The sequence below is a fragment of the Tardiphaga sp. genome, assembly GCF_028290785.1.
Lineage (GTDB): Bacteria > Pseudomonadota > Alphaproteobacteria > Rhizobiales > Xanthobacteraceae > Tardiphaga.
In genome coordinates, this window is sequence record NZ_JAQGJD010000318.1 from 57,672 (window position 1) to 98,279 (window position 40,608).

Consider the following 40,608-nt stretch of genomic DNA (forward strand, 5'->3'; position numbering starts at 1 on the left):
CACTTTCGCCGCATCTTCGAGACCATCGCGCAGAAATCCGACGTGGCCTTCATGACCGGCGAGCAGATTCTCGACTGGTATCTCGCGGTCGGCCCCAAAGAACCTTCCGGGACGCCATAGGCAACTGCACCCATGAGCCTGTTCCAGCTACTCAACGGACTGACCTTCGCGGCGCTGCTGTTCGTGGTGGCGAGCGGCTTCACGCTGATCTTCGGGCTGTTGCGTATCGTCAACCTCGCCCACGGCGCGCTTTACCTGTTCGGCGGTTATATTGGCTTTACGGTGGCAACCAAGACCGGCAGTTTCGTGCTCGGCGGCATCGGCGCTATGGCGGCCATCGCGGCCATCGGCTTCGTGCTCGATCAGGGCCTGCTGCGCTTTGTGCGCGGCAACGAGCTGCGCCAGGTGTTGCTGACGCTCGGCGTCGCCTTCTTCCTGAACGACCTCGCGCTGGTGATCTGGGGCGGCGACAGCTTCACCGTGCCGATCCCGCAGCTATTGCGCGGTGGCACCAAGGTGTTCGGCACGTTCTATCCAGTCTACCGGCTGTTCGTGCTGGGCATGGGCATCTTTGTGTTCGCGGCGCTGTGGCTGCTGCTCAACCGCACCCGGCTCGGCGCACTGATCCGTGCCGGCGTGGATGATGCCGAAATGGTGGAAGCCTCCGGCGTCAATATCCAGCGTGTGTTTCTGTTCACCTTCCTGTTTGGCTCGGCGTTGGCCGGCCTGGGCGGTCTGATGGGCGGCGCGTTCCTGTCGCTGTATCCCTCCGCCGATGCCGAGATCCTTACCTTCAGCCTCGCGGTGGTGATCATTGGAGGCCGGGGCAGCCTGGTCGGCGTTGCCGTCGGCAGTCTGCTGGTTGGCCTGCTCAATACACTCGGCCAGGTGATGTTTCCCGAGCTCGCTTACTTTGTCATTTTCGGTCCGATGGCGGTGCTGCTCGCGTTCCGTCCGCTCGGCCTGTTCGGACGCGCCACATGACTATGGACCCGCACGCGCCAAGACCCTCGCTTCTTGCCGGCCTCACCGGCCGTGCCGCAGCGATTGCCGCGGTGGTCGTGATCGCTGCCTCCGGCCTGCCGTTGGTGCTGTCGAACTATCAGGTCGGCTTGGCCACCGAGGTGCTGATCTTCGGCATCCTGGCGATGTCGATCGATATCCTTGCCGGCTTTGCCGGCCGTACCTCGCTCGGCCACGGCGCCATCTTCGGCGTTGCCACTTATGTGGTGGTGTACTGCACGGCGCAGGCCGGGCTGCCGCCGGTGGCATCTTTCGCGCTCGGCGTACTCGCCGCCACGGCGGTGGCGGCGGTGTTTGCGCTGCTCGCGGTGCGCACCTCCGGGGTGTATTTCCTGCTGTTGACGCTGGCGCTAGGCATGATCGTGTGGGGCGTTTGTTTGCGCTGGACCCAGGTCACCGGTGGCGAGAACGGCATGCGCGGCGATGTCCGTCCCGTCCTGCTGCTCGGCCACCACGCCTTTTACTGGGCGGTGCTGGCCGGCGCCGCCATCGTGTCGTTCGCCATGTGGCGCTTCGTACGCTCGCCGTTCGGCCTGACCCTGCGCGGCATCCGCGACAGCGAGAGCCGGATGCGCAGCCTCGGCTACAATGTGCCGCTACATTTGTTCATCGGCTTCACCGTGTCCGGCTTCTTCGCCGGCGTCGCCGGCGCGCTGTATGCGATGTTCAACAACTTCGTCAGCCCGTCCACGGTGGCGCTGGCGCAGTCCGTAGAGGGCGTTCTGATGATGATCGCGGGTGGCGTCGGCACGCTGTTTGGCGCCTTCGTCGGCGCCGCGGCCATCATAGCGCTCGAGAACGTGGTCAGCGCCTATACCGAGCGCTGGCAGATGGTGCTCGGCGTTACCTTCGTTCTGATCATGATCTTCGCCCCCGAGGGCATCACAGGCAAGCTGCGCAACATGCTGTCGCGCAAGGTGCGTTAGTCGAATGCTTTACCGAAAGGACATCGATATGGACCGCAGGCAATTTCTGAAGACCACGACCGCTGCCGTCGCCGCCGCCGGCCTCGGCGCCGCCCCCTGGCGTTCCGCCATGGCGCAGGCCGGCCCGATCAAGATCGGCTTGCTGGCGCCGCTGACCGGCGTCGTCGCCTCCGGCGGCAAGGAAATGGTCGAAGGCGTGCAGTTCTATCTCGACCAGGTCAAGAACGAGATGGGAGGCCGCAAGGTCGAGCTGACCATCGAGGACGATGCCTCGAACCCCGACACGGCGCTCCAGAAGGCGCGCCGGCTGGTCGAGCAGGGCAACTGCCACATGCTGATCGGCGATCTGCTGGCCAATACCGGCCTCGCGGTGGCCAACTACGTCAAAGGGACCGGCACGCCGTATTTCATTCCGATCATCGCCGCCGACGATCTGACCCAGCGCGCCCGCATCAAGAACGTGATCCGCGTCGCCGGCTACACCGCCAGCGCCTTCACCCATCCGTTCGGCGACTGGGCTCTCAAGCAGGGCTACAAGCGCATTGCGACGATCAGCCAAGACTACACGTTCGGCCACGAGCAGTGCGGCGGTCTCGCCCAGGTGTTCACCGAAGGCGGCGGCGAGATTGTCCAGCAGTTCTGGCATCCGCTCAACACGGCGGACTTCAGCCCTTATCTCGGCCAGCTCGCCGAACTCAAGGTCGACGCCATCTTTGCCATGGAGACCGGCGCCGACTCCACCCGCTTCATCCAGCAATATGCCTCGTTTGGCCTGAAGGCCAAGACCCCGCTGCTAATGGCCATGAACGGCACTGACCAGTCGGTCATCCGGACGATCGGCGAGGAAGCCGAGGGCATCATCTCGGCAGCGCATTTCGCCGAAGGCTCCGACAAAGCGGTAACCGCCAAGTTCACCAAGGACTACGAGGCCAAATACGGCAAGATCCCGTCGCTATACGGCTTCTCGATGTATTCCGGCATGATGTGGATCGACGCCGCGCTGAAGAAGATGGGCGGCAAGGTCGAGGACCGCGATTTGTTCATCGACACCGTGCTGAAGACTGAGCTCGACGGTTCGCCGCTCGGCAAGGCGGTGAAATTCGACGCCTACGGTAACCCGGTCTACGACGTCACCATCCGCAAGGTCGTCAAACGCGCCGACGGCAAGTACTGGAATGTGCCGACCCAGACCTATCCGGAAGTGGGCCAGTTTTGGAAGTACGATCCGGAAACCTACCTGAAGCAGCCAGCCTATTCGCGGACCTTCCAGGGCATCAAGAAGGCCTGATGCTTCGCTGACAACGAGACGCGGCCTCATCGGCCGCGTCTTACCAACGGGAATACCTTGTGTCCGAAACGATCCTGACGCTGACAGATGTGGTGGTGGCCTTCGACGCCTTGCGTGCGGTCGATGGCGTTAGCCTGACCGTTCCGCGCGGCCAGCGCCGGGCCATCATCGGGCCGAACGGCGCCGGCAAAACCACTTTGTTCAATGCCATCGCAGGCGCGGTGCCGCCGACGTCGGGCAAGATCGTGTTCAACGGACATGACGTCACGAATCTACCGCCGCACCGCCGCGCCCAGCTTGGTATTTCGCGGACCTTTCAGATTACAAATCTGTTTCCGACCCTGACCGTGCAGGACAATATGATCCTCGCGCTGCGCGGCCTGAGCCAGCGAAAATTCTCTCTGTTCGGCAAGCCCGATACCGATACGACGGAAGCGCCGCGCATCGCGGCGGCGCTGACCGCCGCGCGGATCGGCGAGCGGGCCGGTGTCATCGTCAAGGAAATGAGCTATGGCGAACAGCGCCAGCTCGAGATCGCGATCTCGCTGGTCACCACGCCGACCATGCTGCTGCTCGACGAACCCGCCGCCGGCCTGTCGCCATCGGAGCGTTCCATGGTCGCGGAGATCATCCGCTCGCTCGACCGCGATATCACCGTAGTGCTGATCGAGCACGACATGGACCTCGCCCTAGGGCTGGTCGATTACGTCACCTGTATGTTCGAGGGCCGCGTCCTTGTGGAGGAGCCGCCGGAGGGCATCCGGCGCAACAAGCAGGTCCAGGAAGTCTATCTCGGGAAGCCGCGTCATGCTTGAGGTCAGGGATCTGCATAGCGGCTACGGCGAGGCGGTGGTGGTGCGCGGCGTCTCGCTGGACGTCAAGGCCGGCGAGATCGTCGCACTGCTCGGCCGCAATGGCATGGGTAAGACCACCTTCATCCGCTCGATCATGGGGCTGACGCCGCCGCAGATCCGTTCCGGCACTATCAGCTGGCGTGGCGAGAATCTGGTCGGCCTGCGCCCGCACGACATCGCCGCGCGAAAAATCGCCATCGTGCCGCAGGGCAGGCGGCTGTTTCCGTCGCTGACGGTGACGGAACATCTGACCATGCTGAAGAGCGCGCGCGCGAAAGACGGCTGGACCGTCGACCGCGTGTTCGGAATCTTTCCCCGCCTCAAGGAGCGCCGCTATCATCGCGGCGGGCAATTGTCCGGCGGCGAACGCGGCATGCTCGCGGTCGGCCGTGCGCTGATGATCGATCCGGAGCTGATCCTGATGGATGAGCCGTCGGAGGGGCTAGCGCCAGTGATGGTGCAGCATCTTGAGAGCATCATTCTCGACCTCAAGCGCGAGGGTCTGTCGATCCTGCTCGTCGAGCAGAATCTTTACAGCGCGCTGGCAGTAGCCGATCGCGTCTACATTCTCGAAACCGGTCAGGTCGTGCATCAGGGCGATGCGAAGGAGCTGAGCCAACAGACCGATCTGCTGTTCCAGCGGCTCGGCGTGCAGTGAGGACATCATGAGCGAAGACCTGCTGCGGCAAGTCGCCGCCGATCTTAATTTCGCTTCCGACGCCGCCAGCCGCGTACCACGCATGGCGGCGCTGATGGCAGACAACAACCGCCGCATCGCCGACGTGCCGTTGCCGTTCGATTCGACGCCCTATGCCATGCCGCTGTGGCTCGCTGCCGCGGACAAGCGGTGATGACGAACGCTGTCGCCGAACTGGATCTCTGCGCGCTTGCCGCTGCCATCGCCGCGGGCGACGTCACTTCGGTCGCCGCGACCACGGTGGCGCTGGAGCGGCTGGACACAGTCGGGAGCAAGCTCAATGCCGTGGTCCGGCTCGACGTCGAACGCGCGCTCCGAGCCGCCGAGGCGGCCGACAGACAGCGCGCGTCGGGCGCCGCATTGCCGCCGCTGCACGGCGTGCCGCTGGCGCACAAGGATCTGTTTTATCGCGCTGGCGACCTTTCTGCCGGCGGCTCGAAGATCCGCGCCGGCTTTCGGCCCGATGTCACCGCGACCGTGGTGCAGCGGCTCGACGCATCCGGCGCGCTCGACCTCGGCCGGCTGCAACTCGCCGAATTCGCCATGAGCCCCACCGGCTACAACGAACATAACGGACACGCGCTCAATCCGTGGAATCCGGCTTACGTGCCCGGCGGTTCGTCGTCCGGCTCGGCGGTCGCGGTGGCGGCCCGGCTTGTCGCCGGCTCGCTCGGCACCGACACCGGCGGTTCGCTGCGTCATCCCGGCGCCATGTGCGGCCTCGTCGGGTTGAAGCCGACCTGGGGCCTGGTGCCCACCGACGGCGTCATGCCGCTCTCCGCTTCGCTTGATTGCGTGGGACCGTTGACGCGCACCGCGCGAGATTCCGCGCGGCTTTTGTCGATGATCGCTGGGCACGATTATGAAACGCCGCTGAAAGGCGACATCCGCGGCATGGCGATCGCGGTGCCCGGTGGCTACTACCGCGAACTGCTCGATCCAGGTATCGCCGTGCGGCTGGAGCAGGCGGTTGTTGTACTGCGCAAGCTCGGCGTTACCACCATCGAGACCGCGCCGCCGGACATGGCCCTGATCAATGCGCTGATGCAGGTGCTGATGAGCGCCGAGGCCGCTACCATTCATCGCCGATGGCTTATCGAGCGTCCGCAGGATTATGCCGACCAGGTTCGCGCGCGGCTGGAGCCCGGGCTGCTTTACCCCGCCACGCGCTACGTCGAGGCGCTGTCGCTGCGCGCAGCGCTGACGCAGGGCTGGATCGCCGCCTGCATCGGATCAGCCGACTTGGCCCTGTTGCCAGCGATCTCGCTTCATGTGCCGACCGTCGCAGCCACCACCGAAGGCGATCCCGCCGACGTCGCCGCTTTCATCGGCAAACTTACCCATTGCACTCGCGGCATCAACTATCTCGGCCTTCCCGCCGCTTCAGTACCCTGCGGCTTCGACGCCGCATCGATGCCGGTCGCGTTCCAGCTAGTCGGCCGTCCCTTCGCCGAGGCCGCCATTCTCCGCGTCGCCGACGCCTATCAGTCCGCCACCGAATGGCACCTGCACGCGCCCGTTGCGGCCGAACTGAATCAAACGAAGAGAGAGCCATGCCCGTCATCGATATGCATACCCATGCGCTCAGCAAGCGCGTAGAGCCGCTGGTCACCGGTCATTACGATCCGATGGACAACCCCTATCGCCGCGACATGTCGGCCGCGAGCCGCGACACTGACGCGGAGCAGGGCCGGCTGCTGCCGAAGTTGATGCTCGACGTCGCCACGCGCCGCGAGATGATGCAGCGTATGGGTGTGGACTTTCAGGTGGTCGCACCGGCGCCAGCGCAGCAGCACTACTGGGCCGGCGAGGATCTGCAATGCGCGCTGTCGCGGGTGCAGAACGAGGACATTGCGGCTTTGGTGGAGCAGGACCCGGCGCATTTCGCTGCCATGGGCACGCTACCGATGCGCTTTCCTGCTCGCGCCGTCGAAGAAGCGGTGCACGGGGTGGAGACGCTCGGCCTGCGCGGTTTCCAGATCGACACCCGGGTCGAGACGATGGAGTTGTCAGCGCCAGGGTTCGATCCGCTCTATGCGCGGCTGGCCAAGCTGCGCGTGCCGCTGTTCGTGCATCCACTCGGTTTTTCCCACGGTCAGCGGCTCGCGCCGTACTTCATGGTCAACAGCATCGGCCAGCCGATCGAGGAGACCCTCGCGATCTCGCACTTCATCATGGGCGGCGTGCTTGATCGTCACCCCGATCTCGACATCGTCATTGCCCATGGCGGCGGCTTCTATCCGTTCTACAGCGCTCGCATGGATCACGCCTGGAAGGTGCGGCCGGAAGTCCGCAAGCTGACCGCCGATGCGCCGTCGACCTATCTGAAACGGCTGTGGTTCGACACCTGCGTGTTCTCGTCCGAATTGATCGACGCGCTGGTGGCGACCGTCGGCATCGACCGGGTCATGATGGGATCGGACTATCCGTTCGACATGGGCGACGAGGACCCGGTCGGGCTGGTCAAGCGGACGAAATTGTCCGATTCCGACCTCGACAAGATTCTGTACAGCAATGCCAGAGGCTTGTTCAAAATCGCGTAAGCATGAACGGCAGATCGACGGCGACCGAGACGCAACGATTCGTTTGCATCTTGCATGCGATCGACAACATCCTGTCGAGCAGTCCGGGAAAGGCCAGCCAAGCTCACCTCTCGGTCACTTCGCGGAAGCGCTGTCGCGGTTCGCCAGCATGAAGTCAAAATCGCAACCGGCGTCGGCTTGCGTGACGGTCTGCTGGAACAGCCGCGCATAGCCGCGAGCCGGCAGGTTGGCCTCGACGGGCAGCACCACGGGCTGCGCGGCGCGGCGGCGTTCGAATTCGGCGTCGTCGATCATCAGGTTGATCGAGCGGCCGGCTACGTCGAGGCAGATCATATCGCCGGATTGCACCAGGCCGAGCGGGCCGCCCACGGCGGATTCCGGTGTGATGTGCAGCACGATGGTGCCGAACGCGGTACCGCTCATGCGTGCATCGGAAATCCGCACCATGTCCTTGACGCCTTGGCGGCCGAGCTTTTTCGGGATCGGCAGGTAGCCGGCCTCGGGCATGCCCGGCGCGCCCTTTGGCCCAGTGTTGAGCAGCACCAGCACGTCGTCGGCGGTGACGTCGAGATCAGGGTCGTCGATTCGCGCCGCCATGTCCTCAACCGACTGGAACACCACGGCGCGGCCGGTATGCTGCAATAGCCGCGGCGTCGCCGCGGAGCGTTTGATGATGGCGCCGCGCGGCGCAAGGTTGCCGTATAGCACGGCCATCGAGCCTTCAGCCTTGATTGGATTGTCGCGCGGCCGGATCACGTCCTGGCCCGGCACGATCTCGGCGTCCGCCGCGATTTCGCCTAGCGTCTTCCCGGTGATGGTCTGCGCATCGCCATCGATCAGGTCGCCGAGCTCGGCGAGCAGCTTCGGCATGCCCCCAGCGTGGTGGAAGTGTTCCATGTAATGCGCGCCGGAGGGCTTCAGGTCGATGAGCACCGGCACCTTGCTGCCGATCTCGTCGAGCACGTCGAGGTCGAAGCCGTGCGGCGTGCGGTTGGCGATGGCGGTCAGATGAATGATACCGTTAGTGGAGCCGCCGATCGACTGCATCACCACGGCGGCATTTCGGAACGCGGCTGGCGTCAGCAACTCGGACGGTGTCGGGCCGCCGTTCACTGCCATCTCGGCGGCGCGCCGGCCGCTGGCCTCGGCGAGGCGGAAGCGTTCGGCATGCGGCGCGGGGATCGTGGCACTCATCGGCAGCGACAGGCCGAGCACTTCGGTGATGCAGGCCATGGTCGAGGCTGTGCCCATCACCATGCAGGTGCCGACCGAGGGAGCGAGGCGACTGTTCACGATCTCGATTTCCTCGGCATCGATCTCTCCGGCGCGGTGCGCGCTCCACAGCCGGCGGCAATCGGTGCAGGCGCCGAGCACTTCGCCCTTGTGATGGCCAACCACCATCGGGCCGACCGGAATGACCACCGTTGGCAGATCGACCGATGCCGCCGCCATGATCTGCGCGGGCAAGGTCTTGTCGCAGCCGCCGATTACCACAATGGCGTCCATCGGCTGGGCGCGGATCATTTCTTCGGTGTCCATAGCCATCAGGTTGCGCAGGAACATGGACGTCGGGTGCGCGAAGCTCTCGTGGATCGAGATGGTGGGAAACACCATCGGCATGGCGCCGGCCAGCATCACGCCGCGCTTCACCGCTTCGATGATCTGGGGGACGTTGCCGTGGCAAGGATTATAGTCGCTGTAGGTATTGGTGACGCCGACGATGGGGCGGTCCAGCGCATCGTCGGAATAGCCCATCGCCTTGATGAAGGCCTTGCGCAAAAACAGCGAGAATCCCGCGTCGCCGTAACTGGTCAATCCCTTGCGGAGCCCATTGGCCATTGCTTCCTCCATGGCCTTCAGGGCCTGTTATGACGCCCTTACATCCTGCCTAACTCGAAGATTGTCAATAATACACGGTCCATATTGCCTAGTTCAGCGCGAAAACGTCCGATGAAAACATTATTATTGACAATTCATCACTCCTTCTCCACGGTCTGCCACAATAAAAATCGATGCCCGGGATGGAGATATTCATGAGAGCAACAGCAGTAGGCCTCGCCGCGATCAGTCTTGTCGCCCTTTGCGCCGGCGCCGCTCCCGCATCCGCGCAGGCCACGCAAATCACGATGTGGAGCAACTGGCCCGACGAGCCCGCCAAGAAGGATTGGGTAACTGCGCGGGTCAAAGACTTCGAGGCCGCCAACAACAAGTGCTCTGTCAAGCTCAGCTTCATCCCCAAGGCCGATCTCTACACCCAGGCAAAGTCCGCGGTGCGCACCGGCCAGGCGCCGGACATTTTCTACATGGAGCCGGACCAGCCGGAATTCCTCGCCGGCGGATTCCTTGAGCCGCTGGATGGCTACGTCGATCTCAACCAGTACGAGGACTGGTCGAAACCGGCCTGGACGTCGAAGGGCAAGGTCTACGGCCTGCCGGTCGAGGCCTACACCGTTGAACTTTATTACAATAAGGATGCGGTGAAGAAGGTCGGCATCGACGTGCCGGCCTCGTTCCAGCTGACCCAGGACCAGTTCACCGATCTAGTGAAAAAGGGTGTCGCCGCCGGCATCACCCCGGTGGCGCAGGGCGTCGGCGATCGTCCGTTCCCGGGCGGCCTGCTGCTGTTCGAATCGCTACTGCGCAAGCTAGGCACCGAGGAATACGGCAAGCTGCTCGACGGCAAGCTGTCGTTCAAGGACCCGCGCGTCGTCGAGGTGATGACCTGGATGAAGACGCTGGTCGATGCCGGCGCCTATCCCAAGAGCTTCTCGACCCTCAAGCTCGGCGAGTCGCACTTTTACTTCTATAACACGCCGGGCGCGTTGACTTTCCCGGATCCGAGCTGGTTCACCGGACGCGCCTTCGCGCCGCCGGAAGGCGGCGGCATGCCGGCGAATTTCTCGCTCGGCATCATGCAATTCCCGGCGATGGACAAGGGCACCTGCCCGGAGTGCAAAACCCTCGCAGTGGCTGGCAGCTTCGTGATGTATGCGAAGAGCAAGAACAAAGACTGCTCCGGCGCGCTGATGAAGTCGATGGCAACGGTCGAGAACGGCACCAAGTGGATGGAGCAGGTCTCGCTGCAGACCGGTCTGAAGTCCGATCCGGCCAAGATCAACAGCCCGCGCAAGGACTATTTTGCCGAGCTGAACGCGCGCAACAAGGACGTCAAATACTTCTTCGGCACGCCGCTTCTGTACTACCGCGCCAAGTGCGCCGAGACCTACACCCAAGTGATGAACAACGCCTTTCCCGCCGGACTCCTGAGTGTTCAGGATGCCGCGGAAAAGATGGATGCTGCCTGCTTCAAGAGCTGAGACCATCATGACTACCACCAGCATGTCTTCCGATGCCAGCGGAGGGGCGGCTAACGCCTCCTCGCTGGCGGACCCGCGCCGGGCAAGTTGGTGGGTTCTCGCGATATTCCTGTTTCCGGCACTGGCGGTCTATGTCGGATTGACCGCCTATCCGGCGTTCCGGACATTCTACGACAGCTTCTTCACCATCGAAGGGCTCGACGCCACCTTCGTCGGGCTCGACAACTATCGAGCGCTGATGTCCGATGAGACGTTCTGGGTGTCGGTGCGCAACACCTTTATCTGGTCGTTCGTCGCACCGGTGCTCGACGTCGCCACCGGCCTTCTGCTGGCACTCGCACTTTACGCCGGCGTGCCGTTCGCGCGCTTTCTGCGCGTCGCCTGGTTCACGCCGGTGCTGCTGTCCTACGTCGTTGTCGCGATCCTGTGGACCTGGATCTACAACTACGACTGGGGCGTCGTGAACCTCGTATTGCGCGCCCTCGGGCTTGATGCGCTGGTGACGTCCTGGCTCGGCAACCCGAACACCGCGCTTGCCGCGCTGATCGTGACTCATGCCTGGAAATGGGCCGGCTTCAACATGGTGGTGTGCCTTGCGGCGATCCACTCGCTGCCGAGCGAAGTACTGGAAGCGTCCGAACTCGACAATTGTGGCTGGGGCGCCAAGTTGCGCTATGTTATCGTGCCGATGCTGCGGCCGACGCTGCTGAACCTCTACATCCTCGCCTTCATCGGCAAGATGAAGATCTTCGATCTGGTCTGGATCATGACCCAGGGCGGGCCGCTTTGGGCGACTGAAACGGTGTCCACCTACGTCTACAAGCGTGCCTTCAACTGGAACACGTTCGACCTGGGCTATCCCTCGGCGATCGCCTCGGTGTGGTTCGTCGTGGTGTGCGGCGCTGTCATCATTCTCAATCGCCTGCTGGCGACCCGCGAACGCCTGGAGTACTGATCGTGGCTGACACGCTTGCGGAACGCGCGCCCTTGCCGCGGTTCTTCAGCCGCGGAGCTCTCGCTCTCGTGCTGGGCATCTACACGTTCTATACGCTCGGCCCGTTCCTGTGGCTGATGACCATGTCGGTGCGCACCACTGCCGAGATCAGCACGGATCACTACGCCTTTCCAAAAAAGTTTCACTGGGAGCAGTTTCGGATCGCCTGGATCGATTCCGACTTCGCGACCTACTTCTGGAACTCAACCATCGTGGTGGTCAGCGCCGTCGCCGTAGTTACCCTGTTTGGCGCTGCCGCCGCCCACGCGCTGGCGCGCTACCGCTTCCGTGGCAACCGCGCTGTCTACGGCATCCTGTTCTCGTCGATCATCTTTCCACCGCAGATCACGCTGATCTCGCTGTACCAGATTTTGGTCGACTATAACCTCTACAACAGCCTGCTCGGCCTGACGCTGGTCTACGTCTCGCTGCAACTGCCACTGACGGTGTATCTGCTGGAAGGCTTCTTCGCCCGCATCCCGCAGGACCTGTTCGATGCCGCCAAGATCGACGGCTACGGCGATCTCGAAATCTTCCGCCGCATCGTGCTGCCGATTGGAATGCCGGCCATCGCCACCACGCTGATCCTGAATTTCATCCAGCTCTGGAACGAGTTTCTGTTCGCGGTGGTGCTGATCACCGATCCCGACAAGCGCACGCTGCCGGTTGGCATCCGCGCCTTCATGGGCGACCACTTCCAGGACATCGGCATGATCGCGACCGGCGTGATGATCTCGGTCATCCCGGTCATCATCGTCTACGTGTTCTTCTCGGAAAAACTCATTCGCGGCATGACTGCCGGCGCAATCAAGTAAGAGGCAGCCATGGCCGTCGTCACGCTCGATCAGATCACCAAGCAATACGGGCCGACCGGTCCCGTTGTCGTTGACCACGTCGATATTCACATCGCCGACGGCGAGTTCATGGTGTTGCTCGGGCCGTCCGGTTGCGGCAAGTCGACCACGCTGCGGATGATCGCCGGGCTTGAGGAGATCAGTTCCGGCAAACTCTCCATCGGCAACCGCGTCGTCAACCAGGTGCCGGCCAAGGATCGCGACATCGCCATGGTGTTCCAGTCCTATGCGCTCTATCCGCATATGAGTGTCGCTGAGAACCTCGCATTCGGCCTGCGCCGTCGCAAGTTTGCCGCCGCCGAAGTCGACCGCCGCGTGAGCGAGGCCGCTTCGATCCTGGGCCTCACGCCGCTGCTCGAACGAAAGCCCAGTGCATTGTCGGGTGGCCAGCGTCAGCGCGTCGCGCTCGGCCGCGCCATGGTGCGGGAGCCGATGGTCTTCTTGTTTGACGAGCCGCTGTCCAATCTCGACGCTGCGCTGCGCGTCAACACCCGCACCGAGATCATCAAGCAGCACAAGCGACTGGGATCCACAATGATCTACGTCACCCACGACCAGGTCGAGGCCATGACCATGGGGACGCGCATCTGTGTCATGAATGCCGGCAAAGTGGCGCAGATCGGCGCACCGCTTGATGTCTACTGGGAGCCCGCCGACACTTTTGTGGCGCGCTTCCTCGGCTCGCCGCCGATGAACCTTGCCAGCGCCATGGTGGCATCCTCCGCCACGGGCCATGGGGCGCGCAGCGCCAGCCTCGAATCACCGCTGACGCGCTGGTCGCCGGCCGTGCTCGGCAGCCTCATCGACAAGAAGATCACGTTCGGGGTTCGCGCCGAAGACCTGTTCATGAACAAGGCGGCGCTGGGATCCGAACCAGCAGGCCTTGTGCGCGGCCGTGTCATCGCCGTCGAGCCGCTTGGCGCCGAGACGCTGCTGTTGATCGAAGTCGAGCCCGGTGTCGAATGGACTGCGCGGCTGCCGCGCCACGTCCCGGTATCGACAGACGAAATCGTGGAGTTGTACTACCCTGCAAGCGCCGCCTTCATCTTCGACGCCACCACCGGCCGTGCTGTGATCGGCGAAGCCCGCCGGGATCCCCGGCAGTGAGCGGCGCATTGCGCGTCGGCCTGATCGGTGCCGGCTGGGTCACGCAGTACCATCTACAGGCTTGGCAGAAGCTGGCTGGCAGGGCGGATATCGTTGCCATTGCCGATCCCTCCGTGGAGAATGTCGCCACGCGTGCCGACGCCTTCGGGATCGACAAGCGTTTCTCCGGTGCGCAGGCGATGCTGGATGGATGCCAACTCGACGCGGTGGATATTGCCGCGCCACGCGCGGTCCATGCCGAACTGGTGCGGCTGGTGGCCGACCGCGGCATTCCCGTGATCTGCCAGAAGCCGCTGGCGCCGACGCTCGTCGAAGCCGAGATCTTGGCGCGCGACGTGGAAGGCCGCATCCGCCTGATGGTCCATGAGAACTGGCGGTTTCGTGATTACTATCGCGACGCTGCCGGCTGGATTCGCGACGGCCGCATCGGCGAGATCACCGCGGCGCGGCTGATGCTGGTTACATCAGGCACCATCAAGGATTCAAACGGCCAGTATCCCGCGCTCGTCCGCCAGCCCCTCATGCGCAATGAGACGAGGATGCTGGTGGCCGAAGTGCTGATCCATCATCTCGACACCTTGCGCATGCTGCTCGGGCCGCTCGACGTCACGGCGGCCACGCTGACCCAGACTTGCACCGAGATTGCCGGCGAAGATGGCGCGGTCATCCAGTTGCAGTCGCAGGGCGGCGCCGGCGTGTCGCTCTTCGCCACCTTTGCCGCCCACGGCGCGCCGCCGGCACAATCCGACCGGCTCGACATTCTCGGCAAGGACGGCGCGATCCGGCTAGAGGGTAACGAACTGCAGCTGTTCGGCGCGCAGCCGGAAACGCGCAGCTACGATCTCGCCGCCAGCTATCAGGGCTCCTACGACGCCACTATCGCGCATTTCGTCGAGGCACTTGCGAGCGGCGCGCCATTCGAGACCTCGCCGAAGGATAATCTCCAGACCCTGCGGCTGGTGGAGGATTGCTACCGGCTCTCCGGTCGGGACAATCGACCGTGACAATCACCAGAATGCCGGAGTCGCGGATGGACGAGCAGGCCGAAATCATCAAGCGTCTCGAAGAGGACATCATCTTCGGCCGGCTGCCTCCGGGTGCGCGGCTGATCGAGGACAGCCTCATGGCCCGCTACGGCGCGTCGCGGCACTTCGTCCGTCAGGCGCTGGTTCAGCTCGAACACACCGGCATCGTCCAGCGTGAGAAGAATGTCGGTGCCACCGTGCGCTCTTATTCGGCGGAACAGGTACGCCAGATCTACGAGGTCCGCGAGATGCTGACGCGGCAGGCCGCTTTAATGATCCGCCTGCCGGCACCGGCGGCGCTGGTGGCCGAGCTCGAGGCGCTGCAGGCAGAATACGTCGCCAATGCCGAGAAGGGCGACCTGCGCGGCATCCACGACACCAACGATGCGTTTCACGTGGCGTTGTTTGGCGCCTGCGGCAATCCCTACCTGGTAGGGTCGCTGCAGGATTATATGGGCCTGACCCTCCCGATGCGCGCCAAGAATCTGGCCGACCGCGAGGGCCTGCGGGTCTCCATCAACCAGCACAATGTCATGATTGCGCTGCTGCGCGGCAATGATAACTGGGCGCTGGCCCAGTTGTGCGTCGAACACATGCATTCGAGCAAAGCTGATTACCTCGCGCGCATTGCCGATGTCTGGGTGGACGTGCAGGACAATTCCACCGACGTGTAGTCACTACGCCCGATCTCGGGTCAAAGGATAGAAGATGGATCTCGGACTGAACAACAAGGTTGCACTGGTGCTCGGCGCCGGCGGCGGGCTTGGCAGCGCCATTGCGTTGACGCTGTCGAAGGAAGGCGCGCGTGTCGCGCTTGCCGATATCGACGCCGCGGCGGTTGAACGCGTGGTTGCGGAGATCGTCGCGGCCGGTGGCAAGGCGATGGCCGTGCCGTTCGATCTCGCCGACCGCGCCGCCATGGCGGCGCGCGTCACCGAAATCGAGGCCAGGTTCGGCCCGGTCGATGTGCTGGTCAACAACACCGGCGGTCCGCCGCCGACGCCGGCCGCGGGCCAGGATCCGGCGTTGTGGAGCAAAAGCTTCGACCAGATGGTGCTGTCGGTGATTGCGCTGACCGATCGCGTGCTGCCCGGAATGCGCAGCCGAAAGTGGGGCCGCATCGTCACCTCGACCTCGTCGGGCGTGGTCGCGCCGATCCCCAACCTGGGTATTTCCAACGCGTTGCGGCTGACGCTGGTCGGTTGGTCGAAGACCTTGGCCCGCGAAGTCGGTAGCGACAACATCACCGCCAATATCGTGCTGCCCGGCCGCATCGCCACCAAGCGCATCACCTTTCTCGACGAGCAGAAGGCCAAGCGCGAAAACCGCAGCGTCGAGCAGGTATCAGCGGAAAGCACCGCGTCGATCCCTGCCGGCCGCTACGGCGATCCGCAGGAATATGCAGACGTCGTGGCGTTTCTTGCCTCTACCCGCGCCTCCTACGTCAACGGCTCGGTGATCCGCGTCGATGGCGGCTATATCGCCAGCATCTGAAGGAAACATCATGGCCCTCGACGCAACCGCCTCCGGCGTATTCCCGATCGCGCCCACCCCGTTCCATCCCGATGGCCGGATCGACGAGGCTTCGGTCGGTACCCTCATCGACGGTTACCTGAAGGCTGGCTCGACCGGCGTGACCGTGCTCGGCATCATGGGCGAGGCCCCGAAGCTCGAGCCGGAGGAGTCCATCGCCATCGCCGACCGCTTCATCAAGGGCTTTGGCAAGCTGCCGGTGATCGTCGGCGTTTCCGCACCCGGCTTCGCCGCCATGCGCGCGCTGTCGCGCACAGTGATGGAGAAGGGCGCCGCCGGCGTCATGATCGCGCCGGTGCCGAGCCTGCGCACCGACGACCAAATCATCGGCTACTACCGCCAGGCGATCGAGGCGATCGGCTCCGACATTCCGTTCGTGATTCAGGACTATCCGTTGACGCTGTCGGTGCAAATGACGCCGAAGGTAATCCGCAGCATCGTGCAGGAGCACGCGTCCTGCGTCATGCTGAAGCACGAGGATTGGCCGGGGCTGGAGAAGATCTCCACGCTGCGCAGCTTCCAGGCCGACGGTTCGATGAAGCCGATCTCGATCCTCACCGGCAACGGCGGGCTGTTCCTTGATTTCGAAATGGAACGCGGCGTCGACGGCGCGATGACCGGCTACGCCTTCCCGGACATGCTGGTCGAACTGGTCAAGTTGCAGAAGGCCGGCGAGCGCGACGAGGCGCACGATCTGTTCGATGTCCACCTGCCGCTGCTGCGCTACGAGCAACAGCAGGGCGTCGGCCTCGCGGTGCGAAAATACGTGATGATGAAGCGCGGCTTCATTGCCTCGGACGCGCAACGCAAGCCGTGGCCGGCGCTCTCGGCCAAGGCCAGGGAAGAGATCGACTATCTGCTGGCGCGGCTTGCACGCGCGGGCAAGTGAGACGCCATTATTATCCGGCGACCCCTGCCGACGCGAAATGGCCACGGGCGGGAAGCCGGTGGCCATTGATGTAAAAGTTCCTACTCCGGCTGGATGCCGAGCCCTTGAATGACCTTGCCTGTGTTCGCGAGTTCGGCGTCCAGGAACTGCTTCGCGCCGGCGGGTGTCACCGCGTCGCCGATGCGGACATCGAAGCCGAGGGTCGGGGCGCGCTCTTGCACTTCAGGCGAGTTGATCGCACGCGCGACCTCGAAGCTGAGTTTTTGCACGATGTCCGGCGGTGTGCCGGCCGGCGCCATGAACATGAACCAGCCTTGGAGGTCGACGCTCTTCAGCGTTTCGGAGATAGCGGGCACGTCCGGCAGGGAAGCGATCCGTGTACTGCCGGCAACGGCCAACGGGCGCAGCGTCTTGGCCGCAATGAAGGGCTCGGCCACGGAGGCGGACTGGATGGTTACCTGGATGCGTCCGGTGATGCTGTCCTGCACCGCGTTGGTGGTCGTGTTGTAGGGCACCAGCACGAAACCGGTCCCCGCCTGCTTGTTGATGGATTGCGCGATCAGGCCCGAGATGTTGCGCGGCCCATCGACCGCCATGCTAAGGGAGCCCGGTGCCTGTTTCTCAAGGGCTATCAATTCCGCCAGCGTATTCGCTTTGACTTCAGGGTTGACGAGAAGCACGTGGTTGCTGCGCGCTACCGTCGCCACCGGCACAAAGTCCTTGATCGGATCGTAGGGCAGCTTCTTGAACGTGTACGGATTGGTGACCAGCGCTGCCGAAGTCGCGAACAGGAACGTGTAGCCGTCCGGGGCTGCGCGGGCGACGGTCTGGGTGCCGATGAGGTTGGCAGCGCCCGGCCGGTTCTCGACCACAAATTGTTGCCCGAGCGCCTTGCCCAATTTGTCGACGATGATGCGGCACAGCACATCCGGGCTGTTGCCGGCAGCCTGCGAGACCACCACGGTAATCGGCCGGGTTGGCCATGACTGCGCGAGCGCTGGGGTCGTGAGGCCCAGCACGCCGCCCATTAGGAGCGCGAGGTGAGATCGTCCGAGCATATTAATCCTCCTTGAGTGAGTGCCTGCGATTTTTCATCGCTTAAGGCTGCGATCCGTTGGTCAGCTCGTCGATGGCGGGGCGGCGCGCGATGCGCGCTCCGCCTTCCATCAGATCTCGTCGGAGACGCCATTACGCAGAACGCCCAGCCGATCGATTTCGACTTCGACGATATCGCCGGGCTTCAGCCACAGCGGCGGGGTGCGCTTGGCACCCACACCGCCGGGCGTACCGGTGACGATCACGTCGCCCGGCTCCAGTCGCGTGAACGACGAGCAGTATTCAATCTGACGCGGAATATCGAAGATCATCTGATCGATCGTCGCATCCTGGACGATCTGGCCGTTGACGCGTGTCTGCAGCCGAAGTGGCTTCACGTCGCCGAGTTCATCCGGCGTCATCATCCACGGGCCGAACGCGCCGGTTTCCGGAAAATTTTTGCCGGGCGTGAACTGGTGCGTATGGCGCTGGAAGTCGCGCACGCTGCCTTCGTTGTAGCAGGCATAGCCGGCTATGTGGATCCACGCATCGGCCTGCGTGATATGGCGGCCGGGCTTCCCGATAATGATCGCAAGCTCGCCTTCGTAATCGAGATGGGTCGAAAGCTTCGGCCGGACGATGTCGGCGAGATGGCCGGTCTGGCTGTTGGCGAACCGCGCGAATACGGTCGGGTTCTCGACTTCGGAGCGGCCCGTTTCCTTGCGGTGCGTTTCGTAATTGAGGCCGATACAGAGAATCTTGTCGGGATTCGGAATGACCGGCAGCCATGCGATGTCGGCCGTCGGATATCGCTTCGCCTCGCGCGCGGCCTTGCCGACGGCCGACAGCGCGTCTGCGGCAATGACGGATTTGAGATCGGGGTAGCGGTGTTTCAGGACGGCGCCGACGTCGAGCGCGTCCTCGCCCTCGATCACACCCCAGCTGCGGTTGTTGCCGATCTTGAAGCTTGCCAGTTTCATGGTGACGTCCTCGCTTTGGAAACCGCGGTGCGGTGATGAAGGGGCGAAATCATTGCAGGCCTGCCGCCAGGTCGGCGAGCAGCTTGCGGAGCGCGTCGTCGTTGCTGGCGACGCCGAACACGTAGTGGTCCGGCCGGACGATCGCGGCGCCGCAGCCGTAGCGATCGAACCAGCTCGCGCCGACGCCGTCCTGTTCGACGAAGGCGTCGGTGTTGTGACCCGGTGCATCGGCCGAAGCGATGCGGATCGGCCGTACGCCGAGCCGGATCAGCTCCGCCTGGATGTCAGCCGCCGGCACGACGGCGCTTCGCGCATCGAGCACAAGCCGCCAGCCGGTGCCTGCGACCGCGTCCAGCAACTCTCGTCCCTTCGCCGTCCCGATCCAGGGCTGTGGAAACAGCGTGCCGTGCGCGGGATGCAGCGGGCGCGCCAGCAGGCCGGTCTGTAGCGGTGGTACGATTTCCTGGCGGGTCACGGTGCGTGGCTGACCGCCACCTTCCGCGAGGATGCGCAGATCGCGCGCCTCGGCGGCGACCGGATCGCGTTCGCAGATGACGTGGCCGATCGCCTTGATCCGCGAGGTCAACTGGCGGACATGGTCGCTGCGCTCTTCACTGTAACTGTCGAGCAGCGCGTCGCCGGACTGGCCCGCGAGAACGCGATCGAGCTTCCACACCAGATTGGCGACATCGCGAATACCCTGGCACATGCCCTGGCCGATGAAGGGCGGTTGCTGGTGCGCGGCGTCGCCGGCGAGGAAGACGCGGCCGCTCCGCCATCGCTCGGCGACCAGCGCATGAAACCGGTAGCTCGCGGCGCGCCACAATATGGCGTCGTCCGGGGTGATCCATCGCGCCAGCAGCCGCCACACCTGCGCTGCCGTCTCCATTTCGGAAGGGTCTTCGCCGGGCAACAGCATAATCTCGAAGCGGCGATGATTTCCGGGGCCGATGATGAACGACGTCGGCCGCGACGGCTCACAGAATTGGGCCGCGGTCTCCGGCAGCTGGCGGAGGGCGCCGTTGTTGACTTGCAGGTCGACCACCAGCCAGGGCTCGTCGAACACCAGATCTTCAAAGCCGATGCCGAGCTGCTGCCTGACCGGGCTTGAGGCGCCGTCACAGGCGATCACATAGTCCGTGGTCATCGAACGCGTCGCACCGCTATCGTCGCGCAGATGCAGTGTGACCTGATGCTCCGATTGGTCGAAGCCGACCAGTTCCGTGCCCAAATCGACCGTCACGCTGTCATAGGCTGCGGCATGCGCGCGCAACGCCGCCTCGACCGGCGGCTGCGTGAACACCATGCTGGGCGTGTAGCCCAGCGGATACGGTTCGGCGACCATGTCGATGCGCCGGATTAACTGGCCTTTGGCGCCAAAATGCTGCGATGCCGGAAACGGCGCGATGAATGGCAGCACGCGCTCGGCAGCACCAAGATTATCGAGCACGCGCAGGATCTCATGATCGATCGCTATCGCGCGGGGCTTGTCATAGACGTTGCGCTGGCGGTCGATGGCCAGCGTGCGGATGTCGCGGTCGCCGAGCAGGCTGGTGGCGATGGCGCCAGACGGGCCGTGGCCGACCACGACCACCTGGAAATCGCTGCGGGATGGTTGCGGTGAAAGCGTCACACGGCACTCCAGCTAAATTCGACAACGCGGCGGATGAAGCGACTACGCATCGGCGAAGCGCACGGCGATCTGCGCCGCTTTGACGTGATCGGCCTTGGGCGGGGCGATGCCCCAGTGATCGGTGCGGCCCGGTGGCCAACTCCATTCCGACGGGCCACGCACCACATAGTCGTCGTCGACCTGCAGCACTTCGGCGGTGTATTCGATGACGACGCCCAGCGGATCGATGAAATAAGCGAAGACGTTGTCGCCCGGCCCGTGGCGGCCGACGCCCCAGGCGATCGGAAATCCGGCGTCGATCAGGCGGCCGGAGCCGCGCATCACCGCCTCCAGGTCCGGCATCAGGAAGGCGACGTGGTTGAGCCCGTTGACGGGGGCATTGGCGATGACGATGGCGTGGTGATCGGCGTTGCAGCGCACGAACGCCATGGCTTTCGACCGGTCGGTCAGGCGAAACCCGAGCGCGCGTTGGTAGAACGCCGCCAGGCCATCGACATCGGTGCTGTTGATATTGACATGCGCCAATCGAACCGGCCGATAGCCGAGGGCGAGTGGCGCGTGCTGCGCATCGCCGTAGACGAAACGCAGCACGCCACCGTCCGGTGAACGGACGGTCATGACCATGCCGCCGTCGGGACCGGGGTTGGCCACCGGGCCGGACAGCTGCGTCGCGCCATGCTCCCGGCAAGCGACGTCCACGCGTTCGAAATCCGCGTCCCGGTCGAGACGGAAGGTGATGGCCCGGAGGGCAGGGCCGTCGCCTTGACGTAACGCCACCACATGATGATCGGTGCCGCTGGCGCGCAGATAGCTCACGCCGTCGTGGCGCGTGACGAGATCGAGCCCCCAGACGGAGGTGTAGAAGGCTTCGGATCTCGCGAGGTCGGGCGTGTCGAGATCGACGCTGCGCAAGGCGGTGACGGGGAAATGGCTCATGGTGAAACCCGCTCACCCGTTCCGAGAAAGCGCCGCGCGTTGTCGCGTATCACGAGGTTGCGGGTGGCTTCGTTGGCGATGGCTGACGCCGCTCGCGCCACCGGGGTGTGGTCGTGGAAGGCGAACGGATAATCGGTGCCGAGCATGATCTGCGTTGCGCCGAACTTGGCGATCAGGTGAAGCAGCGTGGCATCGTCGTAGACAAGGGCGTCGTAATACAGCCGGCGCGCCTGTGCGACGGGAGCCTCCTGAATGCTTTCCTGCAGCACGGGAAATACCTGATAGCCTTCCTGCAGCCGCGGCAGCAGCGAGGCCAGCGTGCCGCCGCCATGGCTGAAGGCGATGCGCAGGCCGGGCCGGCGCAGCAGCAGGTTCGATGTAATCACCGAGGCCGCGGCGAGGCCGATGTCGGTGGGATAGGCGAGAACCTGCTGCAGTTGCGCCGGGCCGATCAGCCGGTCCATGCCGGCGGGGCGCAGCGCATGGACGAAAACCGCCATGTCGAGCTTCTCGACTTCGGCAAACAGCCCGCCGAAATCGGGAGACCCGATCGGCTTGCCGTTGACGTTGCTGCCGATCTCGATGCCAGCGAAGCCGAGCTCATGCTTCAGCCGGCGCAGTTCGGCGATCGCGCGGTCGATGTCCTGCAGCGGCAGCGCGCCCAAAGCGACCAGCCGGCCGCCGGCATGCGCGACCATCTCGGCCATCTGGTCGTTGATGTAGCGCAGCAGGTCATCGGCCGCGGCGGGATCCATCCAGTACGACAGCAGCTCCGGCATCGGCGAAATCGCCTGGAGGCGGAGGCCCATTTCCTCCATGTCGGCAACGCGTTTCTCGACGTCCCAGCAACGGTCGGACACCGTGCGGTAGACGCGGCCGGCCATCATCACATGCTTGTGGCAGGGGTTGGCATCGGTCATTGACGGCCAATCGGCCGGCACGGCGGCCCCCATGTATCGGGGAAACGACGCCGGTACGACGTGCGCGTGGACGTCGATTCCGCAGCCGCACGTGGACAGGATGCTCACAGGCGTGGAAGTTCGTCGGAATGCGACCGCAGGACAACGATGACCGTCGTGTTGGCTATTATTAGAGTCCTATTGCCCAGCATTTTCGTTCCCGGTCGCTTATTCGTTTGTTGCTCTACCCATAACTTATAAAAAAACCGTCCGGCAACATAAATTTATAAATTTCTTCATTTCAATGAAAAGTGTATACAGGCCCAGGACCAGGCCGGATGTGGCCGGCGGCATAGGAGATCATTCGGCGTGGACAGGACATCAGTGCTTCGCTTGGCGTCACCGGCGCCATCGACTCAGGCGAGCACGGTCTACGATCGCCTGCGCGACGACCTGCTATCCGGGCGGCTGGAGCCCGGTCGGAAATTGCAGATGCGTTTCCTCAGCGATCGGTACCAGATCGGCCAGACCCCGCTACGCGAGGCGCTGAACCGGCTGACGGCGGACGGTCTGGTGGAAGGTCGCGAGCAGCGTGGCTTTTACGTCGCTGCCATCAGCCGCAGCGAACTGGCCGAACTGACCAAAACGCGATGCTGGGTCGAGAGTCTGGCGCTGCGCGAATCCATGGCGGCCGCCACCCCTCAGTGGGAAGAACAATTGCTGCTGGCGCAGCATCGCCTCAGCCGATCACCCCGTTCGCTTAACCCCGAGCACTTTGAAGACAATCCGGAGTGGGAGCGCCTGCACCGCTCCTACCACGGCACGCTGATCGGAAATTGCGGATCGCAATCCCTGATCGGCTTCTGCGGTCAGCTCGCCGACCAGCTGTACCGCTATCGGCGTCTGTCGATCCGCAAGGCTTTCCCGTCGCGGCACGTCGCCGACGAACACCAGGCCATCTTGAACGCTGTGCTGAGCAAAGATGCGGAAGTCGCGGTGGCCCTGCTCACCACGCACTACGGCCGGACGGCTGAAGTCATTCTGCAGGACGAGCAGATCTTCCCGGAACTAAAAAGACTTGACGAGTTCGCCTGACATTCCAGGTGTCATTCAGTCGGCTCGTCGGCCCGCTGATAAGTGATAAGTAACGAGCAGATTTGCGATCCGATTCTGAGATCAACCGTATTAATCGCGCATCCCGACCATTCCGGCTGGATTTTCCCGTTGCCTTGCGAATATCACACGCTTCATCATGTGTAATGAAGGAATTAGCCCGATTGCCCCGCTCATACTCGAAGAAGCGCGTAGTAGGCCGCGATAGCTCCGAAATCATCAACCCCGCATCGCGCCCTCCGCTTCCCTCGATCGCGAAGATGTCAAAACCATACCGATTGCGAAGTCCGTCTTAGAACTTACTCGTGACCGGTCGCCTTTGGCGCAAAAGCGGATGCACGGACTTTAAGCTTTCTGTTGCCAAGGCAACTATTCTGTGACAATTTTTCCGGATAGAGCGCACCAGAGCGATTGATCGCCGCGCCTTTGGGAGAGAAACGATGGTGGACCGCGTCGGTGGGACAGCAATCGCGCCTGCGTGCGATTTTTTATTCGGAAGGATCGTTGACCGCGCCGAGATTGCCATGGATTCTGCGCAGGAGGTCGATCAGCACCTCGCGTTCACGCTCGTCGAGGCAGGACAGCAGCTTCCGTTCCCGCTCCAAGGCAGCGCCGATCACCGCGTCATGCGTGGCTCGCCCCTTCGCGGTCAACGCAATCGAATGACTGCGGCCGTCCTGGCGGTCGGCGTCGATCGTGATCAACCCGCGTTCCCGCAGCATCGCGAGCGTACGGCTCACCGGCCCCTTGTCGAAGCCAATGACATTGCAGATGCGCGACGCGGGAATGCCGGGCTCGATCGCCAGAAGCGACATGATGCGCCACTCGGTGACGTTCACGCCGAAACGCTTCTGGTAGAACGCCGTCGCACTGCGCGACAGCTTGTTGGCGATAAAGGTCACAAAAGCAGGTACGTAACGCTCGAGATCCAGCAGTTGTCCCGTTTTGGCAGGCCCGGCGACGGATTTGGCTTTTGCGGTCGTACGTCCCGCCTTGCTCTTCCCGTTCTTGCTCATGCGACTGAATTCCGACTGCCTCTTCCGTCGAGCCGAAGCGGCCGACCGGTTCACTGCGCCCAGAAGTAAAGACAACCGCCCGCTATTGCCAAGCAGAAAAGCAGGAGAATCTCATGGTCGCGACAGATGCCTCTGCCTCCTCCCGCCCCCCGGCTGTGCTGGCTTTTGACATGGATGGTCGTCAAGCCGGCGCGTCGCCAGCGATCCCCATCCTCGACGTCGATCCGTTTGCGATGGAGTTCTTCGCTGATCCGCATCCGACGCATGAAGTGCTGCGCGAGGCTGGACCTGTCGTGTATCTCGACAAATGGAACGTGTTCGCCGTGGCGCGCTATGCCGAAGTCCATGCCGTGCTCAACGACCCGCAGACGTTCTGCTCGAGCCGCGGTGTCGGTCTCAGCGATTTCGCCAACGAAAAACCGTGGCGACCGCCAAGCCTGATCCTCGAAGCCGATCCACCCGCGCATACGCGGACCCGCGCGGTGCTCAGCAAGGTACTGTCGCCGGCGGTGATGAAGCAGCTCCGGGACGGGTTTGCGGCGGCGGCGGAGGCGAAGGTCGATGAGTTGCTGGCGAGGGGAAGTTTTGACGCCATCAGCGATCTGGCCGAGGCCTTCCCGCTATCGGTGTTTCCCGATGCGATGGGGCTGCAGCAGGAGGGGCGCGAGAACCTGCTGCCCTATGCCGGCCTGGTGTTCAACGCCTTCGGCCCACCCAACGAGCTGCGCGAGGCCGCGATTGCCCGCTCGGCGCCGCATCAGGCCTATGTGCTGGAACAGTGTCAGCGCGAGAATCTCGCCCCCGGCGGGTTCGGCGCCTGCATCCACGCCCGGGTCGATAGCGGTGACATCACGGCGGCCGAGGCGCCGCTGCTGGTGCGCTCGCTGCTGTCGGCCGGGCTCGATACCACGGTGAACGGCATCGGCGCGGCGCTCTATTGCCTGGCGCGCTACCCCCAGGAATTCGCCCGGCTGCGCGCCGATCTCTCGCTCGCCCGCAATGCCTTCGAGGAAGCCGTTCGCTATGAGAGCCCGGTGCAGACGTTCTTCCGCACCACGACAAGGGATGTCGAGATCAGCGGGCATCGCGTCGGCGAGGGCGAGAAGGTCCTGATGTTTCTGGCGGCTGCCAACCGCGATCCGCGGCGTTGGGCAGAGCCCGATCGTTACGATATTACGCGCAAGACCTCCGGCCACGTCGGCTTTGGATCCGGCGTCCATTTGTGCGTGGGCCAGTTGGTGGCGCGGCTGGAGGGCGAAGTAATGCTTTCCGCACTCGCACGAAAAGTTGCATCGATCGAGATCACCGGCAAGCCGACGCGCCGCTTCAACAACACGCTGCGCGGGCTCGAAAGCCTGCCGGTCAAACTCACCGCGGCCTGAGGGGATCCATGCCAAGCGTCACCTACATTCATTCCGACGGCCGAGCCGAAACCGTCACCGCCGGCGACGGTGACAGCGCGATGATCACGGCGATGCAGAACGGCGTCGATGGCATCGTCGGCGAGTGCGGCGGCGGTCTGGTCTGCGCCACCTGTCACGTCTATGTCGATGACGCCTGGATGGAAAAGGTCGGGGCCGCCGCGACCGACGAAGACGAGATGCTGGAGGGCGTTGCGGCGGAGCGAAGCCCGAACAGCCGGCTATCCTGCCAGATCAAGATGACCGATGCACTCGACGGCCTCGTGCTGCGACTGCCGGACCGACAATTCTAATTGCGAGAACGAAGCGGCCGGCAACGTCCGGACCCGCGAAACAACGACAAAGGGGAATACCATGAAGGGCTTCACGACAGTTCTGGCCGCGGCGGCATCGTGCGTGATGGCCGGCGCCGCGCAAGCGCAGATTTCCGACGACTTCGTGCGCGTCGGCGTGCTCAACGATATTTCCGGGGTGTTCCAGGACACCAACGGCATGGGTTCGGTGGAAGCCGCGCGAATGGCCGCTGAGGACTTCAACGGCGGCGGCAAGAATATCAAGGTCGAGATCGTCTATGCCGACCATCAGAACAAAGCCGATGTCGGCTCGGGCATCGCGCGAAAATGGCTCGATGTCGAAAAGGTCGATGCCATCGTCGATGTGCCGAACTCTTCGGTGGGGCTCGCGATCAACAACATCGCGCGCAATACCAAGATGACTTTCCTGGCGTCGTCCACCGCGACCTCCGACCTCACCGGGAAGGATTGCTCGCCTAACACCATCCAGTGGGTCAACGATGCCTGGGCCACCGGCAACACCACGGCCGCGGCGATGATGCAGCGTGGCGGCGACGACTGGTACTTCCTCACGGTCAACTACGCGCTCGGGCAGGGCATCGAGGCCGAGGCTAGCAACTATATTACTAGGAACGGTGGCAAGGTGCTCGGCTCCTCGAAGCACCCGCTCGGCACTTCCGACTTCGCCTCGCTGCTGCTGCAGGCGCAGGGCTCCAAGGCCAAGGTCATCGGCCTTGCCAATGCCGGCGCCGACACCATCAATGCGGTGAAGCAGGCTGGCGAGTTTGGCATGCAGGATGGTCCGCAAAAACTGGTGGCGTTCCTGATCTTCATCAATGACGTTCACGGCATGGGCCTCAAGGCCGCGCAGGGCTTGCTGCTGACCGAGTCGTTCTATTGGGACATGGACGAGGACACCCGCGCTTTCGCCAAGCGCTTCGCCCAGCGCCCCGGCATGAACGGCAAGATGCCCAGCGGTAATCAGGCGGGCGTCTATGCATCGACGTTGGCCTATCTAAATGCGGTGGCGGCCAAGGGCAGCGATGACGCCGGTGTGGTGGTCCCGCAGATGAAGACTTTCAAAGGCAAGGATAAGCTGTTCGGGGAAATTGCGATCCGCGCAGACGGCCGCGTCACTCACCCGATTTACCTGTTCGAGATCAAAAAGCCGGCAGAGTCGAAATATCCGTACGATTACTACAAACTGCTATCGACCGTGTCCGCTGACAAAGCCTTCCGTCCGATGGAACAGGGCGGCTGCCAGCTAGTAAAATGAGCCTTCGAGTCGGGCGCCGCTAAACCCGCGCTCGACTTTGCCGCGATGCAGGCGAATTGCGCAACATGTGGAAGCCGACCCAGCAGGCCGGCCTGTGGGTCCACGTTGGCAATCTCAGCCAGTCGCGCTCCTACTCGCAATACCTCGCTTTGATCCCAGAAAGCGGAAATTGCCCGACGACGCTTCTGGCACAACGCGGTCGTTGCAGGGTCAACATCGCGCGTTGAGTATCGATGTTGCTCACCATCAGCTATCGACGTGCATGATCGACAAGCTCGCGCATCAACTTCTCGGAGCCGTCGATAAACACCCTCACGGCGTCGTTCACGATGTCGTCCAGTTGGTCCGGCGTGGGGGTCTCATAGACGAACCGCCGGATGGCCATGTAGAAAATGCGGCCGTGCAGACCCCAGAACATCTCGATCTCGCGCTCTGACAATGGGACCTCGTCGCTCGACGGCAGTTTCAGGTCGTGACGGAGCTCGCAGCATGCGGGTTCGATGATCTGATCGCGCACGATCTGAAGGTAGCGCTTGGTGATGTCGAAGGATTTTAGGCCGGAGAAGACGAAGATTCTCACCCAGTTGTACTCGAAGACTTGTCCGACATATTCCAGATAAAAGCGTGACAGCCGCGTCTGCAGCGAAAGGGTTCGATCCCCGATGAGAGCGTTCCATGAGGGCGACCAGCGGCTGAGATAGATTTCTTCGTAGACGCGCTCGATCAACGCTTCTTTGCTTGGAAAGTGACGGTAGATCGCCGAGTGGGTGATGCCCATTCGTTTGGCCAGTTCGCGAGTCTGCCCGCCGAATCCCTGTTCGGCGAAAAATTTCACGGCCTCATCGACGATGAACCGCTCGCGCTCTGCCGCCCGCATGTTGCGGCGCGGTGGTTTTTTGGCTGATTTGGCGGGTTTCTTGGCCATTTTGCTTCGGTTTGTGGAGGCCACTGAATAGCCCAATTCGAAAAACAGACCAAATGGTCATTTTAATTTGACCGCAAGGACTCCACGTGTTCTAGATTTGAGACCAGATGGTTACAAATCTGGCGGATGAAACGTTGGGAGTTCAAGCTTGAAGGCGCGGGCGTTCAGCTATGCTAGGCCCTCCACCGTGATGGAGGCGCTGGAAGCTTTTGAAGGGTGTGGCGAGGACGCGAGTTATATCGCGGGCGGCCAGAGCCTCGTGCCGGCGCTTGCCTTGCGCCTGCAGGCGCCGCAGTTGCTGATCGACATCGCTCATATCGACGCCCTTCGTGGCGTTGAGCTGCAGGGTGACTGGCTGCGGATCGGCGCGCTGGTGCGGCATTGCGAGGTGCTGTCCGATCCCCTGATCCGACAATACGCGCCGCTCTACAGCGAGGCCGCGCCGCATGTGGCGCATCCGGCGATCCGCAACAAGGGTACGCTCGGCGGCAGCCTGTCGCATGCCGATCCGGCGTCGGAATTTCCCGCCGTGACATTGGCGTTGGGCGCAGAACTCGAAATCGCCAATCGGCAGGGGACGCGTCGCGTCGCGGCCGATGATTTCTTCATCGACCTGTTTCAGACGGCGATCGAACCGGGCGAGCTGCTCGTCGCCATCCATGTGCCGGTGGTTCGCCCCGGCCATCGCTGGGCGTTTCACGAGTTGGCACGCCGGCGCGGCGATTTCGCGCTGGTCGGCTGCGGAATTCTGGCCGAGTTCGCGGATGACGCGGTCGAGAATATCCGCATCGCGTTTTTCTCCGTGGGCAGCACGCCGTTACGGGCCCGGCAGGTCGAAAAAAGCCTGGTCGGCAAGCGTCTGGATCAGGCCGCGATCGCTGCCGCGCAGGCGTTGGTCGGCGACGATCTCGATCCGCCCGACGACGAGCAGGTGCCGCCCGCCATGAAGCGGCATCTTGCGCGCGTCCTCTTGGGACGCCTGCTCGGCCAGATCGCAAGGCAGGGCTCATGAGCGAACTGGTCAACGTCACCATGACCGTCAACGGCAACGACGTGTCGCACAACATCGCGCCGCGCCACACGCTGGCGGATTTCCTGCGCCAGACGCTGGAGCTGACCGGCACCCATACCGGATGCGAGATGGGCGTTTGCGGCGCATGCCTCGTCGTGCTCGACGGGCGCGTGGTGCATTCCTGCCTGACCTTCGCCGTGCAGGCGAGCGGCTCGACGATCGAGACCGTGGAAGGTCTGACCGAACGCGCGGTCATCGCCGATCTGCAGGAGGCCTTTCATCAGCGCAATGCGCTGCAATGCGGGTTCTGTACGCCCGGCATGCTGATGACGGCCTACAGCCTGCTGGAGCAGCCGGGCGTGCCGTCGCGCGAAGTGATCCGCGATGCGCTGTCAGGTAACTACTGTCGCTGCACCGGCTATGAGGCGATTGTGGACGCGATCGAGAAGGTCGCGCGCGATCGCGCCGCCGTCGCCCATGCGTCCGCTCCCGAGGAGGTCCTCGGATGAATGCGCTGACCCCGTTCGATCGCCCGAATTCCTATATCGGCCGCTCCGTACCGCGCCCCAACGCCAAGCGGCTGCTGGCCGGCCGCGGCCGTTATGTCACCGATATAGTGCTGCCGCGCATGCTGCACGTGGCCTATGTGCGCAGCCCCTACGCTCATGCGCGGATCGTCTCGATCGACGCGCAGGCCGCGCGCGAGATGCCCGGCGTCCGGCTGGTGGCGACTGGCGAAGACCTCGCAAAACTCTGCACGCCATGGGTCGGCACCATGGAGCATTTCAAGGGCATGAAATCGCCGCCGCAACTGCCGTTGCCGATCGACAAGGTGGTGTGGTCGGGGCAGGCGGTGGTCGCGATCGTGGCCGACACGCGCGCACTGGCCGAAGATGCCGCCGAGGTCGTCTCCATCGAATTCGACGAGCTGCCGGCCGTCATCGATATCGACGCCGCGCGCGAACCAGGAGCTGCGCTGATCTCCCCGGGGCTCGGCAGCAATCTTTGCTTTCACGGCAAGATCGATACCGGCGGCATCGACGATGTCTTCGCCGGTGCCGCTTATGTGGTGGAGGAGGAGTTTCACTTCGGCCGACATACCGCAGTGACCTTGGAGCCGCGCGCGATCATCGCGGATTACGACGCCAGCGAGCGGCAACTGACGGTGCATCACGCCACGCAGACGCCGTATCAGTTCCAGGACATTTACGCGCGCCATTACGGCATCCCCGAATCCCGGGTCCGCGTGATCGCACCGGATATCGGCGGTTCGTTCGGCATGAAGCTGCACATGTATCACGAAGACATGGCGGTGGTCGGGCTCAGCATGATGCTCGGTCGTCCCGTGAAATACGTCGCCGACCGCATCGAATCCTTCGTGTCCGACATCCACGCGCGCGATCACCGCGTCCGCGCACGCATGGCGGCCGATGCGGACGGCAATATCCTGGCGATGGACGTCGAGGACGTGACGGGCATCGGTGCGTTCTCGGCCTATCCGCGCACCAGCGTGGTGGAGGGCAACCAAGTCTACCGCCTGATGGGCGCGCCCTACACGTTCAGGAATTATCGCGCCGATCTCCAGGTCGTGTTCCAGAACAAGGTGCAGATGAGCCAGTACCGGGCCGTCGGGCATCCGATCGCCTGCACCGTCACCGAGCGGCTGGTCGATATGATCGCCGACAAGACGGCGCAGGACGTATTCGACATCCGCAGCCAAAACGCGATTCCGGACGACGGCTATCCCTGCACCTCGCCGACGGGGTACCAGTTCGAAGCGCTCTCGCATCACGCCTGTCTCGCCAGGCTGCGCGAGATGATGGACTACGATGGCCTGCGCGCCGAGCAGGCGGAATTGCGGATCCGCGGCATTCACCGCGGCATCGGCATCGCTACCTTTGTGGAGATTACCAATCCCGGCCCGGCATTCTACGGCGTCGGCGGCGCGCGGATCTCGTCGCAGGATGGCGCCGTCATCAAGATCACGCCCACCGGAGACGTCCACTGCCTAATCTCGGTGACCGAGCTCGGGCAGGGCACGGAGACCATCATCGGACAGATCGTCGCCGAGCATCTCGGCATCGATCGCGATCGCATCAAGGTCATCACCGGCGATACCGAAACGACGCCGTATGGCGGCGCGACCTATGCGTGTCGCGGCGCCGGCATCGGCGGCGAGACCGCGCTGCAGGCGGCCAAAAAGCTCAAGGCCAACGTGCTCGCGGTCGCCGCCGCGATCCTGCAGGACGAGCCGGACAGGCTCGATATTCACAGCGGCTGGATCGTCGATGCCGCCACGGCGCAGCCGCGCATCGAACTCTCCGAGATCGCACGCATCGCCTATTTCCGTTCGGACACGTTGCCGCCGGGCACGCAGGCGCAACTATCCGTCACGCATCATTATGCGCCGCAAGGCTATCCGTTCGCCTTCACCAATGGCGTTCAGGCGTGCCATCTCGAACTCGATGTCGAGACCGGTCTGGTCAAGATCCTGAAACTGTGGGTGGTCGAGGATTGCGGCCGCGTCATCAATCCGTTGCTGGTTGACGAGCAGATCCGCGGCGGTGTGGTGCAGGGGCTGGGGGCGGCGTTCTTCGAGGAATGCGTCTACGGCGACAACGGCCAGCTCACCAACGGGTCGCTCGCCGATTATCTGGTGCCGATGGCGGTGGAAATGCCGGATATCGAAATCGGCCACGTCGAGACGCCGACGCTGGATACCCAGCTCGGTGCCAAGGGAGTTGGCGAGGCAGGCACCGCAGCGGCGTCGGCTGCAGCGCTCAACGCGATCAATGACGCCATGAAGCCGTTCGGAAGCACGGTCGCGCAGGTGCCCATGACCCCAGCGCGGATATTGAAGGCACTCGGACACATCTGAAAATATAAAAGCCATCAAAGGGAGAGCATCATGACCAAGGGTACCACTCGCAATCACATATCGCGCCGTCACATGCTGGCTGCCCTCGGCACCGGCGCCAGCGTCGTCGCCATGCCGTGGATTGCCCGCGCGGCCGACGACACCATCCGCATCGGCTTTCCGACGCCGCTGACCGGGCCGTTCGCGGCCGAAGCCAAGGATCAGGTCAAGAGCGCCGAGCTCGCGGTCAAGCAGTTCAACGACAAGGGCGGTATCAACGGCCGCAAGATCGAGCTGCTGGTGCGCGATGACAAGCTCAACGGCGGCGAGGCGGCGACCCGCACGCTCGAACTGATCGAGAAGGACAAGGTCCACGCGATCGTCGGATCGCTGTCCAGCGCGGTACAGCTCGCCGTCAACGAGGTGACGCGCGCACGCGGCGTGCTCTATGTTTCGATCAGCCAGTCCGACACGATCAACGAGGTGAAGGATTTCAGCAAATACACCTTCCATGAGGCGCTGAACCCGACCATGACCGCAGGCGCGGTGGCGCGGCATAGCTTCAAGAAGGGCATGAAGGTCGCGCATCTCGTCGCCGACTACGCTTATGGCCATGAAATGTTGCGCGGCTTCAAGCGTGCGCAGGCGGCGATCGGCGTGGAAACCGTCGGCGAGATCATGCATCCGTTCGGTGCGGCGGACTATTCGACCTTCATGCCGCGGCTGCGCTCGATGCGTGCCGACGTCCTGTGCATCAGCAATTTCGGCCGCGATCAGGCCAACTCGATCAAGCAGGCGGTCGACTTTGGCCTTAAGCAACAATCCAGGATTGTCGTCCCCGTCCTGCTGCACAACCAGCGACTGGCGGTCGCTCCGGAAGTGTTCGAAGGCGTGGTCGGCGGCTCCAATTTCTATTGGGGCCTGGAGAGCCAATTGCCGAGCGCCAAGGCGTTCAATGACGCCTACCGGGCGGCCAACAATGGCGCGATCCCGACCGACTACGGCGCCTATGGCTACACCGGCGTCTCGTCGCTTCTGATGGCCATGCAGGCGTCCGGCGGCACCGACACCGACAAGGTGATCGCAGCGCTGGAAGCCCTGAAATACGATGTCGCCAAGGGCCCGCAATACTACCGCAAGTGCGATCACCAGTCGGTGCAGTCGGTGCTGGTGCTGGAGTCGAAGAAGAAGGCTGACATGAAGAGCGACAACGACCTGTTCAGCATCGTGGCCAATGAAGTGCCGTCCGAAGAGGTGCTGCGAAGCTGCACCGAACTCGGCTTCCCCGGTTAACGAAAGTACGCGCCCTCCATGGATACAGAACTCATCCTGATGCAGCTCTTCTCCGGAGTTGCCCTCGGCGCGATCCTCGTGCTCACCGCGCTTGGCCTGTCGATCATCTTCGGTATGCTGGGCGTGGTGAATTTCGCGCACGGCGCGCTGTTCATGGTCGGCGCCTATGCGGGGCTATGGGTCGCCTCGTTGACCGGCAGTTTCTGGTGGGGACTGATCGTGGCCCCCATCATGATCGGCGGGTTCGGGATGCTGATCGAGTATTTCCTGATTCGCCCGCTGTATGGCCGCTCGATCGACGATCCGCTGCTCCTCACCTTCGGCCTCAGCTACGTGCTGGTGGAAGGCGTGCGCATCGTGTTCGGCAGTGACGGCATTCCGTTCCCCACACCGTCATCGCTGACCGGCGTGGTCGATCTCGGCGTCGGGTTCTTTCCGATCTATCGCATCTTCGTTGTCGGCATCGTCTTTTTGGTTGTGGTGCTGCTGTGGCTCGGCCTGGAGAAGACCAAATTCGGCCTGATCGTGCGCGCCGGCGCGCGCGACCCGACCATGATGAAGGTGCTCGGCATCGACATCAGCAAGGTCTGGCTGCTGGTGTTCGGTCTCGGCGTCGGGCTGGCGTCGCTCGGCGGTGTGCTGTCCGGCCCGATGCGCAGCGTTAATCCGGAAATGGGTGCGCTGGTGCTGGCCGAGGCCTTCGTCGTGACGGTGATCGGCGGGCTCGGTTCGCTGGTCGGATCGATCGTCGCCGGTCTGCTGGTCGGCGTCGTGATCAGCATGACCGCCTTGTTCGCGCCGGAGATGGCGACCATCGTGATGTTCGCGCTGATGGCCGTCGTCCTCCTGATCCGGCCGCAAGGCCTGTTCGGCAAACTCGCGTAATGGAGCGCACCATGACATCCCCGGCGCTCGCCGCTCCGTCGCATGCCCGGGCAGGCAAGCGCGCGCAATTCAGATCGCTCGTGACCAGATACCGCGTCCCGCTGTCGATCCTCGCGCTCTGCCTGCTGCCGTGGCTGCTGCCGTCGAAAGCGCTGGCGGTCAACGTGTTGATCTACGGCGTCATCGCCGTCGGTTACAATCTGCTGTTTGGCTATACCGGGCTGCTGTCGTTCGGCCATGCGGCATTCGTCGGCGCCGGCGCCTACATCACCGGCATCGCCATCGGCCAGTTCGGCGTGCCCTGGTATCTCGCCGTGCTGCTGGGCGTTGTTGGCGGCGCCTTGCTGGCCTTCATCATGGGCGCGCTATCGACGCGCACGCGCGGCATCTACTTCTCGATGGTGACATTGGCGCTGGCGCAGCTCGTCTATTACGTGGCGCTGCAGGCGTCCGCATGGACCGGCGGCGAGAACGGTCTGCGCGGCTTCACTGTCAGCAAGATCGAGCTGCTCGGCTTCGAGATCAACTTTCTCGATCCGGTCAACAAGTATTACGTGCTGATGATGTTCGCGGCGCTGGCGCTGTGGATCGTCTCGCGCATTCTCAACTCGCCGTTCGGTGCTGCGATCGAGGCGATCCGCGAGAACGAGCGTCGCGCCCGGACCTGCGGCTACGATGTCGAGCGTACCAAGTTGTTGGCATTCACGCTGTCGGGAACGATCTGCGCGCTGGGCGGCACCATGTCGGCGCTGCATCTGGCTTTCGTGCCTCTGGATTCGCTGCATTATTTGTCCTCCGGCATGATCGTGATGATGACCTTGCTGGGCGGCGCCAGCAGCTTCTTCGGGCCGTTCATTGGCGCACTGGTATTTCTGGTGATGGAAGACGTGTTCTCGCTGTGGACGTCGCACTGGCAGATCATCGTCGGATCGGTCTTCGTACTGTTCGTACTGTTTCTGCCCAAAGGCATCTGGGGCACGTTCCTGACAAAGGTGATGCGATGAACGCGCCGCTTCTCGCCGTCGAAAATATCGTCGTGAAATTCGGCGGCTTCATTGCGCTGCAGGCGGTGACGACCGAGTTCCGTCCCGGCCGGGTCACTTCCATCATCGGCCCGAACGGCGCCGGCAAGAGCACGTTCTTCAACGTGCTGTCCGGCGTCATCACGCCGTCGAGCGGCTCGATCCGTTTTAAGGGCGAAGATCTCAAGGGCACCAAGCAGCACGACTTCGTGCATCGCGGCATCGCGCGCTCCTACCAGATCACCAACATCTTCCCCGATCTCAGCGTGCACGAGAACGTCCGCGTCGCTGCCCAGGCCGGCCGCGCGCGCTATAATATCTGGACCAACCGCAACCGGCTGACGGAGCTGGACGACAGGGCCGATGCCGCGCTCGACGCCGTCGGCCTGGTCGCCAAGCGCGACGAGACCGCCAAGTTTCTGGCGCATGGCCAGCAGCGCGCGCTCGAGATCGCCATCGCGCTGATCTCCAATCCGGAAGTGCTGCTGCTCGACGAGCCGACCGCCGGCATGGGGCCGGAGGAGACCAAGGAGATGGTCGCGCTGCTGGAGAAGCTCGCCGCGGAGCGCACCATTCTGCTGGTCGAACACAAGATGAAGATGATCCTCGGCCTCAGCGACCGCATCCTGGTGCTGCACCACGGCCAGTTGATCGCCGACGGCTCGCCGCGCGACATTCAGACGGACCCCGAGGTCCGTCGCGTCTATCTGGGACAGAACGATGGCTATGCTTGAAACCAAAGACCTGCATGCCTGGTACGGCGCCAGCCACACGCTGCATGGCGTGTCTATCTCGGTGGCGCAGGGCGAAGTCGTGGCGCTGGTCGGCCGCAACGGCGCCGGCAAGACCACCACGATCCGCTCGGTCATGGGCCTGATGTCGAAAACCACCGGCAGCATCCGGTTCGATGGCCAGGATCTGGTGGCGCTGCCCGCCCATGACCGCTACCGGCTCGGCCTGGCCTATGTGCCCGAGGAGCGCCGCATCATTCCCGGCCTGACCGTGCGCGAGAACCTGCAGCTCGGCCTCGTCGCCAGTCGCGGCAAGATCGACGAGCGTGACGCCATCGAGGAGATCGCGGAAAGCTTTCCGCGTCTCAAGGAACGTCTCGATCAGGAAGGCGTCACCATGTCGGGCGGCGAGCAGCAGATGCTGGCGATCGCGCGCGCCACCATCGCCAAGCCGAAGATGATCCTGCTGGACGAGCCCTCCGAGGGCATCATGCCGGTGCTGGTCGAGGAAATGGGCGCGCTGTTCCGCAAGTTGCGCGACCAGGGCGTCACGCTGCTGCTGGTCGAACAGAACGTGGAGTGGGCGCTGCGCCTCGCCGACCGCGCAATCATCATGGACCAGGGTGAGGTCGTCTATGAAAGCAGCTCCGCGGCATTGCTCGCCGACAAGGAAATTCAGGAACGTTATTGCGCGGTCTGACGTGCAACTCTCTCAAAAGGCGATTTCAAGCAGAGGAATGCCGGCATCGCCGCTGCGTGGCGCCGATCTGAAGCGTGGGCCGGAAGGTGGCTAGGCGCCCTTGGCGCCGTAACCCACCATAGCGACTTGCAGCAAGCGAAGGCGGTGGGTTACGCGGCTTTGGGACTAACCCACCCTGCTGCTGTTTCCAATGATGCGCAGCCGAAGCGCGAGCTTCGCTGGCAAATGACGTGAGGATGCGATATCAAGTCCTCGCCTAACTATCGTTGCGAAATCCTGTTCGAAATAACAAAGGTCGGGAGGGTGTCTTGCGTAAATGGCAGCAATTGGTGCCCGCGCTTGGCGCGCTTTTCGCTTTGTGGTGCTTCGCCGCGCAGCCGGCCTACGCCGATGGATCGGTGTCGTCCTTGGGTATGGGCTATGGTGCGCGCAATTCTGCCGAGTTCGCGCAATTCCAGTCTGTGATACAGCAGTATAACGCGTCCGGTGAACGCTTTCGCATTGACAGCCACTGTCAATCGGCTTGCACCATGTTCCTGTCGATACGCAATGTCTGCGTCTCGCCGAATGCCACGCTGTTGTTTCACGCCGGCGGCACCAGGCTGAGGGGCATTAGCCCCGTCCGCACGCAGCAAATGCTCGACACCTATAACGCGGCCTTGCAGCAGTACGTCACCGCCAGGCATTTCATGGATACGCTCGACTTCCATTCGATTTCAGGCAGCGAAATCATCAAGCGCTTTGGCTATCCGGCCTGTCGGTAGACGGGCTAATGGCGGCCTCGATGACGCCCATCTAGATCGGCTCCGAGATCGACAGCCTGAACGGCATCTCCAGCGATGTCGTTACCGCGCTCGCTTCCATGCGCGTGCGGAGCATGATGGAGTCGGTTGCAGCAGGCTCTGAGGAGTTGAACGCTTCCGTCCGTGAAATCTCCGAGGCCATGATGAAATCGAGAGACACCGCGATGAGCGCGGTCGATCAAGTCGCCTCGGCAGATACGCAGGCGAGCCGGCGCAGCGACGCCGCCAATTTGACGTACTGTAGCGGCGTATGGGCGCTGTAACGGCCCACCAATGCGTCGGTGCCTTCGGCGCAGGCATAGCGTTGTCGCAATAGGCGATGTCCGGCAGCTCGCGCTGCACGCTCCCATGACCCCGACAACGTGTTCAAGGACAGCTTGTTCCTCTCACGGAACTTGAACGCCTGACCGGCGTTGTAGGGTATTCGCTCTCGTAAGATTCGGAGACACCTTGAACCGGCGACAACTTCTCGGGGCTTCGGCCGCGCTTCCGCTGCTGACGATATTGCCTCGCAGCCTTGCCGCGGCGCCGGTATCAACACCATTCGACGCCGCTGGCGTGCGACAGATGGCGCGCGACGCCGCCACCAAGGCATTCAAGGCGCCCGACAACAAGCTACCGGATTCGCTGAAGGATCTCGATTACGACCAGTACCGCGCGCTTCGGTTCAAGCCGGAAAAGGCGCTGTGGCACGGCGAGAAGCTGCCTTTCGAGGTGCAGTTCTTTCATCGCGGCTCGTTCTATACCAACCGCGTCGATATCTATGAAGTGGCCAACGGGCAGGCGACCCAGGTCCTCTATCAACCCGAGAATTTTTCCTTCGGCGCCACGCTACCTCCACCGGCGGGCACCGATCTCGGCTTCGGCGGCTTCCGGCTGCATGCGCCGATCAACAAGCCCGACTACTATGACGAGGTCTGTGTTTTCCTCGGCGCCAGCTATTTTCGCGCGGTCGCCAAAGGCCAGGTTTACGGCCTCTCGGCGCGCGGCCTGTCGATCAACACCGGCGAGGCCGCCGGCGAGGAGTTCCCGCAGTTCAAGGCGTTCTGGATCGAGAAGCCGGCGTCCAACGCCAACTCGATCGTGGTACACGCGCTGCTCGACAGCGAAAGTGCCGCAGCCGCCTATCGCTTTACGATCCGGCCCGGCGAAACCACCATTTTCGACGTGGAAATGGCGATCTATCCGCGGGTCGAATTGAAGAATCTCGGCCTCGCGCCGATCACCAGCATGTTCTTCTTCGGTCCGAACGACCGCAAGGAGGTCGATGACTTCCGTCCCGCCGTGCACGATTCCGACGGCATGGCGATCTACAATGGACGTGGCGAGCAGCTGTGGCGGCCCTTGAACAATCCCCGCGACCTGCAGATCAGCTCGTTCGGCGATCTCAATCCGCGGGGCTTCGGGCTGATGCAGCGGCAGAAGAATTTTCTCGACTATCAGGACCTCGAATCCAGCTTCGAACGGCGCCCCAGCCTGTGGGTAGAGCCGATCGGCGACTGGGGCGAGGGTTCGGTACAGCTTCTGGAAATTCCGACCAAGGAAGAGATCCACGACAACATCGGCAGTTTCTGGCACCCGAAGAATCCGCTGCCCGCCAAGGGCGAGCACACCTACACCTATCGCCTGCACTGGGGACCGGATCATCCGAAGCCCTCGGCGCTTGCGATCTTTTCGCGCAGCGCCGTCGGCTCGCGCGGCGACGAGACAAAACTGTTCGTGCTCGACCTAATCGGCGACAAGCTCAAGTCCATCGATCCAAGCAGGATAAAAGGCGTAGTCACGGCCGAAAAGGCCGAAATTCGCAACATCGTCACGCAGCCGAATCCGCAAAGCGGCGGCTGGCGCCTGAGTTTCGAAATGCCGGTCAAGGGCAAGACGCCCGTCGAACTGCGCGCATCGCTGATGCAGGACGATCAGGCGATCTCTGAAGTCTGGGTCTATCGATGGACGCCATGAGCCCGGAGAAACCGGTGCCTCCGGCCGCTCCCGCGATCGCCTCCGCGTTGCCCGCCGACGCCGGCAACGCATTTCTCCCATCGGAGATGCCGATCGCGATGGCGCCGCAGGCGCTGGCGGAGCCAACACCATCGCAGCGGCGCGTTCAATTCAAGCCGATGCCGACCGCTTTGCGGCGCGCCTACATCCTGACCGGCACCGCCGCGATGACCGCGGCCGGCGGCTACGAGATGTTCGAGGTTCTGCAGGTCGGCGGGGTCACCATCCTCGAAGGTCTGGTGCTGGCGCTGTTCGTGTTGCTGTTCGCCTGGGTGGCGTTCTCGTTCATGTCGGCGCTGGCCGGCTTTGCCATGTTGCTGGTGCGCGGGCGCGATCCGCTCGCCATCGAGCCGCACGCGCCGCTTCCGGCGATCTCGAGCCGCAATGCGATGCTGTTGCCGACCTACAATGAAGATCCCTATCGGATCATGGCGCGGCTGCGGGCAATCTGGGAATCCGCCGAAGAAACCGGCTATGCCTCGCAATTCGACTGGTTCGTGCTCAGCGATACCACCGACCCGGCGATCTGGGTGGCCGAGGAAAAGGCTTTGCTCCAACTGCGCCGCGAGGCCGGCGCCCACCGCATCTTCTACCGCCACCGGCCGCGCAACACCGCGCGCAAATCGGGCAATATCGAGGACTGGGTCAAACGGTTCGGCGCCGGATACGATCACATGATCATCCTGGACGCCGACAGCCTGATGACCGGCGACACCATCGTGCGGCTGGT

The 40,608-nt window shown here is 63.3% G+C and carries 40 protein-coding genes and 1 pseudogene (1 of these 41 cut by a window edge); 33 read left to right on the forward strand and 8 right to left on the reverse strand.

Going from position 1 to position 40,608, the window contains the following annotated elements:
- The 9 genes in view from JWR89_RS19750 to JWR89_RS19790 are tightly spaced (at most 59 nt apart) and all read left to right on the forward strand, a layout consistent with a single transcriptional unit that may run on beyond the window.
- A protein-coding gene (locus tag JWR89_RS19750; RefSeq protein ID WP_299719206.1) for a polysaccharide deacetylase family protein crosses the window boundary here: on the forward strand, window positions 1-120 show its 3' end. It extends 771 nt beyond the left edge of the window; the window shows 120 of its 891 coding nt (coding positions 772-891); its start codon lies off the left edge, out of view; it ends in the stop codon at window positions 118-120.
- 12 nt (window positions 121-132) lie between these two features.
- The gene (locus tag JWR89_RS19755; protein WP_299719209.1) at window positions 133-984 is read left to right on the forward strand and encodes a branched-chain amino acid ABC transporter permease; all 852 of its coding nucleotides are present in this window, start codon (window positions 133-135) and stop codon (window positions 982-984) included.
- Window positions 981-1,949: a branched-chain amino acid ABC transporter permease gene (locus JWR89_RS19760; protein ID WP_299719211.1), complete on the forward strand. Its 969-nt coding sequence runs from the start codon at window positions 981-983 to the stop codon at window positions 1,947-1,949. The genes JWR89_RS19755 and JWR89_RS19760 overlap by 4 nt, the downstream gene beginning before the upstream one ends.
- A 28-nt stretch (window positions 1,950-1,977) precedes the next feature.
- Complete coding sequence (locus JWR89_RS19765; RefSeq protein WP_299719214.1) at window positions 1,978-3,237, forward strand: ABC transporter substrate-binding protein; 1,260 nt, start codon at window positions 1,978-1,980, stop codon at window positions 3,235-3,237.
- A 59-nt stretch (window positions 3,238-3,296) separates the two neighbouring features.
- Window positions 3,297-4,052, forward strand: coding sequence for an ABC transporter ATP-binding protein (locus tag JWR89_RS19770; RefSeq protein ID WP_299719216.1), 756 nt, complete (start codon window positions 3,297-3,299; stop codon window positions 4,050-4,052).
- Entirely contained in the window at window positions 4,045-4,749 is a 705-nt protein-coding gene (locus JWR89_RS19775) for an ABC transporter ATP-binding protein (RefSeq protein WP_299719218.1), read from the forward strand. The genes JWR89_RS19770 and JWR89_RS19775 overlap by 8 nt, the downstream gene beginning before the upstream one ends.
- A gap of 7 nt (window positions 4,750-4,756) precedes the next feature.
- Window positions 4,757-4,942: a hypothetical protein gene (locus JWR89_RS19780; protein WP_299719220.1), complete on the forward strand. Its 186-nt coding sequence runs from the start codon at window positions 4,757-4,759 to the stop codon at window positions 4,940-4,942.
- Window positions 4,942-6,387, forward strand: coding sequence for an amidase (locus JWR89_RS19785; protein WP_299719222.1), 1,446 nt, complete (start codon window positions 4,942-4,944; stop codon window positions 6,385-6,387). Before JWR89_RS19780 ends, JWR89_RS19785 begins: the two co-directional genes overlap by 1 nt.
- A complete protein-coding gene (locus tag JWR89_RS19790) occupies window positions 6,342-7,331 on the forward strand; it encodes an amidohydrolase family protein (RefSeq protein WP_299719224.1) in 990 nt (329 codons plus the stop codon). Before JWR89_RS19785 ends, JWR89_RS19790 begins: the two co-directional genes overlap by 46 nt.
- 114 nt (window positions 7,332-7,445) lie before the next feature.
- Here JWR89_RS19790 and JWR89_RS19795 read toward each other — a convergent pair whose 3' ends face one another.
- Entirely contained in the window at window positions 7,446-9,170 is a 1,725-nt protein-coding gene (locus tag JWR89_RS19795; protein WP_299719226.1) for an IlvD/Edd family dehydratase, read from the reverse strand.
- Between the two features lie 194 nt (window positions 9,171-9,364).
- Here JWR89_RS19795 and JWR89_RS19800 point away from each other — a divergent pair, with 194 nt between their 5' ends.
- From JWR89_RS19800 to JWR89_RS19835, 8 genes are read left to right on the forward strand one after another with little or no spacing between them, the layout of a single operon-like run.
- Complete coding sequence (locus tag JWR89_RS19800) at window positions 9,365-10,648, forward strand: extracellular solute-binding protein (RefSeq protein WP_299719228.1); 1,284 nt, start codon at window positions 9,365-9,367, stop codon at window positions 10,646-10,648.
- Window positions 10,649-10,655: 7 nt separating this feature from the next.
- Window positions 10,656-11,603: a sugar ABC transporter permease gene (locus tag JWR89_RS19805; RefSeq protein ID WP_299719230.1), complete on the forward strand. Its 948-nt coding sequence runs from the start codon at window positions 10,656-10,658 to the stop codon at window positions 11,601-11,603.
- Window positions 11,604-11,605: 2 nt separating this feature from the next.
- Window positions 11,606-12,457, forward strand: a complete 852-nt coding sequence (locus JWR89_RS19810) for a carbohydrate ABC transporter permease (protein WP_299719232.1) — start codon at window positions 11,606-11,608, stop codon at window positions 12,455-12,457.
- 9 nt (window positions 12,458-12,466) lie between these two features.
- Complete coding sequence (gene ugpC, locus JWR89_RS19815) at window positions 12,467-13,603, forward strand: sn-glycerol-3-phosphate ABC transporter ATP-binding protein UgpC (RefSeq protein ID WP_299719234.1); 1,137 nt, start codon at window positions 12,467-12,469, stop codon at window positions 13,601-13,603.
- A complete protein-coding gene (locus JWR89_RS19820; RefSeq protein WP_299719236.1) occupies window positions 13,600-14,607 on the forward strand; it encodes a Gfo/Idh/MocA family oxidoreductase in 1,008 nt (335 codons plus the stop codon). The genes ugpC and JWR89_RS19820 overlap by 4 nt, the downstream gene beginning before the upstream one ends.
- A gap of 11 nt (window positions 14,608-14,618) precedes the next feature.
- The gene (locus JWR89_RS19825; protein ID WP_299719295.1) at window positions 14,619-15,302 is read left to right on the forward strand and encodes a GntR family transcriptional regulator; all 684 of its coding nucleotides are present in this window, start codon (window positions 14,619-14,621) and stop codon (window positions 15,300-15,302) included.
- A gap of 34 nt (window positions 15,303-15,336) precedes the next feature.
- Window positions 15,337-16,122 (forward strand): SDR family oxidoreductase, encoded by a 786-nt coding sequence (locus JWR89_RS19830; RefSeq protein ID WP_299719239.1) that lies wholly within the window; start codon window positions 15,337-15,339, stop codon window positions 16,120-16,122.
- A gap of 10 nt (window positions 16,123-16,132) precedes the next feature.
- Window positions 16,133-17,050 carry a dihydrodipicolinate synthase family protein gene (locus tag JWR89_RS19835; RefSeq protein WP_299719241.1) on the forward strand — a complete coding sequence of 306 codons (918 nt, stop codon included), beginning with the start codon at window positions 16,133-16,135 and terminating at the stop codon, window positions 17,048-17,050.
- Window positions 17,051-17,130: 80 nt separating this feature from the next.
- Here the strand turns inward: JWR89_RS19835 and JWR89_RS19840 are convergent, their stop codons facing one another.
- The 5 genes from JWR89_RS19840 to JWR89_RS19860 all read right to left on the reverse strand — a co-directional run bounded on the left by JWR89_RS19840 (window position 17,131) and on the right by JWR89_RS19860 (window position 22,662).
- A complete protein-coding gene (locus JWR89_RS19840; protein ID WP_299719243.1) occupies window positions 17,131-18,078 on the reverse strand; it encodes a tripartite tricarboxylate transporter substrate binding protein in 948 nt (315 codons plus the stop codon).
- A gap of 138 nt (window positions 18,079-18,216) precedes the next feature.
- Window positions 18,217-19,065, reverse strand: a complete 849-nt coding sequence (locus JWR89_RS19845; RefSeq protein WP_299719245.1) for a fumarylacetoacetate hydrolase family protein — start codon at window positions 19,063-19,065, stop codon at window positions 18,217-18,219.
- Between the two features lie 49 nt (window positions 19,066-19,114).
- Window positions 19,115-20,698, reverse strand: a complete 1,584-nt coding sequence (locus JWR89_RS19850; RefSeq protein WP_299719247.1) for a bifunctional 3-(3-hydroxy-phenyl)propionate/3-hydroxycinnamic acid hydroxylase — start codon at window positions 20,696-20,698, stop codon at window positions 19,115-19,117.
- Between the two features lie 42 nt (window positions 20,699-20,740).
- The gene (locus JWR89_RS19855) at window positions 20,741-21,634 is read right to left on the reverse strand and encodes a VOC family protein (protein ID WP_299719249.1); all 894 of its coding nucleotides are present in this window, start codon (window positions 21,632-21,634) and stop codon (window positions 20,741-20,743) included.
- On the reverse strand, window positions 21,631-22,662 hold the full coding sequence (locus tag JWR89_RS19860; protein WP_299719251.1) for an amidohydrolase family protein: 1,032 nt from the start codon (window positions 22,660-22,662) through the stop codon (window positions 21,631-21,633). Before JWR89_RS19860 ends, JWR89_RS19855 begins: the two co-directional genes overlap by 4 nt.
- Window positions 22,663-22,917: 255 nt before the next feature.
- On the opposite strand from JWR89_RS19860, the gene JWR89_RS19865 reads away from it, so the two are divergent.
- Window positions 22,918-23,628 (forward strand): GntR family transcriptional regulator, encoded by a 711-nt coding sequence (locus JWR89_RS19865; RefSeq protein ID WP_299719297.1) that lies wholly within the window; start codon window positions 22,918-22,920, stop codon window positions 23,626-23,628.
- A gap of 506 nt (window positions 23,629-24,134) precedes the next feature.
- On the opposite strand, the gene JWR89_RS19870 is transcribed toward JWR89_RS19865, so the two are convergent.
- Entirely contained in the window at window positions 24,135-24,662 is a 528-nt protein-coding gene (locus JWR89_RS19870) for a MarR family winged helix-turn-helix transcriptional regulator (RefSeq protein WP_299719253.1), read from the reverse strand.
- Window positions 24,663-24,832: 170 nt separating this feature from the next.
- On the opposite strand from JWR89_RS19870, the gene JWR89_RS19875 reads away from it, so the two are divergent.
- The 3 genes from JWR89_RS19875 to JWR89_RS19885 all read left to right on the forward strand — a co-directional run bounded on the left by JWR89_RS19875 (window position 24,833) and on the right by JWR89_RS19885 (window position 27,652).
- Window positions 24,833-26,044, forward strand: coding sequence for a cytochrome P450 (locus tag JWR89_RS19875; RefSeq protein ID WP_299719255.1), 1,212 nt, complete (start codon window positions 24,833-24,835; stop codon window positions 26,042-26,044).
- An 8-nt stretch (window positions 26,045-26,052) separates the two neighbouring features.
- Window positions 26,053-26,376 (forward strand): 2Fe-2S iron-sulfur cluster-binding protein, encoded by a 324-nt coding sequence (locus JWR89_RS19880; RefSeq protein ID WP_299719258.1) that lies wholly within the window; start codon window positions 26,053-26,055, stop codon window positions 26,374-26,376.
- A 61-nt stretch (window positions 26,377-26,437) separates the two neighbouring features.
- Window positions 26,438-27,652: an ABC transporter substrate-binding protein gene (locus JWR89_RS19885; RefSeq protein WP_299719261.1), complete on the forward strand. Its 1,215-nt coding sequence runs from the start codon at window positions 26,438-26,440 to the stop codon at window positions 27,650-27,652.
- Between the two features lie 250 nt (window positions 27,653-27,902).
- Here JWR89_RS19885 and JWR89_RS19890 read toward each other — a convergent pair whose 3' ends face one another.
- Entirely contained in the window at window positions 27,903-28,577 is a 675-nt protein-coding gene (locus JWR89_RS19890; protein ID WP_299719264.1) for a TetR/AcrR family transcriptional regulator, read from the reverse strand.
- 148 nt (window positions 28,578-28,725) lie between these two features.
- Between JWR89_RS19890 and JWR89_RS19895 the strand changes: the two genes are divergently transcribed.
- The 12 genes and pseudogenes from JWR89_RS19895 to JWR89_RS19950 all read left to right on the forward strand — a co-directional run.
- Window positions 28,726-29,589 carry a xanthine dehydrogenase family protein subunit M gene (locus JWR89_RS19895; RefSeq protein ID WP_299719266.1) on the forward strand — a complete coding sequence of 288 codons (864 nt, stop codon included), beginning with the start codon at window positions 28,726-28,728 and terminating at the stop codon, window positions 29,587-29,589.
- Complete coding sequence (locus JWR89_RS19900; RefSeq protein WP_299719268.1) at window positions 29,586-30,098, forward strand: (2Fe-2S)-binding protein; 513 nt, start codon at window positions 29,586-29,588, stop codon at window positions 30,096-30,098. The genes JWR89_RS19895 and JWR89_RS19900 overlap by 4 nt, the downstream gene beginning before the upstream one ends.
- A complete protein-coding gene (locus tag JWR89_RS19905) occupies window positions 30,095-32,467 on the forward strand; it encodes a xanthine dehydrogenase family protein molybdopterin-binding subunit (RefSeq protein WP_299719270.1) in 2,373 nt (790 codons plus the stop codon). Before JWR89_RS19900 ends, JWR89_RS19905 begins: the two co-directional genes overlap by 4 nt.
- A gap of 30 nt (window positions 32,468-32,497) precedes the next feature.
- Window positions 32,498-33,739, forward strand: a complete 1,242-nt coding sequence (locus JWR89_RS19910; protein ID WP_299719272.1) for an ABC transporter substrate-binding protein — start codon at window positions 32,498-32,500, stop codon at window positions 33,737-33,739.
- 18 nt (window positions 33,740-33,757) lie between these two features.
- Window positions 33,758-34,624 (forward strand): branched-chain amino acid ABC transporter permease, encoded by an 867-nt coding sequence (locus JWR89_RS19915; protein WP_299719274.1) that lies wholly within the window; start codon window positions 33,758-33,760, stop codon window positions 34,622-34,624.
- A gap of 80 nt (window positions 34,625-34,704) precedes the next feature.
- On the forward strand, window positions 34,705-35,628 hold the full coding sequence (locus JWR89_RS19920) for a branched-chain amino acid ABC transporter permease (RefSeq protein ID WP_299719276.1): 924 nt from the start codon (window positions 34,705-34,707) through the stop codon (window positions 35,626-35,628).
- A complete protein-coding gene (locus JWR89_RS19925) occupies window positions 35,625-36,380 on the forward strand; it encodes an ABC transporter ATP-binding protein (RefSeq protein WP_299719278.1) in 756 nt (251 codons plus the stop codon). Before JWR89_RS19920 ends, JWR89_RS19925 begins: the two co-directional genes overlap by 4 nt.
- Window positions 36,373-37,077: an ABC transporter ATP-binding protein gene (locus tag JWR89_RS19930; protein WP_299719299.1), complete on the forward strand. Its 705-nt coding sequence runs from the start codon at window positions 36,373-36,375 to the stop codon at window positions 37,075-37,077. Before JWR89_RS19925 ends, JWR89_RS19930 begins: the two co-directional genes overlap by 8 nt.
- A 308-nt stretch (window positions 37,078-37,385) precedes the next feature.
- Complete coding sequence (locus JWR89_RS19935) at window positions 37,386-37,841, forward strand: hypothetical protein (protein WP_299719281.1); 456 nt, start codon at window positions 37,386-37,388, stop codon at window positions 37,839-37,841.
- Window positions 37,842-37,954: 113 nt separating this feature from the next.
- Window positions 37,955-38,143, forward strand: coding sequence for a hypothetical protein (locus JWR89_RS19940; protein WP_299719301.1), 189 nt, complete (start codon window positions 37,955-37,957; stop codon window positions 38,141-38,143).
- Between the two features lie 187 nt (window positions 38,144-38,330).
- On the forward strand, window positions 38,331-39,839 hold the full coding sequence (locus JWR89_RS19945; protein ID WP_299719283.1) for a glucan biosynthesis protein G: 1,509 nt from the start codon (window positions 38,331-38,333) through the stop codon (window positions 39,837-39,839).
- A pseudogene (locus JWR89_RS19950) lies at window positions 39,827-40,608 on the forward strand (glucan biosynthesis glucosyltransferase H); the annotation flags it as partial. The gene JWR89_RS19945 and the pseudogene JWR89_RS19950, both read left to right, overlap by 13 nt.

Excerpts from the sequence above, each read along its gene's own strand:
- JWR89_RS19755 (WP_299719209.1), top strand. The coding sequence starts at position 133 with ATGAGCCTGTTCCAGCTACTCAACGGACTGACCTTCGCGGCGCTGCTG.
- JWR89_RS19760 (WP_299719211.1), top strand. The coding sequence starts at position 981 with ATGACTATGGACCCGCACGCGCCAAGACCCTCGCTTCTTGCCGGCCTC.
- JWR89_RS19765 (WP_299719214.1), top strand. The coding sequence starts at position 1,978 with ATGGACCGCAGGCAATTTCTGAAGACCACGACCGCTGCCGTCGCCGCC.
- JWR89_RS19775 (WP_299719218.1), top strand. The coding sequence starts at position 4,045 with ATGCTTGAGGTCAGGGATCTGCATAGCGGCTACGGCGAGGCGGTGGTG.
- JWR89_RS19780 (WP_299719220.1), top strand. The coding sequence starts at position 4,757 with ATGAGCGAAGACCTGCTGCGGCAAGTCGCCGCCGATCTTAATTTCGCT.
- JWR89_RS19785 (WP_299719222.1), top strand. The coding sequence starts at position 4,942 with ATGACGAACGCTGTCGCCGAACTGGATCTCTGCGCGCTTGCCGCTGCC.
- JWR89_RS19790 (WP_299719224.1), top strand. The coding sequence starts at position 6,342 with ATGCCCGTCATCGATATGCATACCCATGCGCTCAGCAAGCGCGTAGAG.
- JWR89_RS19795 (WP_299719226.1), bottom strand. The coding sequence starts at position 9,170 with ATGGCCAATGGGCTCCGCAAGGGATTGACCAGTTACGGCGACGCGGGA.
- JWR89_RS19800 (WP_299719228.1), top strand. The coding sequence starts at position 9,365 with ATGAGAGCAACAGCAGTAGGCCTCGCCGCGATCAGTCTTGTCGCCCTT.
- JWR89_RS19805 (WP_299719230.1), top strand. The coding sequence starts at position 10,656 with ATGACTACCACCAGCATGTCTTCCGATGCCAGCGGAGGGGCGGCTAAC.
- ugpC (WP_299719234.1), top strand. The coding sequence starts at position 12,467 with ATGGCCGTCGTCACGCTCGATCAGATCACCAAGCAATACGGGCCGACC.
- JWR89_RS19825 (WP_299719295.1), top strand. The coding sequence starts at position 14,619 with ATGCCGGAGTCGCGGATGGACGAGCAGGCCGAAATCATCAAGCGTCTC.
- JWR89_RS19830 (WP_299719239.1), top strand. The coding sequence starts at position 15,337 with ATGGATCTCGGACTGAACAACAAGGTTGCACTGGTGCTCGGCGCCGGC.
- JWR89_RS19835 (WP_299719241.1), top strand. The coding sequence starts at position 16,133 with ATGGCCCTCGACGCAACCGCCTCCGGCGTATTCCCGATCGCGCCCACC.
- JWR89_RS19840 (WP_299719243.1), bottom strand. The coding sequence starts at position 18,078 with ATGGGCGGCGTGCTGGGCCTCACGACCCCAGCGCTCGCGCAGTCATGG.
- JWR89_RS19845 (WP_299719245.1), bottom strand. The coding sequence starts at position 19,065 with ATGAAACTGGCAAGCTTCAAGATCGGCAACAACCGCAGCTGGGGTGTG.
- JWR89_RS19855 (WP_299719249.1), bottom strand. The coding sequence starts at position 21,634 with ATGAGCCATTTCCCCGTCACCGCCTTGCGCAGCGTCGATCTCGACACG.
- JWR89_RS19870 (WP_299719253.1), bottom strand. The coding sequence starts at position 24,662 with ATGAGCAAGAACGGGAAGAGCAAGGCGGGACGTACGACCGCAAAAGCC.
- JWR89_RS19875 (WP_299719255.1), top strand. The coding sequence starts at position 24,833 with ATGGATGGTCGTCAAGCCGGCGCGTCGCCAGCGATCCCCATCCTCGAC.
- JWR89_RS19880 (WP_299719258.1), top strand. The coding sequence starts at position 26,053 with ATGCCAAGCGTCACCTACATTCATTCCGACGGCCGAGCCGAAACCGTC.
- JWR89_RS19885 (WP_299719261.1), top strand. The coding sequence starts at position 26,438 with ATGAAGGGCTTCACGACAGTTCTGGCCGCGGCGGCATCGTGCGTGATG.
- JWR89_RS19890 (WP_299719264.1), bottom strand. The coding sequence starts at position 28,577 with ATGGCCAAGAAACCCGCCAAATCAGCCAAAAAACCACCGCGCCGCAAC.
- JWR89_RS19900 (WP_299719268.1), top strand. The coding sequence starts at position 29,586 with ATGAGCGAACTGGTCAACGTCACCATGACCGTCAACGGCAACGACGTG.
- JWR89_RS19905 (WP_299719270.1), top strand. The coding sequence starts at position 30,095 with ATGAATGCGCTGACCCCGTTCGATCGCCCGAATTCCTATATCGGCCGC.
- JWR89_RS19910 (WP_299719272.1), top strand. The coding sequence starts at position 32,498 with ATGACCAAGGGTACCACTCGCAATCACATATCGCGCCGTCACATGCTG.
- JWR89_RS19915 (WP_299719274.1), top strand. The coding sequence starts at position 33,758 with ATGGATACAGAACTCATCCTGATGCAGCTCTTCTCCGGAGTTGCCCTC.
- JWR89_RS19925 (WP_299719278.1), top strand. The coding sequence starts at position 35,625 with ATGAACGCGCCGCTTCTCGCCGTCGAAAATATCGTCGTGAAATTCGGC.
- JWR89_RS19930 (WP_299719299.1), top strand. The coding sequence starts at position 36,373 with ATGCTTGAAACCAAAGACCTGCATGCCTGGTACGGCGCCAGCCACACG.
- JWR89_RS19940 (WP_299719301.1), top strand. The coding sequence starts at position 37,955 with ATGATGGAGTCGGTTGCAGCAGGCTCTGAGGAGTTGAACGCTTCCGTC.